Source organism: Hyphococcus luteus (assembly GCF_002943565.1).
Lineage (GTDB): Bacteria > Pseudomonadota > Alphaproteobacteria > Caulobacterales > Parvularculaceae > Hyphococcus > Hyphococcus luteus.
Genome location: NZ_PJCH01000001.1, coordinates 344,082 through 401,752 on the forward strand (window position 1 = coordinate 344,082; position 57,671 = coordinate 401,752).

The window sequence follows — 57,671 nt, forward strand, 5'->3', positions numbered from 1 at the left end:
CAGGTGCGCGACGTGAAATTCCTGCGCGCCAATACCGACAAGGCGATCAAAATCACCGTGCCCGGTCCGTTCACCATGTCGCAGCAGGCGCAGAACGACTTTTATGAGTCGGAAGCTGAAATGGCGCTCGACTACGCCGCCGCCGTCAATGAAGAGATCAAGGATATGTTCGACGCCGGCGCCGATTATGTGCAAATCGACGAGCCTTACATGCAGGCGCGCCCTGAAAAAGCCCGCGAATACGGCGTCGATGCGCTGAACGCCGCGCTAGACGGCGCGAAAGGCAAGACCGCCGTTCATATCTGCTTCGGCTACGCCGCGATCATTCACGAAAGGCCGGAAGGGTATTCCTTTCTGCCGGAGCTTTCCGATTGCTGCGTTCAACAAGTCTCCGTCGAGACGGCGCAGTCCAATCTCGACACCTCCGTGCTCGAAAACTTGCGCGGCAAAACAGTCATTCTCGGCGTCATCGATCTTTCAACCAATGACGTCGAAACGCCGGAAACGGTCGCGGAGAGAATTCGCCGCGCCCTCCCCCATGTGGACGCCGACAAGATCATCGTCGCGCCCGATTGCGGCATGAAATACCTGCCGCGCGACGTGGCGTTCGGAAAAATGAAAGCGATGGCCGAAGGCGCCGCGCTTGTGAGAGCCGAACTGTAAGCGAGAGTCCCGAAACATCCGTGTTGGGATCAAGCCCATGGGACGCTCTCGGATTTTTGTAGTGCTGGTCCCACAGCTTCGCCGGTAAGCTGCTGCAAAAACAAAGGAAACGCTCATGCAGCCAGTCACGGAAAACGCTCAGACGTTGCTGGAAAGCATCTATGCTTTCTGCCGGCAACACTCCATGGCCGAGTCGACGTTCGGCCGGCGCGCCGTCAATGACGGAAAATTCGTGTCGCGCTTGAAAGACGGCTCGCGCTTGCGGCCGGAAACCTGGGACCGCGTCGTCAAGTTCATCTCAAGTCATGGCGGCGCGGCGCCGTCCGCGCCCGATCCCGGCCTTCTTCACATCCTGCCAAGCGAGAGCCTCGCCGCCGCCGCAAGCGACACATCCTCTGAGAAAAATTTCAGGTTCTTCGACAATCGTCAGAAATATCTGATGTTCGTGAACACCTGCAGCGAAAAGGACATTGTCGCCGAGCGGGCCGGCATGGAGCTCTCCCACATTCATCCCGCGCCGCCGGCGATCCGGCTCTTCGACGGCGGCATCGGCGACGGCACCGTGCTCGCAAAACTCCTGCGTGAAATGCACGGGCGTTTCCCGACCATGCCTTTTTATGTGTCCGGCAAAGAGATCAGCCTCGAAGACATTCGTTTAACGCTCGGCAAAATGGCCGACCGTTTGTTCGAACATCCGGCGACCGTGCTCGTTTTCACGAACATGTTCTATTCCGAGGCGCCCTGGCTGACGCCGAAGAAGCAGGAAGCCAAAGACGCCCTGGTCTGGAAGGAAGTCGCCCTGAAAGGCGGCACGGCCCATGATTTCGACCGCCAGATTTCCGAACTCGACAGTTTCCTCACCGAAAACTGGCAGGCGCGCCACAGCCCCAAGACCGGCAACCCGATTTACGACCATCCGGCCGTCCTTGTCATCTATCGCGAGGATTACAAGTTCCTTTTAAACGACGTCATCCCGAAACAGGGCGAAGCGAAAGCCGACTACGATCTCGTTCTCGCCTCGCAGCCCTATCGGTTGCGCGTGCCCGCCGCCTTCAAGGCGAAAAACGTCATCGCGCCCCTCGCCCGGGCCCTGCGCCCGAGCGGAAGGCTGCTCGGCATTCATTCCTACGGCCGCGATCCCGGCATGGAGATCATCAACAGGATCTGGCCGGACGACAATCCGTTCGAAACGAGCCGTCACGACATTCTGCGCGCGCTGAAAGACGCGCTCGGCGACGAGGCGGAGGAGTTCGATTTCAATGCGTTCTCCGACGACCGCTCGATCTTTCAATACAAGATGCACACCCTGCCGACGGAAGTCGATTCGAGCATCGGCACCTCAACCCTGTTCGCGGCGTGGAACGACGCCGTCTATGTCGCGCAGATCGAAGACGACCGGCTTGAAGACGGACCGGAAGGCGCGGACTATCTTCAGGCGACGCGAGAAGTTTTGAAAAAACATGGCGGCCTGTGGTTCAATGACGAATCCTATGTCGTCTCGAGAACGCGCGGCGCGTAAGCGCGAAGAGTTTTATAAGGCGAGGAGAATATCATGGCTTCAGCGGGACGATTTCTGACAACTCATGTGGGCAGCCTGCCGCGCCCGGAAAAGCTGATCGAAATCATGTTCGCGCGCGAAGACGGCCTGCCCCTCGATCCGGACGCGGTCGAAAAGGAAATCGAAGCCGCCGTCCGCGATATTGTCGCCAAACAGGCCGAAGCCGGCATCGACGTCGTCAATGACGGCGAAATGTCGAAGCCGAGCTATGCGACCTATATCAAGGACCGCCTCGCGGGCTTCGGCGGCGCCGGCAATTCCTATGTCTTTCAGGACATCGAGGATTTTCCTTCGCTGAAAAAACGCATTTTCGACGATCCAGGCCGCAAGCACCGCAAGACCCCGGCCTGCAACGGGCCGATCAGCGTCAAGGACATGGAAGCGCCGGCGAAAGACGCGGCGCGCCTCAACGCCGCCGTCGCCGAGCATGAGGGCGTAAAGCCGTTCATGAGCGCCGCCTCCCCCGGCGTGACGACCCTCTTCTTCGGCAATGAATATTACGACAGCCACGAGGATTATCTCTTCGCCGTCGCCGAGGGGCTGCGCCACGAATACGAGACCATCGCGGCGGAGGGCATTACGCTGCAGATCGACTGCCCCGACCTCGCCATGGGCCGGCACACGCAATACGCCCATCTCGATCTCAACGGCTTTCGCGACCGCATGGCGCTGCATATCGAAGCGCTCAACAAGGCCGTCGCCAACATCCCCGCCGAGCAACTGCGCATGCATATGTGCTGGGGCAATTATCCGGGCCCGCATCATTGCGACGTTCCCTTCAAGGACATCATCGACCTCGTCTGGCAGGCAAAGCCGCACGCCATTCTCTTCGAAGCCGCGAACCCGCGCCACGCCCATGAATATGAGCTTTTCGAAAATGTGAAACTGCCCGAAGGCAAGGTGCTGATCCCCGGCGTCATCGAATGCCAGTCGAACTATATCGAGCACCCCGATCTCGTCGCGCAGCGCATTGCGCGTTACGCCAATCTCGTCGGGCGCGAGAATGTCATGGCCGGCGTCGATTGCGGTTTTTCCATTCACGCCGGCTCCGGCGGCGTCGACCCCAGCGTCGCCTTCGCCAAGCTCGCCGCGCTCGCCGAAGGCGCGAAAATCGCCTCGAAACAGTTCTGGCCGTAAGAAGCCCCAGGCCGCCTTACATCAGTCTTGTTCGGCGGCGCCCGCCTCCTCCCGCTCCTTCATCACATTATAGCTGCCCACAATGTCGAGGAGCTGCTGCGTGATGGCGCTCTGGCGTTCGTGACGGATATCGGCCGTGAGCGTGGCGAGATAATCGTCGATATGGCGTTCGGCGCGCTGCATCGCCGCCAGGCGGGACGCATGTTCGCTGGCGAGCGACTCGATCAGGCCCCGCGCCAGAGAAAGAAACATATGTTCGCGAATGAGACGGGAGAAAAGGTCGTCCGCGTCAACGGTGAAGGCCGGCAGGCTGTGTGACGGCCAGGGCTTTTGCTTCAACTTTTCGAGATAGTCTTGCGTCACCGGCAGGATGACGTCTTCCTGCGTCGCCGCCAGCTTTTCTTCCGTGCGCTGGTTATAGAAAACCGTAACGCTCCCGAGCCCAGCTTTTTCCCGATTGTCGTCGAGCCACAACAAGATGCTTTCCACGCTCTCGCCCACCGCTTCGACGGCGCCGGGCAGCGGCATCGTATAGCCGGACGGCGTCCCATAAGAGTCAAGCCGCGCCTCGGCTCGGGCGCCGATAGTGAGGACAAGCGTTTCCTCTTCGCGCTCCTCGGCTTCCGCCAGCTTCGCCGCCGCCGCCTCGACGACGGTTTCATTAAAGCGCCCGCAAAGACCGCGGTCCGATCCGATGACGATATAGGCGGCGCGTCCGCGAACCGGCTCGGCGCGCGGCGTCAGTTTGGCTTGCCGCAACACCGCCTGAAGGCCGGCGTCCACAACGCCGCGATAATGAAGCAGCGCGGCCGCGCCCTCGTCATAATGCTTGATCGCCACGGCCGAGAGCGATTTCATGACGCCGACAATCGACTGCAGGTCGCGCCCGGTCTTTTCCCGGCGCACCAGTTGCTCCATTGCGGTCACGAATCGTCTTCCCTGTTGTCCACGCCCTTTCGCTCCAACGCGCTTCGCGCTGCGGCGAGCACTTTTTTCTTATCCTCTTCCCCGAACTCGGAATCGCTGAGGATTTTTTTCGAAAGATCCGGCAAATCCTCGTTTGCCGCACGGCGGATGGCCGCTTCCGCAGCGTCGATGTCTTCGATCGCCACATCGTCGAAAACCCCTTCCGTCGCCGACAAGAGGACGGCGATCTGCTCCGGCGCGGAGAAACGATCATATTCGCCTTGCTTGAGCACTTCGCGGATGCGCCGCCCGCGCTCCAGCCGCTGGCGCGTGTCCTTGTCGAGCCGCGCCCCGAAACGGGAAAAGGATTCAAGCTCCTCGAACTGCGCATAATAAAGCCGCAAATCGGGCGCCACCGCGCGATAGGCGCGGCGTTGGGCGTCTCCGCCGACCCTTGAGACCGACAGGCCGATATCCACCGCCGGCAGGACGCCCTTGCTGAAAAGATCAGGAGACAGATAGATCTGGCCGTCGGTGATCGAAATCAGGTTGGTCGGGATATAGGCGGAGATATTCTGCGCCTGGGTTTCGATGACCGGCAGCGCGGTCAGCGAGCCGCCGCCGCGCTCTTTCGACAAATGCGCCGCGCGCTCGAGAAGGCGCGAATGAATGTAAAAAATGTCGCCGGGATAAGCTTCGCGGCCCGGCGGCCGGCGCAGAAGCAAGGACAATTCGCGATAAGCGCGCGCATGACGCGTGAGATCGTCATAGACAATCAAAACATCCCGCCCCTTCTCCATAAAATATTCCGCCATGCTGGTCGCCGCGTAAGGCGCGACGAATTGCAGGCCCGGCGCCTCCTCGCCGCTTGCCGCGACGACAATCGTGCGCTGGCGCATGCCGCCTTTTTCAAGCTGATCGATGACGCGCGCGACCGCCGAGGCGCGCTGGCCGATAGCGCAGTAAATGCAAACGACATCCTCGTTTTTCTGGTTGAGAATGGCGCTGACGGCGACGGCCGTCTTGCCTGTCTGGCGGTCGCCGAGAATGAGCTCGCGCTGGCCGCGGCCTATGGGAATGGCGGCGTCGACGGATTTCAACCCGGTCTGCAAGGGTTCTGCGACAGGCGCGCGATCCATGATCGCCGGCGCCGGGCGTTCGATCGGCCAGCGTTCAGCGGCTTTGACCGGACCGCCCCCGTCGAGCGGCCGGCCAAGCCCGTCCACCACGCGGCCCAGCAAGCCTTCTCCCACCGGCGCATCGACGACCCGTTTGGTGCGCCGCACCTCCGCGCCTGTGTGCAGCTTATCGCCCCCGCCAAGCAGCACAACGCCGACGCCGGTGGTCCGGATGGTGGAGGCGATGCCCATTAACCCGCCGGGAAAGCTCAAAAGCTCATCGGCCAGGAGTTCGGAAAAGCCAGTGACGAAGGCGACGCCTTCGCCGACCTGTGCGACGGCGCCTTCCTCCATCAGACTAAGCCGGGGCGGCGTTTCGCGGCGCGCCTTTGAAAGCTCATCGAAAACATTGTCGCAAGACGCACGCAGGGATAGCGTTTCAGAGCCCGTCATTCCGCCGCCTTTTTCGCTTCGGCGACGCCGGCGTCCGAAAGCGCCGTTCCCAAACGCTCTTCCAGTTCGTCAAGATAGCTGTCGAGGCCCCATTCGACGACCTGGCTGTCGAGGCGCAACCGGATCCCGGCGATCAGGTCTTCTCTTTGGACATAATCGGCGCTCACATCGGCTTGCAGAATGTCCTTGAGCGCCAGTTCGATCGCCTCCCGGTCTTCTGCTTCAAGCGGGAACGCGGATTCGATCTGCGCCGAACTTGTCTCCCGGCGCACTGCGCTTTTCAGTTTTTCCAGCGTTTCTTCTGGCAGCGCGCGAAGCTTTTCCGCAAACGCCGCAATCATGCGCGCTTCAAGCCGGTCATCGGCGAGATCCCGAAACGCCGCGCGCGCGATCGCAAAAAACTCCTCCCCCGCCCGGCGGCGAATATCGCTGAGAACTTCCTGCCGGTCGCCGGAGAGGCGGGCGAACCACGCCGCCCGTTCGGCGTCGACGCTCTCGCGCGTTTGTTTCTCAAGCTCATGTCGCAGCTTGTCGGCTGCAGCGCGCGCCTCGGACAGCATCTCTTCGCGTTTCCGGTCAAGCGCGTCGCGTTCCGCTTTCAATGCGTCGCGTTCCTGTTCGGCTTTCCCGCGCATCGATTCGGCTTCCTGAAGACGGTCCCGGACGCGCTTTTGCCGCCGCTCCATAGCCCGGGTCACCGGACCGTAAAGAAACCTCTTCAGGAGCCAGACAAGGACGAGAAAATTGACGATCTGGGCCGCGACTGTAACCCAATTGATCTCCATGGCATCAGCCTCCGGCCTGCTCTCGGATGGCGCCCCAGAACGGATTTGCAAAGATCAGGATCATCGCCACGACGAAGCAGTAAATCGCCGTCGATTCGATCATCGCCAGGCTGACAAAAAGCGTGCGCGTGATCGTGTTCGATTCATCGGGCTGCTGCGCAATGGCGGCGAGCGCCTGCGCCGCCGCACGCGCTTCCCCCAAGGCGGGACCGATTGAACCGATGGCGATGGTCAATCCGGCTGTAAAAATAGAGACGGCGCCGATAAGGCTTGAAGGGTCCATCTAACTCTCCTTTGAAGACTGGTCTGCGCGCGCCGTTTTAACCTCATGGGCGTGCGTGGCGGACGCAATATAAACCATTGCAAGAACGGCGAAGATATAGGCCTGAATAAATCCCGTAATGAGGCCGAGCAGCTGCATGACGACGGGGAAGAAAAACGGGGTGATGCTGATCAGAATGCCGGCGATCATGGCGCCGCTCATGACATTGCCGTAAAGCCGGACCGCAAGCGCGATGGTGCGCGACAATTCGCTGATCACCGTGAAAGGCAGCATGAAAGGCGTCGGGCGCAGATATTGCTTGAGGTAACCGATAACGCCCCGCGACGCGACGCCGTAAAGCGGAACGGCGACGAAGACGCAGAGCGCGAGCGCCGTCGTCGTTGACAGGGAGCCCGTCGGCGCGGCGTATCCCGGGACGACCGACAGCAGGTTCGAAACGGCGATAAAAACAAAGAGCGTGCCGACAAAAGGGAGATAGCGGCCGGGCTCCTGCCGGCTGACATCCTGAATCTGGTCGGCGAGACCGGTGACGAGCACTTCGAGAAAGTTCTGAAAGGGTGAGATTTCCTCTGTATCCGACAAATTGCGGGTCACGATCCAGGATGCGCCGGCAATCAGCAACATGACCAGCCAGGTAAAAGAGATGGTCGCGTTCAGCTCGAACGCGCCATAGGAGAAAAACACCCATTCGTCCGGACTAATGCGCATGGGAGCGCTCCTTTTCCGCCGCCGCGCCTTGCGCCCGGCGGGCGCGGGCCAAAGAGAGATGACGGGCCGCCAGAAAACCGAGCATCGCGACGCCGATTTCCAGCGCGCCGGCGCCGAGCGCAAGCGCTGCGCCGAGAACCGCCAGCACGGCGGCGAGACGGACAAAAATCATCATGCCGAAGGCGAGGCCGTCCGACCGCCCCGCCGCATGGGCTTTCGTCGCCCGCCACAGCATGTGAAAATAAGCGAGCCCTCCAGCAAAGCCAACGCCGGCGGCGGCGATAAGCACAACAGGGTTCATGTCAAAGCCTTCCTTTCCAGCGGCGGCGAGGTTTGCAAAAGCCAGCGCACCGCGATGGGACTTAAAATGCATGTCGCCAGACTGACGAGCACCACTGTGTTGTAAAGCGCCGGCGGCGTCGCCCAATCCCCCAGGCTAAGGCCGTAGCCCATCACCAATAGCGCGATTTCGGCGCGCGGGATCATGCTGACGCCGATCAGAAGCGCGCCGCGGGGGCGGATGAATCTGAGGGAGGGAAGGCCGACGCCCACAATCTTTCCAAGCGAAGCGGCGGCGAAAAGAATAATCCCGAAACCAAGCGCGCTGAAGATGTACTGAATCTCAACCCCCATGCCGATATGGACAAAAAAGAAGGGCGCGAAAAAATCATAGATCGGCGAAAACGACTGATCGATTTTTCGCTCCACAGGATCGCGGCTGAACGCCAGCCCCGCGAACATGGCGCCGATCGCCAGAGACAATCCCAGAAGATCCGCGGCCGCTGCGATCGCAAACGCCGCGCCCGCGGCGAAGAAAGCGGGCCCGTATTTCGGATCGAGCTGCGCGAAACGCTTTGTGACGCGTTTTTCAATGAACCGGGAAAATACGATGCAGCCTGTGGCGAACAAAGCGAGATTGATCAGAACCAGCGCCGTCTGATGCGCCAGAAGCGGCGCCAGAGACCCGCCGGCGCCGCCCCCGATCAGCGGACCGAGCGCGAACAGGATGCTGATGATGATGACGGCGGATATATCGTCGAGTTCGGCGACATCGATCAGCAACGCGCCCGAAGGCCGTTTAAGCGCTTTCGCGTCGCGCCATACGGCCGTGCTGACTCCGACGCTGGTGGCGCTGAACGCCGCCCCGGAAAGAATCGCCGGGATCAGGCCAAAATCAAATACATACCGCACCACGGCAAAGGCCGTAAGCGCCGAAACCGTTATATCCGACACCCAGACCATGAGCGCCGGGCGAAGTTGCTGCACAAGCGCGGCGAGGTTGCTTTCAAGCCCTACGCGAAAAAGAAGCGCGACAAGGCCGATATTGGCGAACACGCCGATCGTGCGACGCGCATCGACCGATATGAAGTCCGCTGACGGGTCGAGCGTTGAAATCAGAAGACCGAGCATCGTGTAGCCGACAATCGGCGGCATATGAATGCGCTCGAAACTGCGCCGGATAATGACGCTGGAGACGATGATCGCGCCTAACAGCAGGAGAACGATGGAAGCTTCGCCATGCAGTTCAGTCATCGGAGCGCTCCTGACTGACCCAGCGCCAGGCGTTCCAGCAGCCAAGACACACGCCGGCGACAATCAGCGCCAACGTCCAGGAAAAACTTGTCGGCGCAACGCGGTCGAGCCACAGGCCGAGCGCAACGCCGATCAATGTCGGGACCGCAACAGCCCACCCGATGAGCCCGAACATGCCGAAACCGAACCAGATGCTGTGTCGCCCTTCCCGGCGCGCCTTGATCTTGCGGGCGGCCTTGCGTTCGATTTGCGCAGCGCCATTGCCTTGAGGCGATTTATCGTCAGCGGACATTATAATTGCCGCTCCAGCTCGACAAAGCGGCGGATGAGGCCGGTTTCGAGCCGGGCAAGCGCTGAGCGCGCGGCGACTTCCCGCGCGCTGCGCGCCTCGAACTCTGCATGAACGCGGGTCTGCAGGCGCTCAAGCGTGTCTTCGCGCAAAGCATTGCGCGTCGACACGCGAACGGAGCCGCCCATTTTCACAAGAAACCCTTCATCAACGCCAAGGAAGCGTTCCTCGCCCTCCATGGTCTGATAAGCCAGAACGCCCGCCGTCAAAGGCGCGACAAAATCCACATGACGCGGCAGGAGCGCAAAGGACCCGTTCGTCGCCTCGGCGATGATTTTTCCGGCGCGTTCATCCGCCACGATGTCGGTGGGCGTCGTCACCAAGAGCTGCATGTCGACGGGCCGCGTCATGAGGCTTTCTCCGCGGTCTTTTCAAGATCGCCCAGCCCGCCTGTCATATAAAACGCGCTTTCCGGCCTGTCGTTCAGTTCCCCGCTTAGAATGCGCCTGCACCCGTCGAGCGTCTCTTCGAGCGTCACGAAAGCCCCCGGATACCCGCTGAATTTTTCCGTGGAAAAGAACGGCTGCGTCAGGAACCGTTCGAGCCGGCGCGCCTTCGCCACCGTCGCGCGATCCTGTTCGGAAAGCTCTTCCGTGCCCAGCATGGCGATGATGTCTTTGAGCTCTTCATATTCCGCCAGCACCTGCCGGACATCGCGCGCAATGCGGTAATGATCTTTGCTGACGCTGCCGGGCGCGAGAAGCTTCGACGCCGATTTCAGGGGATCGATGGCGGGATAAAGCCCCTGGCTGGCGCGCTTGCGCGAGAGCACGATCGAGGCCGACAGATGGCCGAAGGTGTGCGTCGCCGCGGGGTCGGTGAAATCGTCCGCCGGCACATAGACCGCCTGGATCGAGGTGATGGAGCCCGCCGCCGTATTGCTGATGCGTTCTTCCAGTTCGGCAAGCTCGGTTCCAAGGGTCGGCTGATAGCCGACCCGCGACGGCGTGCGCCCCAACAGACCGGAGACTTCGCCGCCGGCCTGCACGAAGCGGTAAATATTGTCGATGAGAAGGAGAACGTTTTGATGCCGGTCGTCGCGGAAATATTCCGCAATCGTGAGGGCGGCGTGGCCGACGCGAAAGCGCACGGCCGGCGCTTCGTTCATCTGCCCGAACACCAGCACCGTGCGGTCAAGCACCTCCGCCTTCTTCATCTGGCGATAAAGCTCCTCCGCCTCGCGGCAGCGTTCGCCAATGCCGCAAAACAGGCTGACGCCTTCGTGCTCGGCGGCGGTATTGTGAATCATTTCGGTGATCAGCACCGTCTTGCCGACGCCGGCGCCGCCAAAGAGCCCCGCCTTGCCGCCGCGCTCCAGCGGCGCAAGAAGGTCGATGGCCTTGATGCCGGTGACGAAGATGTCCGTCTCCACCGTGCGTTCCGACAAGGGCGCGGGGGCGGCGTGAATGGACCGCCAGTCCACATCGCCGAGCGGCCCGCCATGATCGATGGGTTCGCCCAAGAGATTAATCGCGCGCCCCAGCACCGCCTCGCCCACCGGGGCGCTCAGCGATTCGCCGACAGCGACGACCGGCGCCCCCAGCGCCAGCGCTTTCGAAGGGGTGAAGACAAGCGCGCGAACCGTATGCGGCCCCGTCAGGCTAGCGACTTCAGCAACGATTTCGCCCTTCTCGCCGATCCGCAGCATCGTGTTGAGGGCCGGGGTTTGGCCGGGAAAGCGGACGTCGACAACGCTGGCTTCTATGCCTGTGACTGTGCCGGTTCCGTCATTGTCGCGCATAGGGCTTCATCATTCCATGATCAGGCCGCCTGTCCCCTTGCACGCCTTATCATATGATATTCGCGCACGCGCCGGGCAAGCGCCCCTATTTTGAAGGATGCGCCGGTAAACGCCAAGCCTTACCTTGCTGAATGCGCTCGCGATTCTCCCCGGCCCATGATCGCGCGCCTGGCGGCGCCCGCCTGCGCCCCGCCAGCGTCTCCGCTTGGCTAAAACGTCGTTAAAGCCGGCTCTTTCGCCTGGTCTGGCGCGTCACCATGCCGCGCGGCGTCAGTTGAACGCGTCCGGGAGAGCGCAAAGACTCATGCGGCTTATTTTTTGGGCGGCTCGAAGCCGGCGCTGGCCAGTTCCCGCTTGAGCTGCTCGAAACCGTAAGCAGGCGCGAACTCATCCGTGCGATCGCTGATTTTGTTCCATGCGGCGATCACCTGTTCGCCCGCCTCGGCGCCGCCGCCGACATAAGCGCCTTTCGTAAGAGTGACATTGGCCCGGGCGAAATGCCCCGCGCCGGCGCATAAAATCGCCCGTGTCGGCGCCGCTTCGTTGACGAGCGCCAAAAGGCCGGGGCTGACAAGTTCCGGCGAAAGCTTCTCGAGCGCTTCCGGCGACAACACTCCGTCCGTCATCTGCGTCGCCGCCGTCGGGGCGAGGCAATTCACGCGGATGTCGTATTTTTCGCCCTCGATCGCCAAAGTCTGCATCAAACCGACCAGCGCCATCTTGGCGGCGGCGTAATTCGCCTGGCCGAAATTGCCGTATAGCCCGGAGGAAGAGGTCGTCATGACAAGCCGGCCATAGGCCTGCTGGCGCATGATTTCCCAGACGGCTTTGGTGCAAATCACGGCGCCCATGAGATGCACATCGACCACGAGCCGGAAATCGGCGAGATCCATTTTGGCGAAACTCTTGTCGCGCAAAATGCCGGCGTTGTTGACGAGGATGTCGATCCGACCATAGGCCGTCATGACCCGATCGATCATCGCCGCGACTTGCTCTTCCTCGGTGACCGAAGCAGCGACGCCGATCGCCTCGCCGCCTTTGGCCCTAACCTCTTCCGCAACACGCTGCGCGTCATCTTTATTCAGATCATTGACGATAATTTTGGCGCCATGCCCCGCGAGCATCAGCGCGTGCTGACGGCCCAACCCGCCGCCGGCCCCGGTGACAATCGCAACTCGGTCTTGAAGCTTCATAACCACACCCTTCCAATCAACCCACTTTGACTAACTCACTAGAGAGTTAATATAAGCCCCGCAGCTTCCCCCGCATGATAGGCCGTCACATCAGGATTTTCGTTTGGCTTTTTGCTGCTTGCAGACCGCAACAAAGCCCGCCGCCATGAACGACGCCATGCGCTCTTTCACGGCGAGAAAATCGTCCGACTCGCAAAGGCCGTTTGAGAGTTTGTCGATCCGGCCCGTGCGCGCCAGCGTCAGCATCAAGGCGCCGGTGACGAAATGATAGCCCCAGAAGATGTCTTCTTCGGAACAATCGGGCAACGCTTTTTTCAAAAGATCGATCAGCCGCAACACCACAGGATCGAAATGCTGATCCATCATTTCCGCGCCCCACTCAGGCGTGTTGGCGACCTGAGACGCGAGCGCAGCATAATTTCTCCAGCCCTCGCCGCCTTCAATGTAAAGATCGAGGTCGGTGTCAAGAAACGCCCGCAAGGCGCCTTCGACTGTCGGTTTGCCCTTGGTTTTTTTGTCGTATTCGTCGAGCACCCTCATGCGCCGCTCGCTCGTCACCACGGCGCGGCGTTCGAAGACGGCGTCAAAAAGCTTTTTCTTGTCTTCAAAATAATAGTTGAGGAGCGTGTGATGCACGCCGACACGCTTCGCCACGTCCTTCAGCGTCACGCCATATAACCCATGCTTCGAGAACAGATACTCGGCGGTATCGAGGATTTGCTCGATCGTCTCGGCGCGCTGTTCGGCTTTCGTCAAGCGCTTGCGCTTGGGTTTCGCGGCTGAAGACAAAGCTGGGCCTTTCCGTTTTCTCGTCGCATGTCCCGCCGCCGAAAGGTCAGCATTGCTCATGCGTCATTATACTCCGATCGCAGGCGCATCTTGTCGATTTTGCCTGTAGACGCCAGCGGCATGTTTTGAACGCGTATGACTGCGTCCGGAACCCACCACGGCGCGACCCGTCCGCGCAGCGGCTCCAGGAGCTCCTCGTCGCTGATCGACTGGTGCTCCCGCAACTCCACAAGAAGGATCGGCCGTTCGCCCCATTTAGGGTCGGACCGGCCAATCACCGCGACAAGCGAGACTTGCGGAAGAGCGCCGACAACGGCCTCGATCTCGGCCGGATTTATCCACTCCCCGCCCGACTTGATCAAGTCCTTGGCGCGGCCCGTGATGACAAGATTGCCCTCTGAGTCGATTTTGGCGAGATCGCCCGTGTCAAACCAGCCCTCCGCATCGGTCGCAGGCGCGTCGTGACCGAAATAGCGTTCGATCACAGCCGAGCCGCGCACGCGCAGATGGCCTTCGGCATTGCGTTGTTCCGAGAGCCGTTTTCCTTCGGCGTCGAAAACCATCAGATCGACCCCCACCGCCGGCCGGCCCGACATATAAGCCTTGCGTTCCGGCTCGCCGGGCGGGGCGCTTGTCCCTAATGGCGATAGCTCGGTCATGCCCCAGCTTGTCTGCACCGTGACGCCGAGGCTGCGCTCAAGCCTGTCCATCAGCGCCGGCGCCAGCGGCGCGCCGCCGACCATGATCCGCTTCAGCGACGGAACGTCGCCGCCCTTCGCTTCAAGATGTTCAACAAGACCGAGCCAGACCGTCGGAACGCCCACCGCTATGGTGACGTTCTCGGATTGAATGAGCGTCGCCAAACTCGCGCCATCCGTCAGGCGCCCCGGCAAAACAAGTTTTGCGCCGGCGGCCGGGGCCGCAAAAGGCAGCCCCCATGCATTCGCATGAAACATCGGCACGACAGGCATCACAACATCGAAAGACGTAATGCCGACCACATCGGCCTGAAGCAGCCGCAATGTGTGAAGATAGCTCGAACGATGCGTATAGGTGACGCCTTTCGGCGCGCCCGTCGTGCCGGAGGTAAAACACAAGCCGGACGGCGTGCGCTCATCGAACTCGCCCCAGACAATATCGTGCGCATTGGCTTCGCCGAGCGCAGGCTCCAGCGCGTTGACGCAAACATCCAGTTCATCCGCGCCCCAATTGGGCGGCGCGCCGTCGATCACCAGAATCTGTGCGATAGACGGAGCGCGCGCGACAACCTGCTTTGCGAGCGGCGCCAGGTCGGCGCTGACGATCAAAATCCGCGCTTCCGATTGTTTCACCATGTCGGCGAGCTGCGCCGCCGTCAGGCGCGGATTGAGCGTGTGGCATACGCCGCCCAGCCCCATAATCGCATACCATGCCTCGACATGCGCCTGCGTGTTCCAGGCGAGGGTCGCCACGCGATCGCCGAAACGGACGCCGAGCTCGGCCAGCACCGCCGAAACGCGCAGCGCCCGCTCTCTCAACGCGGCGTATCCCACACGCTCAACAGCGCCATCCTCCCGGGCCGTCACGACCTCGACATCGGGGCGCCATTTGGCGGCGTGGTCGATGAACTTGTTGAGAGTTAGCGCATATGGCTGCATCGCGCCGTCAATCATCGGCACCCCGGCGCCTGCGGCGGCAGAGGCGGAGAGGCGACGCCGACATTCCAGGTCCAGGGAATGTCTCCTGCGGCGCGGCGCCGGCACATCACTTCCTCATGCAGTTCGAACATGCCGGGAAGAAGATGCGTCGCCCGGCCTTCCGGCGCGTCCGCGAAATACATATAGGCTTCATCAGAGGAATAAGGACGCCACGAAGGATAGCCCTGCGCGCTTGGCTCGCCGTCCCGCGCGAATGACGTCCAATAGCCGACCATCGCGTCGGACATTTCTTGTTCGCGATCCGTATCGGGAATATCCGGCCAGTTCGGCGTCGCCTTGTCTATCGTGCCGAGCGCATAAGGAATTTCACTGGCGTGAAAGGCGTGGAGCCCCATCTCATTCGCCGCCGGATAACCATGATCGAAGATGTAGAGATAGCCTTCGGCGCCAATCTCGGTCTGCTTGCGCACGAGACGCTCGGCAGTCCAGCCATACATCGCGTCGCGCGTCGTCGCGAGCATGCTTTCCTCGATGTTTTTCGGCGGATATTGCTTCAGGAACGCCTCGGCGAGCTCGCCATAGCGGGCGCGGATTTCGGCTTCATAGGCGTCGGCGTTTTTCGGCGGCTTCGGCAGGAGCGCCCGAAGCGACCGGATCTCGCCGCTGTTAAACCCCGCCAGAATCGGGACCGGCGCCTGTTCGCCGCGATCAAACATATTGACGAGTTCATCGGAGAGCACGACGCCATCCACCGTGCCCCATGCGGCATAACCGGTCTTCAGCGATTTCTTTGTAAGCGAAAACGCATCCATCTCGCGCAAAGCCGCAATATCTTCGGCTTCAAGCTTGTCAGCGACATAGAGCCCGACAGCCTCGGCCGCCGGCATGCCGTAACGCTGCTCTTTCAGCGACGGAGTCGAAATCATATAGGCGCTTTGGGCGACCGCTTTGTCAAAGAGCCCACGCGCCGGCGGCGACGCCATGAGATACATTACGCTGAGCGCGCCCGCGGATTCGCCCGCGATCGTTACATTGTCCGGATCGCCGCCGAACGCGCCAATATTACGCTGGACCCATTCGAGCGCGGCGATCTGGTCAAGAAGACCGTAATTGCCGGAAACGCCGTCCGGCGATTCCGCACTCAATTCCGGATGCGCCAGATATCCCAGAATGCCGAGACGATAATTTATCGAGACGAAAATGACGCCGCGCTTGGCGAAGGCGGCGCCGTCATACATGGAAACGCCGCTCGCGCCGCTCCTTAACGCGCCGCCATGGATCCATACAAACACCGGCGCGTTCTGCGCATCCTTCGGCTTCCAGATATTCAGCGACAGACAGTCTTCGCTGTACGCGCTCACATTCTCATCGTAGATGCTGTCTTTGTTGGCGCGGTATTGCATGCAGGCCGGGCCGAACGCGCCCGCATCGAACGCGCCTTCCCATTGCTCCGCCGGCGCCGGCGGCTTCCAGCGCCGGTTGCCGACGGGCGCCGCTGCATAGGGAATGCCCTTGAAAGCCTGGACGCCCTCTTCGGCAACGCCCCTGACTTTGCCTGCCGGAGCCTTCACAAGAACGCCGCCCTGACCGCCGTCGCCTGCATGGGCGCAGGCGATATTCGCCGCCAACAAAGCCGCCGCCGCCAGGCGAGAGAAAAAAGACATCAGACGGCTCCTTCAGCTTCAGCGGCCTCGCGGCGCAGCGCCCGCGCCAGCCCCAGAAACAGCGCCACCGCCAGGAAATAAAATGGAATGAGCGTATAGAAGGCGAGCTGCAGCGAATTGTCCGGATGGCTCACGCGGAAGAAATCGCTGGCCATGCCGAGATAAGTCGGGCCGAAGCCAAGACCGATCAGATTCATGACGAGGAGGAGGAGCGCGCCCGAAAGCACGCGCTGATTCGGCTTCACCTCTTCTTGCACCAACGCGACCGCGGGCGAAAGATAGAAATAGTTGAGGCCCGTAGGGATTGCGAGGAAAGCCAGCGCCAGCGGCCAGCTCGGCGCCCAGACAAAGCCCGCGAAAAACGGAACGGCGAGCGTCAGGCCGACCGCCGGAACATAGGCATATGCGGTTTTCGACCGCTTCCCGAGCCAATCGACGAGCCGCCCCGACGCATACATGCCGGCGCTGACGCAGATGCCAATGAGAAGCGCGTAATAGACGGCGACCTCGCTCAAGGTCATTCCCTTTTCCCGCATCAAAAAGAGCGTGGTGAAATTCAAGACTGCATAAGTCACGAATTGCGTCGCGCCGCTGCCGAGAGAGATCAGGAGCAGCACGGGCCGGTTGAAAAACATACGGCAAGTCGACCAGAAACCTTCCGCGGGAACCGTCGATGCCGGCGCCGGCGCTTCGTCTTTTTTGATGTCGAGCCCGCCGCGCTTGGGCTCGCGGACGAAGAAAAAGACAACAAGAGCAACAAGCACGCCGATGACGCCTACAGACACAAAAGCGTCGCGCCAGCTATAGGCGTCGGCGATCGAGGCGCCGAAGGCGACGCCCATCGCCATCCCGATGGGCGGGCCCATATTGTAAATGCCGAGCGCCCGGCCACGAGTGCCCGACGGAAAATAATCGGAGATGATGGCGTAGGACGGCGGCACGCCGCCCGCTTCGCCAACGCCCACCGTCATGCGCGCGGCGACGAGTTGCGGAAAGGTCCTCGACAGACCGCAAGCGATCGTTGCGGCGCTCCAGATGAAACAGGCGAAAGAAAGCACTTTCACGCGGTTGGTCTTGTCGGCGAACCAGCCGACCGGGAGCGCGATCAGCGTATAAAACAGCGCGAAATAAAGACCGGTGATCAGCCCGAGCTGACCGTCGCTGATATGCAGATCGTCCTGGATCGGCTTCGCCAGAATGGACAGAAGCTGCCGGTCCAGAAAATTCAACACATAAACGAAACACAAGACGCCGAGCACCCACCAGGCCCGCGCGCCCGGCCCCGCTGCGGAAGCAGCGGGGCCGGTTGCGGGAGCAGGCGCGACGTCAGTCGGCGGTACGGTTTGCGTGGTGTTCATCGCTTAATATTGATAACCGAGTCGCACGCCGATCGTACGCGGCCGCAAGGTGCTGGCGCGCGCATCCGCGAACGCCTCGGGATGACGGTATATGATCGAATGGTCGTCGGTCAGGTTCTCAACATAAAGCGTAGCCTTCAAGTTCTGATTGAACTCCGCGCCGAGCGACAGATTCACGTTCTGATACGGCTCGGTAAAGCCATAAGTCGGGGCCTGAACGCCCGGCTGTCCCGGCACATTCGGAAACTGATTGGGGAAGTCGCCGACATGGCGCACATTTGCGGAGAAAAAGCCCCTGATATCCGGCGTGATGTCGGTGGCGTATCTCAGATAAGCCCCGCCCTGGAAAGTCGGAAACGCAAGCGATACGCCTTCAACCGCGCCGGAAATCGCCGCCTCCTCCGCCGTGAGGTCCGTGACTTCCGTATCGTTCACCGATCCGTTGAGACCGATCGACAGCCCTTCCATAGGCAACACGTTAATCTCGAATTCAAAGCCTTTGCTTCGCGCTTCGCCGATATTGGTGGCGAACTGCACCGAGTCCGAGACGCGGTTCGCCTGCACCTGAATGTTGCTCCAGTTGATCAGATAGGCGGCGAGATTGGCGTTCAGCTTGCCGTCGAACCAGTTTCCTTTCAGGCCGATCTCATAGTTTTTCAACTTGTCCGACGAAGCGCCGTCAGGGATAACAATGTCCGTCGGATCGACTGTGCTCGGGAGCCCGGCGCGCGCATTCACCGCCGGCGCCCGGAAGCCGGTCGAGTAGGTCGCGTAAGCCGTTATGTTGTCCATCGGCTTATACGATGCGCTGAACTTGTAGGACGGACCGGTTTCTTTGCCCTTCTCACCCACCGCAGGCATGATTGGGCTAACTGTCAGCGGACCGGGCACGCCGAAAAGGGCGTTGACGAGATAGTTGCTGTCATAACCGCCCGTGGTGAAGCCTTGCACGTCCAGCTTGCCGTACCGAAGACCGCCGGTCAGCCAGAAATTATCGCTAAAGCGATAGGTCAGCTCGCCAAAGCCTGCGAGCTCGTGCGAGATCGAGTGATTGAAACGACGCTGATAATATTCATCGGGAAGCCCCGTCATGCCATAAGCATCAAGGAAGGCGGGGTCCGAACGGTAGAAGAGATCGACGTCCCGTCTCTTGTAATAGTAAAAGGCGCCGAGCACCCATTCGAACTTGCTGTCCGTCGTGGAGACCAGCCGCGCCTCTTCGACGAAGGAGTCATCGTAAGCGAACGCATCGAGCGCAAAGGGAATTGCGCCGCCGAAGGTGGCGTCGAGATCGATGATGAAAGACTGATCGTAAATCGAATAGGTCGTTGAGCTCGTAAAGTCTGCAAAGCCGAGATCGAGGTCCAGCGTCGCGTTGTAGGACTCAAGAGTGCCGCCATATTTGTCGGGACGGCGCGTCCTGCGCGTTTCGCGGTCAGGATCGAGCGCGGGATTGATGAGCTGGGCGTCTTCCGGATCGCTTTCCTCGCGCAGCGCCATCAGGCGCAGGGACGCCCATTCCTTCGGCTCCCACAGCACGATGAAGCGGCCGCCCCAGTTTTTGAGCGTGTTGGCGTTGTCGACGCCGGTTCCGATATTGGTCACCCAGCCTTCTTCGTCCCGATAAAAGCCGACAACGCGCACCGCCAGTTCGTCTTCGATGAGCGGGATGTTGACCATGCCATTGTAGCGCTGGCGGAAGGAGTCATCGTCCGTCAGGCCGAAATCGACAAGCGTCTCGGCCTCAAATTCATTGAGATCAGGACTTTTTGTCAGGAGACGAATGGCGCCGGCGAGCGAGCCGGACCCGAACAGGGTGCCCTGCGGACCGCGCAGAAATTCGACGCGCTCCACATCGAAGAGAGTCGAATCGAGCTGCGTGGAGTTGCCATTCGCCGAGATCGGCAATTCATCGATATAGACCGCAACCGAGTTTTGCAGGTTCGCCTGATAACCGTTCGTCGCAATGCCCCGCACGGAGAATGTGTTGAAGTTCGACGTCGGCTTGTTGAGGACGGCGCCCGGCGTTTCGAGCGCCAGCCCTTCATAGCCGACAATGCCCTTCTCAGTGAGCTCATCCTGCGAAAAGGCGGTCACGCTGAGCGGCACATCCTGCAGACTCTGCTCCCGGCGCGTCGCGGTGACGACGATTCGGTCATCGCCGGCGCCATCGGCCTGATTTTCTGCAGATTGCGGGTCCGTCGCCTGCGCCAGGGCCGAACCAGACAGAATAAAGAACGCGGCCGCTGATGCGGACGCAAAAAGCTCGCTTTTCATAAAACTAACCCTCCCGGATCGCCGATCTTTTTTCGCCGGCATGCCAGCATTATTGGATAAGAAAATTACTCGAGTCAACACTCACTATCGTGTGTGTGAATAAAGTTCGAAACGTTGGAGAGTCTCCATGCCCGCGATGATGAGCGCGCCAAAATGCTGCAACTGCGAAAGCGCTCGCCGGCATTGTCGGGATGCGGATCACTCCTTTCCGCAAAGATGAAGCCCCGCCACCAAAGGACCGGCGACTGCCTTCAATCAACAGCTTAATCGGAACAAAATTGACGGCGCCAGTCATTTACGGCAACACTCACACGCAAGTGAATGTCTTCAAAGTCACGCTTTGGGAGCCGGCAATCTTTGAATTCAAGCAAGTCGTTTGCCGCGCTGCGATTTTTGCTATCGCGACGGCGGGCGGGCTTCGATTTCCCGGCTGTGCTCCACAACAGCATTCACATGAGATCGGCGAATGCGGCTTTCGCACGGGAGAGTAACGCCATGAATGACGACTTTGACAACAATCAACCGGGCAATTTTATTCGTATGCAAATAAAGCTCTGCGCACGGTGTTTTCTTATCGCCGCCGCGCTTCTTATCGCCGCCTGCGCGCAAGAAACTTCACTGTCCGAAGAAACGTCGGAGGCAGCGAAACAGACTTCCGAAGCGGGCGCCGGCGAAACATCGGCGCCACCCCCGTCGCGTCCAAACCCTTTGCGCAATGTCTATTTCGGCGATCTCCACCTGCACACGCGCAATTCTTACGACGCCTATCTTTTCAATGTCCGTGCGACGCCGGAAGACGCCTATGCTTATGCAAAGGGCGGGACCATCAAACACCCCATGGGCTTTGATTTGCAGATGAATTCCGGCCCGCTGGATTTTCTCGCCGTCACCGACCATGCTGAATATCTCGGCGTTTTGGAGGCGATCGACACGCCGGGAACGGAATATTCAAAAGCCCCCTATGCAAAAGACCTTTTCTCCAGTGACCGCGGCGACGTGATCGCTGCTTTCGGGCATTTCGTCGTGAGCCTCAGAACCGGCGAAATTCTTCCGGAACTGTCGGACATGTCCGCGACAAAATCGGCGTGGCGGCAAACAATCGACAGCGCCGAACGCAATTACGAACCAGGCGTCTTCACCACCTTCATCGGTTACGAGTTCACATCCCTGCCGGAAATGCGCAATCTCCACCGCAACGTCATTTTTGCAAGCGATAAAGCGCCGCCCGCGCCTTTCTCAGCCTTTGATGCGCAAAACCCGGAAGACCTTTGGCGCTGGCTCGACGCCAAGCGCGCGGAAGGCATGGAAGCGCTGGCGATCCCGCATAACGCCAACGCGTCGGACGGAACCATGTTCGAACGCGTAAAATGGAACGGCCAGCCTATCGACCGCGCCTATGCCGAGCTCAGAATGCGCAATGAACCGCTGGTTGAAATCATTCAGACCAAAGGCCAGTCGGAGACCCTGCCGCTGCTCTCGCCCAATGACGAGTTCGCCGGTTTCGAGGTCATGGATCTTTATGTCGGCTCGATCAAACCGGTCACGACGTTCGCAGGCGGTTATGTGCGCGACGCCTTGAAGCGCGGGCTTGAAACTGAAGCCCGCATCGGCGCCAACCCTTATAAAATGGGCGTCGTCGCCGGCAGCGACGGCCATAACGCCGCCGCACCTTATGAAGAGGACAATTACTTCGCCAATCACGGCGTCCTGGACGGAAAGCCCGAACTGCGCGGATCCGTTCCGCCGCCGGACTACGAAAGCTGGGACGCCTATTACGCCGACGGCGGGCGGGCGCCGCGGGCCATGGGCTCTGGCGGGCTTACCGGCGTCTGGGCGGAGGAGAACACGCGCGCTTCTCTTTTCGCCGCCATGCGCCGGAAGGAGACATTCGGCACCTCGGGTCCGCGCATCCGCGTGCGGTTGTTCGCCGGTTACGGCCTTGAAGGCGTCAATCTGGCGACCGACGAAGGCGTGCGCGCGGCTTACGAGAATGGCGTTCCCATGGGCGGCGATCTCGTTGCGAAGCAGGACGAAACACCGCAGTTCGCCGTCATCGCCATGCGCGACATTCATTCGGCGCCGCTGCAACGCATTCAGATCGTGAAAGGCTGGACCGACGAAACCGGCAAGTCTTTCGAAAAAGTCTTCGACGTCGCCTGCGCCGATAACGGCGCGGTCGACCCGGCGACCCATCGCTGTCCCGATAATGGCGCGACGGCAGACCTTGAGACTTGCGAATTCTCCGAAGACAAGGGCGACGCCGAACTTCAAAGCTTATGGACCGATCCTGAATTCGACCCCGCGCAAAACGCCTTTTATTACGCGCGCGTGCTTGAAAACCCAACCTGCCGCTGGTCCACATGGGACGCCATTCGCGCCGGCGTCGCCCCCAATCCGAAACTCGCAAAGACAATCCAGGAGCGCGCCTACACCTCGCCGATCTGGTTCACGCCGGCAAATGATGACCAGTGAAACGCCGCAGACGGCCGGGAGCCGGGGCGCATTTTCGCGCGCCGCGCGCGAGCCGCTTGTTCAGTTTCTCGTCGCAGGGCTTGTCCTGTTTACGGCGAACGGCCTCCTCAATGGCGAAGAACAGCAGCGGGCGCAGGACGAAATCGCGGTTACAGAAGGCCGCGTCGAACAGATCGCCGAGAGCTATCGCCTGCTCTCCGGACGCCCGCCCAGCCGCGCCGAATTAGAGGCGCTGGTGGATGATTTCATTCTTGAAGAAATCTATTATCGCGAAGCCGTCGCGATGGGCCTCGACGCCGACGACACGATCGTGCGCCGCCGGATGCGCCAGAAGCTCGAATTTCTCGCCGAAGACGCCGAGGCCAGCAAAGAACCAAGCGAGGAAGAGCTTGCGGCCTGGCTCGCTTCCCACAAGCAAGACTATCGCCTGCCGGCGCGCATTTCCTTCCGTCAAATTCTCGCCAGCCGCGATAGGCGCGGCGCGAAGGCGACATCGGACGCGGCGGAATTTCTAAAAGCCCTGAAAACGGGCGCCGACCCTGAAAATCTCGGCGATGCGTCCATGCTGCCTTCCGCCCTGCCGCTGACGACGCAAGAAGGCGTCGCCGCCCTGTTCGGCGAGGCTTTCGCATCAACGCTTTTCGAACATAAAGGCGAAGGCTGGTTCGGGCCGGTCGCCTCCCCTTTCGGCGCCCATAACATTTTCATCCTCTCGCAAGAGCCCGCACGCGATCCGGCGCTCGATGACGTGCGCGGCAAGCTGCGCGCCGACTGGATAGAAGCGCGGCGAAGGAAAACGCGCGAAGACTTCCGGGCGCGTCTGCGCCAGCGTTATGAGGTCAGCATCGACTGGCCCGGCGTTTATCAGGACCAGCCGGCGCCGGCCGGCGCCATGAGCGCGGACTAGCCCATGCGCGCGCGGCTTCTCTTCCTGTTCGCCGTCATGATTGGCGTTATTGCGCCCGCAGCAGCGCACGAAGTCCGCCCCGCTTATCTCCAGATCCGCGAGATCGAACCGTCGACTTACGACATTCTCTGGAAGACGCCGGCGCAGGGCGACATGCGTCTTGCGCTCAATGTCGTCCTGCCGCCCGACTGCCGAAATCTCAGCGAGCCGCGCCTGACGCCTGTCAACGGAGCGGCGATTGAACGCTGGCGCACGGTCTGTAAAGGCGGGCTTCCCGGCAAAAAGATTATTATCGAGAATCTCGAAACCAGCCTCACCGACGCCATCATGCATTTCGAACCGTTATCCGGTTCGCCGAAGACGTTGCGCATGAACGCCGCCGCGCCGCGCGCCGAAATTCCGGCAAAGCAATCCCTCTGGGACGTCGCCGGCGCCTATTTTCATCTCGGCGTCGAACACATTCTGTTCGGCTTCGACCATCTTTTATTTGTGCTCTGCCTTTTGATCCTGGTCGGCGATGTGAAACGCCTTCTCGGCGCCGTCACCGCGTTCACGCTCGCGCATTCGATCACGCTCGCCGGCACGACATTCGGCTGGATGAGCCTGGCGATCGCCCCGGTGGAGGCGTGCATCGCGCTTTCCATCGCTTTTCTCGCAGCGGAGATCGTAAGAACGCGCCACGGCGAGACCGGCGCAATGCAGCGCTGGCCCTGGATCGCCGCGTTCGGTTTCGGCCTGTTGCACGGTTTTGGCTTCGCCTCGGCGCTACGCGAGATCGGCCTGCCTGACGGCGCCGTTCCCCTCGCATTGTTATTCTTCAATCTCGGCGTCGAGGCGGGACAGATTCTCTTTATCGCTTCCGTGCTTGCGGTGATGTTGCTGTGGAGAAGAGCGGCGCCCCCGCCGCCCCAATGGGCGCAGCGCGCCCCGCCTTACGCCGCCGGAATCATCGCCGGTTTCTGGTTCGTCGAACGCACGGTCAGCATTTTGCTTTGAAAGCGGCGGCGGCCGTTTTCCTCATATGACCGCCGCCGGCGGAAAATGTTGAGCGCTAACATAAAATGCTGTAGCATTCAGATCCGTCACAGCAGCGGTTTTGCGCTATGAAAAAGCTTGCCTTTCGGCGACGGCGAATATTGCAGATCGGCGCCGGCGGCGTTGCTGCGGGCGCTATCTCCGGCTTTGGAGCCGCACCTCCATCCGCCGCGTCCGGCAAGGGTTCAAGGCCAAAAGCGGCCGGCCAGCCGTTTCCCCGGGGGGTGAGCCTGCCCTCAGCGCCGCCGCCCCAGCCAATGTCGCCGGACGAAAGCGTCGGCGTCGCCATCATCGGGCTCGGCCGCTACGCCCTCGCCCAGATCATGCCCGCCTTCGCGGCGGCTCGGGGCTGTCACATCGCGGCGCTTGTTTCCGGCAACGCCGGAAAAGCGAAACGCGTCGCCGCCGCCTACGGGCTCGATGAAGATCGCATTTATAATTACGAGAATTTCGGCGACATCGCCTCCGACGACCGCGTCGACGCGGTTTACATCATCCTGCCCACAGGCCTGCACGCCGACTGGGCGGAAAAAGCTTTCGCGGCCGAAAAGCACGTTCTCTGCGAAAAACCGATGGCGCTTTCCGCTACGGAATGCGAGCGCATGATCGCCGCTTCAGAGCGCGCCGGCCGCAAGCTCATGATCGGTTATCGTTGTCATTTCGAGCCTTATAATCTGCGCGCCATGGAGCTGATGCGCGAAAAAGCGCTCGGGGATTTGCGGCTCATCAGAACCGCGCATCAATACAGAACCGGCATGGCGACGCCCGCCGAGAACTGGCGCCTCAATCGCGCGCTCGCCGGCGGCGGCCCCCTGGAGGACTACGGTCTGTACGGCCTGCAGGCGTCCCTCTATCTGACCGGCGAAACGCCCGAAAGCCTGTCCGCCTATACGCTTCAACCGAAGAACGATCCGCGCTTTCAGGAGATTTTCGCGCACGCATCGACACAATTGCGGTTTCCCTCAGGCGCGGTCGCGCAACTGGCGACTTCCTATGATTCCTTCGGCATGAATGCGGTCTCGGCCCGCGGGGCGAAGGGCGCGCTCGTAATGGAGCCGGCGACAAGCTACAGCGGCAACGCCATGGTTCTACAAACCTACGGCGCGCGCGAAACGCTGACGCCCGGCACATCAAGCGTTCAGTTTGCGCAACAGCTCAGTCATTTCGCTAAAGCCGTGCGGGAAAACGCGGTCATCCGCACGCCCGGAGAGATGGGTCTACGCGATATCCGTCTTATCGAAGCCATCTACAAAGCCGCGGCGTCGGGACGAACCCTCGCCTTGAACGCCGATGCAACCCTAAAAGACTGACGTCAGCCTTTAACAAAACAAAACCCCGAAACAGGGGCCTGGAAACGCCCGCCGCGGCTTGCGGCCTGAACTGGAGAGCCACAGCATGCAACCGAACAGGATCGCCGGCGTTCTCGGCGCCATTCTGTTGTCGTTTTCAATTTCCGCGCGCGCCCAGGCGCCGGATCTTGACGCCCTGATGGCCAAGATGTCGGTTGAAGAAAAAATCGGCCAGTTGAATCAGGTCGCCGGCGGACGAAGCAAGAACCTTAATTCCCGTATCGACGATGCAGAACTCGACCGTGTTCGCCAGGGACATGTCGGCTCTTATCTTCATGTGGCCGGCGCGGCGTTTCTGAAGGAGCTTCAACGGGTCGCCGTTGAAGAATCGCCTCACGGCGTTCCGCTTCTTTTTGCGATGGACGTCGTCCATGGCTATCGCACGATTTTTCCTGTCCCTATCGCCATGGCCTCGACCTGGGACCCGGCGGCCGCCGAAGACATGGCGCGCGTGTCGGCGGCGGAAGCCTCAGCGGCGGGCCTGCACTGGACCTTCGCGCCCATGGTCGACATCGCCCGCGACCCGAGATGGGGGCGCATTGTCGAGGGGAGCGGCGCCGACCCCTATCTCGGCTCGGTGATGGCGGCGGCCCAGGTGCGCGGTTATCAGGGCGGCGACCTGTCCGAGAAGAATACGATCATGGCGACCGCAAAACATCTCGGCGCCTATGGCGCAGCGGAAGGCGGCCGCGATTACGACAGTGCAGACATCTCCGTCAGGACGCTGAACGAAGTCTATCTGCCGCCCTTCTTCGCCGCCGCCCGCGCGGGAACAGCGTCCTTCATGACGGCCTTCAATGACATTGCAGGCGTTCCGACTACCGCGAATGGAGCCCTTATCAACGGCGTCGTGCGCGACAAATGGGGCTGGAACGGCGTCATCTTAAGCGATTGGAACGCGATCGCCGAACTCATGAATCACGGAGTCGCCGCCGACCGCGCCGCCGCGGCAAGGCTCGCTCTGTCCGCCGGCGTCGATATGGACATGACAAGCGGCGTTTACAGCGACGACTTGAAAGATGCTGTTTCGCACGATCCCGCCCTGGCGGGAAAACTCGACGCCGCCGTGCGGCGTATTCTCAAGGCGAAAGCCGATCTCGGTCTTTTCGACGACCCTTACAAATATCACGATCCCAAACGCGAGAAGACCGTCATCTTGAGCGACGCGCATCGCGAGGCCGCCCGCCGCGCAGCCGAAAAAGCCGTCATCCTTTTAAAAAACGAAGACGACTTGTTGCCGCTTACCGAAACGCCGAAGACCATCGCCGTGATCGGCGCCCTCGCCGATGACGCGCTCTCCCAACTCGGCTCCTGGCGGGCGCAGGGAAAAGCGGCGGACGTCGTCACCCTGCTCGAAGGCCTGCGGCGACGCTATCCGGATGCGCAAATCACCTTCGAGCCCGGCGCCGAAAACGGCGCAGCGACAAAAAAGACTTTGCGCCGCGCGGCGCGCGTCGCGCGCTCGGCCGATGTCGTCATTCTCGCGATTGGCGAAAATTACGATTTAAGCGGCGAAGCGCGCAGCCGGTCGGACATCGCCTTGCCACCGGCGGACGCCGCGCTTTTCAACGCCATTGCGGAAACGGGAAAACCTTTCATTACGATCATCATGAGCGGGCGCCCGCTTGCCCTTGGCTATGTCGCGGAACGCGCGCCGGCGCTTCTGCAAAGCTGGTATCTTGGCGTCGAAGCGGGCAATGCGCTTGCCGCGGTCCTTTCAGGGAATGTCTCCCCCGCCGGGCGGCTTCCCGTCGACATGCCGCGGGTCACCGGCCAGGCGCCCTATGTTTACAGCCATCGCAATACGGGAAGGCCGGCGGACCCTGACATCACGAAAGATACTGCCCGTTATCATGATTTGCCCATAACGCCGCAATTCCCGTTCGGCTACGGTCTCAGCTACGCGACATTCGACTACGGGGAGGCGCAGATAAGCGCCGCTGACGTTCAGCCGGGAGAAACCGTCACAATCTCGATTTCAGTCACAAACACCGGCCCGGTCGCGGGCGACGAAGTCGTGCAGCTTTACCTGCGCGATCCCGCCGCTTCAATCGCGCGGCCGGTTAAAGAGTTGCGCGGTTTCAAGCGCCTCCGCCTTGAAGCGGAAGAAAGCGCTGAGGTTGAATTCGATCTCGCGGCGGCAAGTCTCGCTTTTTTTGACGCTGATGAAAAATGGCGCGTTGAAAAAGGAAGGATCGACGTGATGATCGGCGCATCATCGGCCGATATACGCGCGACGACGCGGTTCCGCATTATGAATGACGGCGTTGCGGCTTCGCCTGGCGCCGCCGTCGAAACGCCCGCCAAAGTCATAAAGATTGAAAATTAGGGATAGGGGTTGAGAGATGAAACAGGAAGCGTTGAGCGTCATGCTCGCAATAATTTCAGCTTATTCGGCGGGGGAGCCGAACGCGGCGGCGCAAGAAACGACTGCGGCGGACGTGCAATACAGGGCTGTCGTTATAGACCGGCGAGACCCCCGTCTCGACGCCATCATCGCCCAGGACGCCAAAGCGGAAATTATCGCCGAAGGCCTCAAATGGTCCGAAGGCCCTGTCTGGATCGGCGGCGCGGAAGACGGCTATCTCCTGTTCTCGGACGTTCCCGGCAACCGCATGTACAAATGGAGCCGAGACGGCGGCGCCGGTGTTTTCCTCGATCCTTCAGGCGCGCCGCATGATGCGGAAGGTTTTCGCGAGCCGGGCTCCAACGGCCTTATCCGCGACATATCGGATGACAGCATTCTCGTCGCCAATCACGGGCTGCGCGCGGTTGCGCGTCTCGATCTCAAAACCAGGCAATATGAAATTCTGGCCGATGAATATGGCGGCGAACCGTTCAACAGTCCGAACGACCTTGTTCTCGCAAGCGACGGCGCGATCTATTTCACCGACCCGCCTTACGGGCTCGACGGTATTAGCGACTCGCCGATGAAGCGCCAGCCGGCGAACGGCGTTTATCGGCGCGATCCGTCGGGCGCCGTCGCCTTGCTGATTGACGATCTCACATTCCCGAACGGGATCGGCCTCTCGCCTGACGAAAAGACGCTCTATGTCGCCGTCTCGGACCCGAACAATCCGGTCATTCTTCGCTATGACCTGACGGCGGACGACATTCCGGCGAGCCGAACCGTGATCCATGACGGCGCGAGCAAAAAGGCGCAAGGCGAACCCGGCCTGCCGGACGGCCTCTCCGTCGACGCCAGGGGCAACCTCTTCGCCACGGCGCCAGGCGGCGTTCACATCTTTTCACCCGGCGGCGATTTGCTTGGCGTCGTCGACACCGGCGTAAGCAATGCGAATTGCGCGATCGGCGAAGGCGGGAAAACGCTTTTCATCGCCGCGAACCATCAGGTTTTGCGCCTGCCCCTCGCATCCGCTCATGCTGAATAGGATTGCGACATCACTGCGGACCGAGACGCGCTTCGACCTCCCGCGCCGCCGCCGCGATGACGTCTTCCTGGTCAAGGTTTGCGTCAATCACGATCGCGTTTTGCGGCCGGAGAAGGGTTCGAAACTGCGAACGCAGCATGCCCGCTTTCATGAAATGGCCCGGCCGCCGTTCAAGACGCCGGGCAATCATCTCTTCGGGCGCGTCGAGGAACAGGAAATCCGTTTTGCAGCTTATGCTTTCGCGCAAACGGCGCCTCACGCCCGGCGTCAGGGCGGAACAGCTGGCGAAAACAAGATTGCCCGATGCTTTGTTGACGGCGTCCGCCAGCGCGTCAATCCAGGGCGCGCGGTCCTTTTCCGTCAGCGGTTCGCCGCGCGTCATCTTCTCGACATTCGCGGCGGGATGAAAATCGTCGCCTTCAAGATAAGCGCCGCCGAAACGCGCGGCGAGGCCGGCGGCGAGCGTCGTTTTTCCGGCGCCGGCGACGCCCATGACGATGAAAACATGCGAAGCGGTTTTCATGGGTCCCTTAAAATATCGTCGTGAACTGATTGATCGGGGAACAGGCTGGCGGATGCAAGAACAAATGAAAAGCGATGCAATTTTCGATCCCGCCGCAGAGTTGCCTGAAGACTGGCGGTCGGGATTATTTGTCGGGCGCATCGACAGGGGCGAAGGCCCCTCGCCCGTCTTGTTGCGCGCAGGCCGCCTCTTCGACATCGCCAGCAGCGCGCCGACTGTTTCCGACCTTCTTGAAGACGCCGCCGCCGCCCGACTTGAGGGCGAAGATCTCGGCGATCTCGCCTCGCTTGAGCTTTCCGCCGACGCCTGCGCGCCGCTGCGCCTTTTGAGCCCCCTCGACCTTCAATGCGTGAAAGCGGCGGGCGTCACCTTCGCCGTCTCGACTCTCGAGCGAGTTATTGAAGAACGGGCCGGCGGCGATGCGGACAAGGCGGAAGACATCCGCGCCCGGCTCGAACATGAAATTGGCTCAGGGCTTCAATCGGTCATCCCCGGAAGCGACGAGGCGGCGGCGCTCAAAACCGCGCTGATGGAGGCGGGGCTCTGGTCGCAATATCTCGAAGTGGCGATCGGTCCCTATGCGGAAATTTTCACCAAAGCCCCCGTGCTTTCGGCCATCGGCTGGGGCGCGGATATCGGCGTCAGATCCGATTCCGGCTGGAACAATCCGGAACCCGAGATCGTCATCATCGCTGACAGCAAAGGCGGCGCCGTCGGCGCGACGCTCGGCAATGACGTCAATCTGCGCGACCTTGAAGGACGCTCAGCCCTGTTGCTCGGCAAAGCCAAGGACAACAACGCCTCCTGCGCCGTCGGACCGTTTATCCGGCTTTTCGACGACCGCTTCTCCATGGACGACGTGCGCCGCGACGACGTTTCCCTGCGCATTACCGGGGAAGACGGCTTCTCGCTCGAAGACATCAGCTCCATGAGCAAAATCAGCCGCGACCCCGGGGATTTGCTGCGCCAGTGCTTTAATCAGCATCAATATCCGGACGGCGCCGCGCTGTTCCTCGGCACGATGTTCGCGCCGACCAAGGACCGGGACGGCGAAGGCGGCGGCTTCACCCATAAAGAAGGCGACCGCGTCGAAATCAGCTCCGAAAAACTCGGCCGCCTCGTCAACCGCGTCACGACATGCGATGCGGCGCCGCCCTGGGAATTCGGCCTGCGCGCGCTGATGCAAAATCTCGCCAAAAGAAATCTGATCCGAACGCCGGATCGAAAAACAGGAAACGCCGATGACTGAAAAGAAAAAAGACCTGCGGTCCAGGGCCTGGTTCGGCGGCGCTGACAAACCGGGTTTCATGCACAGAAGCTGGATGAAGAACCAGGGCTTTCCGGCGCATCAATTCAAGGGAAAGCCGGTCATCGGCATCTGCAACACCTGGTCGGAGCTGACGCCCTGCAATGCGCATCTAAGACAAGTCGCGGACCGGGTGAAGCAGGGGGTCTATGAAGCCGGCGGGTTTCCGCTCGAATTTCCGGTCTTTTCAAATGGCGAAGCGCTCTTGCGCCCGACGGCGATGCTGACCCGCAATCTCGCCTCCATGGACGTGGAGGAATCGATCCGCGGCAACCCCATCGACGGCGTCGTCCTGCTGGTCGGGTGCGACAAGACCACGCCCGCGCTCGTTATGGGCGCGGCGAGCTGCGACGCGCCGGCCATCGTCGTCAGCGGCGGACCGATGCTGAACGGCAGGCACAAAGGAGAGATCGTGGGCAGCGGTACGACAGTGTGGCGCCTCAGCGAACAGATGAATGCGGGCGCCATCACAGCCGAAGAGTTCATGAGCGCGGAAGAGTCCATGTCGCGCTCGGCCGGCTCGTGCAACACCATGGGCACCGCCTCGACCATGGCGTCCATGGTCGAGGCGCTTGGCCTCAGCCTTCCTCATAATGCGGCTATTCCCGCCGTCGACTCGCGCCGTTACGTGCTCGCCCATATGTCGGGCATGCGCATTGTCGACATGGTAAAGGAAGGATTGAAAATTTCAGACGTCGCAACCCGCGCCTCTTTCTTAAACGCCATTCGCGCCAACGCCGCCATCGGCGGGTCGACCAACGCCGTCATTCATCTGATCGCCATGGCCCGGCGCATGGGCGTCGAACTTTCGCTCGACGATTGGCAGACCCATGGCCGCGACGTGCCGACCATCGTCAATCTCGTTCCCTCCGGAAAATATCTGATGGAGGATTTCTATTACGCCGGCGGCCTGCCGGTCGTGTTGCGCCGTCTCGGCGAAGCCGGCCTTCTCGACAAGGAAAGCCGGACCGTCAACGGACATACGATCTGGGAGAATGTGAAAGACGCCTCCTGTTATAATGAAGACGTTATCAAACCAATGGACGCGCCGCTCGCCGCGCATGGCGGCGTCGCCATCCTGCGGGGCAATATCTCGCCGCGCGGCGCAGTGCTGAAGCCGTCCGCAGCGACGCCGGCGCTGATGAAACATCGCGGCCGCGCCGTCGTGTTCGAAAACTATGAAGATTATCACGCCCGCATCGCCGACCCGGATCTCGATATCGATGAGAGCTGCGTCATGGTGCTGAAGAATTGCGGCCCGAAAGGCTATCCCGGCATGCCCGAAGTCGGGAATATGGGCCTGCCGCCGAAACTTCTGAAAAAAGGCGTCACGGACATGGTGCGCATTTCCGATGCGCGCATGAGCGGCACGGCTTACGGAACGGTCGTTCTTCACGTCTCGCCCGAGGCCGCCGACGGCGGCCCCCTCGCCGCCATCGAAGACGGCGACATCATCGACCTCGACGTCGAAAAAGGCACGCTTTCGGTCGCGCTTTCCAATGCGGAAATCGAAGCCCGGCTGAAAGCCCGCAAAACGAGCGCCGCATTTCAGGACGACGGCTATGCGGGGCTTTACCAGAAACATGTTCTGCAGGCGGATGAAGGCTGCGATTTCGATTTCCTGGTCGGCTGCCGCGGCGCGGGCGTTCCGGCGGACTCTCACTAACCGGCGCGAAGGCGCGCACTGAACGGGGCGAACAAGACCCCGTGTGAAACAGAAAGGAACGGAAATCATGAAGAGACGCTCGCAAACCGAAACACGGAACGCCGGCTGATGGCGGAGTGGCAGCCGCTGATCGCCACCGGCGCGGGCGTCGTCGCGCTTCTGGTTCTTATTCTCTGGGCGCGCATGAACGCATTCATCGCGCTCATTCTGGTCGCCATCTTGAGCGCGATCGCCGGCGGCATGGGGCCGGAAGAGGCGCTCGACACGGTCATCGCCGGCATGGGCGGCACGCTCGGCTTCATTGCAGTCGTCATCGGACTGGGCGCCCTGTTCGGCGCCATGCTGGAAGCCTCGGGGGGCGTCACGGTTCTGGCGAACAGCCTGCTTCACAAGCGCGGCGCCGGAACCGGGCGCTGGGCCATGGCGTTGATCGGACTTCTTGCTTCAATTCCCGTTTTCTTCGACGTCGCGCTGATCATTCTGGCGCCGCTTGTCTTCGCATCGGCGCGGCGCGTCGGAAAGCCGGCGATGACCTTCGGCCTTCCGCTTCTGGCGGGGCTTGTCGTCGCGCATTCCTTCATACCGCCGACGCCGGGACCGATTGCGGTCGCGAAGATTATCGGGGCCGATCTCGCCTGGATGATCGTCTTCGGCCTGGTCTCAGGCGCCCTGGCCGCCGCCGTCGCCGGCCCCGTCTTCGCATCGATCCTCGATCGTTTGAAAGCGACGCCTTCGGGGCGCGACCACTTTTCCGGCGCCGAAGCGAATGATGAAGCGCCGGTGATGGGCGCCGGCGCCACCGCGGCCGTTATTATCGCGCCGCTCATTCTTATACTCGCCGGCACGCTCGCGAGAACGATGATCCCGGCGGAGGCTGCCGGCGCGCCGGGGCTCATCCGCAATATTCTCGTCCTTGCAGGCCATCCTTTCGTCGCGCTCATTCTCGCCTGCGGCGGCGCCTATATGTTTTTCCGCGGCGGCCCTGTGACGGCGAAAGCCCGGCTTTCTCTCGCCCTGTCGAAAGCCCTCGAGCCCACCGGCGCGGTCATTCTCGTCACCGGCGCGGGCGGCGCCTTCAAACAGGTTCTTGTTGAAACCGGCGCCGGCGGACAGCTTGCCGAAGCCGCTTTAAGTTTCGGCATGACGCCGATCCTCGCCGGGTATGTGCTGACGCTCCTGATCCGCATCGCGCAAGGCAGCGCGACGGTGGCGATGATCACCGGGGCCGGTCTCGTGGCGCCCTTCGCCGAGAGCGCCGGGCTGTCCGGGCCGGAGCTTGCGCTTGTGGCGCTTGCCTGCGCGGCGGGCTCGGCGGCCCTGTCGCATGTGAACGATTCCGGTTTCTGGCTGGTCGGCCGGATTTTCGGCCTGACGCCGAATGAAACGCTGAGAACCTGGACGGTCACCGCCACACTGGCCAGCGTCGTCGGCTTCGCCGCCATAAGCGTGATGGCGCTTTTTATCTGATGGCGCCGCATGACCGGCATGCCGGACAATAAACCCGCCGCTTTTTAACGTTGAATCCTGTGCGGTGTTTTATTCCGCAGCCTCTTGCGACGGCTTGGCCCAGGCGCGTTTTTCGCCTTTCCGCGGCGCCTGACCGTTGATCCACGGAGACGCTATGGTTCGGGTTTTCGCACCAGAGCGCGTCGGTCGCGCGCTTCAGTCCCTCGCGCCCGCCGCATTTTCCCTGCATCCAGTGTTCAAGCCAGCCATCTTCGGTAAAGAGGCGGCGTAGCCGTCGAAAACGGCGGTTTCATCGTTGACAGGATGGGCGAGCGCCGCCCCCGGTTGCGGCTCACCGCGCCGGCGATCAGCGCTGATCCGGCGCGACGCCGCGGCGTTGATAATATTCAAGAGCGGCGGCGTGAACATGTTCTTTCACCAGCCCCGGCCAGCGTGCCATCTCGCGCGGCGCAGCCGGCAGCACGCTGGAAGCGGCGCCCTTCGCCTCCAGACAGGCGAGGATCGCATTGACGGTTTCATCCGGCGTTGACTCCCAGGCGGCGAGCGCCTGCCGGAAGGAAAGCAGGTTTATCTGCTCGCCGCCGGCGCCGCTAATCGACGAATTTTCGATTTTAAAATCATTCGCTTTATTGATCTCATTGACCGTTTCCGTCTCAACCGGAATCCAGTGCGCGCCCTTCACCTGAAGAAGCTGCGGCGCCATGGCGTCCGGCCCCTCCGCCGTCACGCTCATGATATTCCAGGTTGTCGCGTCAATACGCCCCTCTTTGATCGCCGCGGGCAGGTCGGGCGGAACGATATCGACAATTTCAACGTCGTCGAGAACGCCCCATCCATCCCGCAACAGCGCTTCGGTGAAAACCCGCACCGCGCTGGGACGCGGCGGCGCGCCGACGCTGTTTGCGCCGGAAACGGCGTTCTTCCAAAATGCCATAAGCGACAGCCGGGACGGCGTTATGCCCGATCCGTTCAGCTTCGTGATGGCACCTGTCGTCGGGCCTGAAACCTTCAGCGCGTTTACGCCTAAGTTCGGTCTGGAATTTCAGGTGAATGACAACGTTTTGTTATATGCTCGGCCCAAAGGGGCTTCAAAAGCGGCGGATGCAATATCGGCAGCAGCCAACTCACGCCGTTCACTCCTGAAAAAAATCTGGGCTTTCGAGCGCGAAGGGGGGGGATCCGCCCTGTTCAGCAACCGGCTGCGTCTTAATACGGCCTATTTCCACTACGTCTATAAAGACGTGCAAGCCCAGGACAGCGTTCAAAATCAGAGCCTCATCCGCAATGTCGGCAAGGCGGTCGTCGACGGCGCGATGGGTTGCAGGTCCGTTTCCAATATTGATTGATGCTGGGCGCGCCTATCGAAAGCTTTAAACAGCCGCGCCCGAAACTATGTTTTTGAGCGCGCTCACCGCTTTGGCCGCAGTTGGCCGCAAAGCGCTTTGCAAAACTGGCGATGCAGGAACCCGAACATTCGGAAGCCCTAACCGGCGAATGGCTGCATTTGGGTTTCGCTCGAAAATGCGCGCCGAAATCTCGGCGCCGACCCCGCCGGAAAGATTTGCTTCATGCAGGATGAGACCGCGTCCGCCGCAACGCGACAAGGTCTCGTCAATGGCGTCGTCATCGAGCGGAGACAGCCACCGCAAATCGAGAACTTCAATCTTGATCCCCTCCTCGGCGAGAAGGTCAGCCGCTTCTTCTGCGGCGCGCACGCTCGCGCCCCAAGTGATAAGCGCGGCGTCTTCTCCAGGCCGCCTTACGGCGGCCCCGCCGACAGGCTGCAACGCCCCTTCCAGATTGACGTTCTCCGCATCAAAGTAAAAAGCCCGCGATTCGATGAGAACGACAGGATCGGGATCGTCCACCGCAGCGCGAAGCATGTCGTAGGCGTCTTGCGCGGTCGCCGGCAGGCCGAGCTTGAGGCCTGGAATGTGAAAGAGCAACGCCTCAAGCGACTGGGAATGCTGCGCGCATGAACCGGGCGTCACGCCTTGCTGTGTGCGCACAACCAACGGCGCAGAGGAACGCCCTTCTGTCAGGTAGCGCACATTCGCGGCCTGATTGACGAGTTGATCGAGGGCGACCAGCATGAAATCGGCCCACATGATTTCAACGATCGGCCGCGCGCCTTTGATCGCGCTCCCAACCGCCGACCCGAGTATGGCCGCTTCTGCAATCGGCGTGTCGAATACACGGTCCTCGCCGAATTCGCGCTGCAAATTTTTTGCTGCGCCGAAGATTCCTCCCGCACGCCCGACATCTTCTCCATAGAAAAGAACCTCCGGCCGTGACGCGAGTTCGCGTCTCAACGCTTCGTTCACGGCTTGCACATAAGTCATTTTAACCGGGGAAGCGGCATGGCTGGGCTGACTTGACTGGGTTTTCGTTATCTTCGTTGATGACGGCGAGACCACATGCTCAGCCGCTCGCTCAACATCCGGAAGCGGGCTATTCGCGACGGTATCAACAACTTCATCCAGGTTGCGATCGACCTTAGTCCGAATATCTTGCAGAGTCGCGGCGTCGCCCAAGCCGGATTCCAGTATGGACCGTTCCAGCAGATCGATTGGATCGTTCGCCGCCGCCGCCGCCTTATCGTCCTTGGAGCGATAATGTTCGATGTCTTTATTATAATGGCCCCAAAGGCGCGGCACAGCGCACTCGATCAGTGACGGCCCCATCCCCTCACGCGCCTGGTCAGCGGCAATTGCGATGGTTTCACGAACGGCGAAGGGATCTGAACCGTCTATGGTGACGCCGCGCATGCCGTAAGCAGTCGACCGTTTCGCCAGTCTGTCGATTTTGTTGATCGACTGGTTCGGCGTCATTTCAGCCCAGCCGTTATTCTCACACAAAAACACCACAGGCAGGTTTCTGGCGGCGGCGAAGACAAAAGCCTCATGCAAAGAGCCCTGGTTCATCGCGCCGTCGCCAAAAGTAACGATCGTCACGCCATTGTCTTTGCGAAGGCCGGCGGCCATCGCCGCCCCACAGGCAATCGCCCCGCCCGCGCCGACAATAGAATTTTCTCCAATGAAGCCGCGCCATGGCGCCATCATCATCGCAGAGCCGGCGCGCCCGCCATTAACGCCGGTTGCACGGTGACATATTTCCGCCAGCGCCTCATCGGCGGCGATGCCTGCGGCCAGCGCCCAGCCATGACCGCGATAGGTGCATACAATGTCATCCTTGTCTTGAAGCGCCGCCAGGGCGCCGACCGGCACAGCCTCCTGCCCCGCACACAGATGGACCGACCCCGCAATGAGCGATTCTGCGCTCTGGCTAATATCCAGACAGCGTTGTTCGAACGCTCTTATCAGATACATGGATTCAAAAAAATCGAGGGCGGACCCGAACTCTTCTTTCCCCAAGGCCCTGCATTTCTTCTTATCGGATCCGGCCGCGCTGTCTGACATGGAAATTCGCTCTCAGTACTGATTAATCGCCGGCGGCGCTTGACCGCCAGCCCCTCTTTTCAGCGGCGCACCCTATTGGGGGAGAGAATTAATGTCAATATGTGATACATATATCATATATTGACATTTTTAGACGCGGCTTTTAGGGTCCCCTCATGATGGAGACCTTGCGAGCGTCGCCCTGCAGGGCTCGCCTCACCATCAGTCAAGGCCAGTTAAATGAATGAGGGACACCCCATGCAAAAAATCCACAATCCGAACGGCGCGCCGGCCGCCTACAGCGACGGCATTGAAACGCCCGCAGACGCACGAACGCTTTACCTTTCAGGGCAAGTCGGAATCAAAAGCGACAAATCGATCCCTTCGGGCATTACAGAGCAAACGGAAGTCTTGTTCGCTAATATGAAATCTATTCTCGAGTCAGCTGACATGACCTTTGAGGATATCGTGAAGACAACTGTCTATATGACCAATCCGGACGACTATAAATTGTTCGCCGCAACCCGCTCAAAACTTCTGGGCGATGTAAAACCGGCGTCCACGCTGGTCTATGTAAGCGGGCTCGTTTTTCCTGAATTGCTGGTTGAAGTGGAAGGCGTCGCCGTCAAATAAGGTTGCTTTAGCCGCAACCTCCATGGACAAACCACACTTAATTTAGCTTGCCGCAGAGGTAAGTTTTCTCACATGAAAAGAATGGGCGTCGGCATGTCCAGCACCAAAAACACACACGCCGGGCACGAATACCCTCGCCCTCCTTCAAGATATTCATGGTATGTCGTCGGCGTCGTTACGCTGGCTTACATAGTTTCCTTTGTCGACAGGCAAATCATTACGCTTCTTGTTGAACCGATAAAACAAGACCTGAACCTGAACGACACCCAGATTGGTTTGCTTCAAGGGCTTTCATTTGCACTGCTCTATTCCTTTTTGGGCATTCCGATTGGCGTTCTTGCAGACCGAATAAGCCGGACGCGTATTATCACCGTTGGCATCGTTCTGTGGAGCCTCTTCACCGCTGCTTGCGGCTTGACGAGAAGCTTCGCCACCCTCTTCGCAGCAAGAGTGGGCGTCGGCGTTGGAGAGGCCGCCTTGACGCCATCGGTGCATTCCATGCTCGCGGACATATTCCCGGCGAACGAGTTGGGAAAAGCCATCAGCGTCTACACGCTCAGCATGTATCTTGGATCCGGGGTCGCATTGATAGCCGGGGGCGCTGTCGTAGAATTTCTGACGTCCTACGGTCAAATTCACTTGCCTGTTATCGGGCTTTTGCAGCCGTGGCAAAGCACTTTTTTCCTCGTCGGCGCGCCGGGCTTCCTGGTTGCGTTGCTCATGAAAACGGTTCGCGAACCAAGACGGCAGATTTCGCATTCCTCCGAGGCCGCAGGCCCGTCATTCGGGGCGACGATTGCATATTTGCGCAAACACTTCCGCCTGTTCGGCAGCTTGATTTTGGGGTCGTCCTTACAGACCATGGTGGCGTATGGCGTCATCGCCTGGGCGCCGACGGTCTTCATCCGGTTACACGGGATGAACGCCGCAAATGTCGGACTGATTTACGGATGCCTGATCGCCGCCGCCGGCGCTGCGGGCATGTTGACGGGAGGCTGGCTGTCTTCCTGGCTGCAACGGTCGGGCAAGACGGCGGTAACCGTGCGGTTGGCGATCGCCGGCCTTCTCATTTTTTGGCCGGTGGCTTCGATTTTTCCCATCGTCGGCAATCAGACGCTTTGCTTCTTAGTGCTGGCGATAGCGCTTTTCGCCCAGAGCTTCGCCACCGGACATCTGTTTACAATCTTCCCGCTTATATCGCCGCCGGAAATGCGCGCTCAAGTTTCCGCCCTGCACTTGTTCATAGCCAACCTGATCGGGTTTGGCCTTGGACCGTTCCTGGTTGGCTTTTTAACGGACTATTACTTTGAGGACCCAATGGCCCTCGGCCGATCGCTCGCGCTAGTCGGCGTCGTTGTCACGCCGGCGTCTATAGGCTGCCTGATTTGGTCGATCGCGCCCTACCGGGAATATGAGAAACAAGCCGCCGACCGGGCCGGCGCTTAACGCCCGCCAATTTCTAATCAAAAAGGAGGCCCCCATGACGACGAAAGAAGAACGAAACCAGGAAAAGAAAGTCCGTCCCGGCGCGCCCCTGCCGCCGGAAGGCGAAGGCGGGTTCTCACAAAGCTGGTACCCGATCTGCCTTTCCGCCGAACTCGAAAAAGGCGCCGTCAAGGGAGTCGATTTTCTTGACGGACGCGTTGTCGCGTTTCGCGGCCAGAACGGACAGGCAAAAGTTATGAGCGCCTATTGTCCGCATGTCGGCGCAGACCTATCCGTGGGCGAAGTCATTGGCGACAACATTCGCTGCGCTTTTCATTACTGGGAATACGACCAAACCGGGCAGTGCGTAAAAACCGGTCCTGGCGATCCTCCGCCCAAAATGGCCTGTCTGTTCCAGTTTCCGACAGTGGAGAAATTCGGCATCGTCTGGGCCTTCAACGGCAAGGAGCCGCTGTGGGAGTTGCCGGACCTGACCTACCCGGAGGACGAGCTCGAGATTTTCGCTTACAAATACCCGGAACCCTTCAATTGCGATCCTTGGGTGTTCGCCGCAAATACGCCGGACATGCAGCATATCAAAGTCGTTCACGGCGTGACATTCGGACATGACGATCCGCACCAGTTGGTGGAATGGAGCGAATACGGCCTGGAATACAACTTCAGCGGCGTACACGGAACGGGCGCTGAAATAAATTGGGATCTCGGCATTCGCGGAACAACTTTCTTCTGGCGGACAGGAACTTATGACGGGTGGTGGCTCGCCGCCGTCACGGGCTTTTCACTGCCCAAACCCGGCATGCATGAAGTTTTCGGAGCATGCCTCGTTCGCAAAGGCGATGATGCGGACGCCCAGATGGAAACCGCCAAGTCGCTGACAGTCAGAACTGTCGGTGAGGATAAGGACATTCTGAACACCATTCATTATCGTCAGGGCACATTGACGAAAGCCGACAAATCGCTCGCCCGTTACCTGAAAATGGTTCGGAATTACCCTAGAGCGCACCCGTCAGAAGAGTTCATAAAATAAAGCCTGCTCTAGGCGGTCAATAAGTCCGCCCGGCTCTGCATGAGCGCAGGCCGGGCGCGCAAGTCCGGCCCCGCCTGCAAAACCACATGCTGGAGCCCGTCCCCCTTGCCGGCCCCAATCCGAATGCCGCGTTATCTAAACGGCACCGGACAGGCGCTCCGGCTCTCACGCCCCGATCTCAATTTACAGACCGAGAACGCCTGTGTAATATGGGATAAAGCAAGAAAATCATTGATCAAGAACGCGTCATTCTTGAAATACGCCCTTCGCGCTCTTACCCCCGGCGACAGGCCCTTCATTTTACCTGCCGCACTTGGCCGGCGATAAAGTGATGAAAGGACCGTCTGGTCGCCCCGCCGGATTAGGGACCGTTGAATTAAGGTTGGACATCGTCAATGGATAAAGCCTCCGCCCCAAGCCCTGCTTCTGAAAATGAAGCAGGTAAAAGCACTACGCCGCCGGCAAGCGCAAAGCAGGGCGCCCGCGTGCAATCAGTCGGGAGGGCAGTCAAAATTCTGCTTACCGTCGCGCAGAGCGAGCGCGGGTTGAAGAGCATTGATATTGTAAGGCAAACCGGGCTGCCAAAGCAGGCGACCTATCATCTCGTGCATACGCTTGTCGCGACGGGCATGCTCACGCGAGGTGAAAATAACGCCTATGTCCTGGGATTAACGGCCGGCACGATTGGCGAAGCCTTTCGGCGACAGCTCAGCCCGCCGCAACGCCTTTCCGGTCTCGTTCGCCGCATCGCCGAAGAGACCGGGGAAACAGCCCATGCGGTCGGCTGGTGGGACGGCGAAATCGTCAATCTGTCAACGCGAAGGGGACACAACACGATCGCCGCTGCGGAAGTCGAACAGGGCAACTTCCGGGATGCGCACGCACGCGCCTCCGGCAAATTGATACTGGCTTTCGCGCCCGAGGATGTGCGGGAGCAATATCTGTCGACCCACCCCCTCACAAGAAGAACCGAACATACCATCGTCTCCCTTGAAGCGCTGAAACGCGATCTGGAGACGGCGCGTGAGCAGAAATATGCAACCGATCTGGAGGAATTCACGCCTGGCGTATGTTGTCTCGCCGTCCCTGTCGATGGCGGCATCTCACCCTACGCCTTGACGATTTCATCGCCTACGGAACGGTTTCACAAGAACTTCGATGAATATCTGGCGACGATGCAGAACATCGTCGCCAGCACCGGAAACGCCGGCTGATTGCCTACCGCACACGGAGAATGCGGTAAAAAGGCGTCCATGAGGGCTCGTCAGACGCCTTCGGGTCAGCGTTATCCAATATCCTAGAACTTGTAGCGAGCCGTCGCCCCAAATCTTCGAGGCGAGTTTGGCCAGCCAATATCGGTTGTGCCGCCGCAAAACTCAATCGCACACACTTCCTGCAGATATCTTTCGTTAAACAGATTCTCCGACCACACTTCGAACTGGAACGGGTCAAAGTCGAAGATGATTTTCGCGTTGACCAGATTGACCGGGTCCTGCTTGTCTTCGTTGATGACGTTCCAATAGAGGCCGCGATTATGCGTATAGTCGACGCGGCTGATGACCTCAAAGCTTTCGAACGGAACCGTGTATTGGGCCGAAAGGTTTCCCGAATAACGGTATGACAAGGGAGAGGCGTTGCCCACGTAAAGGCTTGTGCCGTCAAAGTCTCTGATTTCCCCGTCAAGCCAGCCAAAGCCGCCAATCAAATCCAGCCCTTCGGCGATGCGCCATGTAAAGCTCGCTTCCGCGCCATAGAATTTTGTCTTGGGGATCGTTGTCGTGCCCTGATACGCGCCGATCAACGCATTGATCGCCTGATGGGTGTAGTCCGTGCGGAAACCCGACAAGTTGACCGAAGCGTCGCCGTCAAGAAGTTCGACCTTCAAGCCGATCTCGTAATTCTCCGTCTCGTCAGCCTGGTAAATCAGCGGAAACACCGGCGACGGCGGATTGATCCCGCCGCTTCTAAAGCCTTCCGCATAGGTTGCATAGAGCAACAAATCGGGCGTGGGCTTATAGGCGAGCGAGACCTTTGGCTGCACGGCGTCGAAAGAGGCGTCGGTGACGGCCCCTCCCGCCAGATCGTTAATCTGTTCGACATCCTGATTGTCGTAACGAAGCGCCAGCGTTAGCTCCAGATTGTCAAGCAGATCGTAGTTGAGCTGACCGTAAAACGCATAAGCTTTGGTCGTGTTGTCATTCAGCGCCACCGGAATCGCGACGGCGGGATCTAAATCCGGATCAAGCAGATAAAGCGTCGTCGCAAGGTCCGGCGAGTTGTGGAGATAATACGCGCCGATCGTATAACGCAGGCGCTGGTCGGACGGCGAAGACAGCCGAAGATCTTCGCTGATCGCCTCCGCTCTGCGGGCCTGCGCCGCCGCCAAAGTCGGATTGGGAATGCCGTGCCCAAGCTCTTCGAAAAGATCCACCGTCGTCTGCGACCAGGACGTTACGGACGTGATTTTGCCGATCGTCGTCTTATAGTCGATCTTCAAAGAAGCGTCCCTCAGATACCGCGTGCTGTCGCCGTTGATGCCGGATTGCACCGGTATCGAGGTGTTGTTCGGCTCGCCATTCGGAAGCGGAACGAAGTTGCCGCCAGCGTAATACCGCCCATAACTGCCGCGAAGATCAATGCTCAGCGATTCAGTAGGATCGAAAATCAGCCGGCCGCGAATATTGTGGCCTTCTTCAAAGTCTGCTTTCTCATTCAATGTCACATTGTCGATAAGGCCATCGAATTCCGTCCAATTGCCGGAAACCCGGAAGCGCAGTTTTCCTTCGACGATCGGACCCGATGCAACGAATTGAGCGGACTTTCTATTGCCGTTGCCGACCCCCGCCTCAACTGTTGTCTCGAACTCATCGCTCGGCGGCTTGGTGTTGATGATGATCGCGCCGCCAATGGCGTTCCGTCCGTAAAGCGCGCCCTGAGGGCCTTTCAAAACTTCAATGCTTTTCAGGTCAAAGAAGGGCTGGCGAATCTGGTCCGGCGAGGATAGCTGAACGCCGTCGACGACAATTGCGACCGAAGGTTCGCCGTTGCGCACCTGTCCAATCCCGCGAATGTTGAGTGCGACAAGCCCTGCATCTTGTGACGAGATATAGGAAAAGTTCGGAACAAGCAGGCTGAGATCATCGACGCCTTCGATGCCGGCGGTCTCGATTGCTTCCGCAGAGAACAGTTGAATCGTTTCAGGAACGTCAAGCAGGCGCTCTTCTCTGAGACGGCCGGTGACGACAATTGTGTCGTAGGATTTGTCACTTTCCTCCGGGCTTGTCTGTTCCTGCGCCGCCGCACTCGCGACGCTCAACGCCGTGACGCTGGCCGCGCACAAAATCCCGAATAGCGGACGCTGTCTGGACTTTTCCCGCCCCACGCTCCGTAAGAATGGAAGCCTGTTCGCTCCAGCGCTGTGTTGAAAACCATTTATATCATGCATCATTTTAGGCCCCTCGCCCTTTCTCATATGCGTCCACCGCCAAACGCCATGCGCATATGCAGGCGGACGCCAGCCATGCTTTGGCGCGCCCCGCCTCCGCCGGTGAACTGTGCCCCCCCCAGCCATCGCCAACCGGCCTACGGCGCAGCGTAAGCAGAACTCTCACATGCGCAGGCATAAGTGTCAATATCTGATATTTATATCATATTATGATGATTTATGCCTGAAGAAATAGCGCGCATTCTGCGCCTCCCCGGCGCCTCGCGCTTTCCTCGCCGAACAGGCGCGCTTGTCGCTCCAGAGCGGCCCCGCAGCGCCACAGCTTCAAAAGCTTTTCGTATACTGATTATAATTTTCCAGCCCGCGGTCTCGCAGGGCAAGGAAACAATTGCCGCAGGCAAAGCGACACATCCAACACAAACATGCAGAAACGCCGACGCGCGACTATTGCGATCTATCCGCTTTCCCGCCCAGAACCGGCGCCGGTTGCGGCTGCGGCGGTTCAGATCGCGAAAACCGGATTGGCGTGCGCACGCCCGGAACCGTCACCCCATCGTCACGCGTCATGGAAAGCCGCATTCCACGATGAACAATCTGCTTATCTGCAAAAGCGTCAGCGACTGAGTTAATGGGCCCCGCCGGGACGCCCGCCTCTTCCAGCCTCATGAGCAGTTCCTCACGCGTCCATTCGCAGGTTGCGGCGCTAATGATGGCGCTCAACTCCTTGCGCCTGTCCACGCGCTGCTCATTCGTAGAAAAGGCCGGCCCGGGCTCGACGCCAATGACGTCACAGAGTCGTTTAAACTGTTGGTCATTGCCAACAGCCAGAATGACCCAGCTATCTTTGGTGCGAAATGCTTCATATGGCGCAATATTGGGATGCGCATTGCCAATCCGGCGCGGCGCGGCGCCGGATGAAAGATAGTTCATCGCCTGATTGGCGAGCGTCCCAACCATCACGTCAAGCAACGACATGTCTATTTGCTGGCCGAGCCCCGTCCTGGCGCGCTCAGCAAGCGCCGCCTGGATGCCAATGACAGCGTAAAGCCCGGTGAGAATATCGGCGTAGGCGACGCCTATCTTTTCAGGCGGACCGTCCGGCTCGCCGGTCAAGTCCATGATGCCGCTCATCCCCTGAATGATGAAATCATACCCCGCGCGACGCGCATAGGGGCCATCCTGGCCAAAGCCGGTGATGGAGCAATAGACAAGGCGCGGGTTGAGCGCGCTCAGGCTTTCGTAATCAAGACCGTAACGCTTGAGCCCGCCGACCTTGAAATTCTCAATAACCACATCCGCGCCAGCGGCAAGGCGGCGCGCTTCTGACTGTCCTTCCGGCGTCGAAAAATCGATAATGACGGAAGCCTTTCCGCGGTTGGCGGCGTGAAAGTAGGCGGCGTCCCTGGTTCCATCGGCGTTCTCAATATAGGGCGGGCCCCATTTTCGCGTGTCATCGCCAGCCGGGCTCTCGACCTTGACCACATCGGCGCCGAGATCGGCGAGCGTTTGACCGGCCCAAGGCCCCGCAAGAATGCGCGCAAACTCAACGACCTTAAGCCCCTCAAGAGGCGCGCCGCTCACTTAAAACGCTCCAAAACCGGCAATCGCCCGGTCCAGAATGAGCGCATGAACGATATGCGTGTCTTCATAGGGGGTGATCATTTCGGGATTCATCATGTGGCCGAATTCCTATTCATACAAAAGGTTGGACTTAAGATCCGCCAGAAAATTATCGGGGATTTGCGTCTGCGGGATAGTGAAAACAAAAAAGCGCCAGAAAGTGAAGAAGACTTTTCCGCCGCAAACTTACGAACCGGGCGGCGTCTTACGCCTGTCCGCCGCACGGTCAACCCGCCGCCAGCGCCTCAATCCATTACCCCGGCTGATCTGGCTCCCGCAATGTGGAAGCTCCCGCCAAATCAGCTTTCCATCGAAACCAATCTCATGATTACATAAATGGTGGCTGCGCCATCGGGGTTTCGTCACCTTTGCCTCTGACCGGTTCCGGCAAGGCCCGTGTAAAACCCGTCTTCAACTGCGCAATCCGCGCCGAAAAATCGTGACCGTCATCGGGAAGCCGCCATATAAAATGCATAGGGTCGGGCAGGACGACCGCCGCTACGCTTGCAAAGGGTCGCGATGCGGCGCCCCTGCGCCATGACGCCCGAAGACAGTCGATTTCGCGGACCAGCACATCGCTACGCCTGTCATCAAGGCACAGCGTCAAAAAGTACGTTCCGCCATCGGCATATATGCGCCGGCAATCCGGCATGAAAAGATTGAGCCATGGATGTTGCAACGGCGCAACCGGCCATAAGAATGGCGGGCAAATGCCCGCCCTACCGCGCGAAGCGCGCTACTCTTGGGGCCATTCCGACCTTTTGAACCCGCCTGCGCAAAGCAAATGCGACCCGTGAATCTAAATTGTACCGTTCAATTTTTGTAGGTTCGCGCAATTCATCAAAGGCCATACATTTACATGCAAGAACATGCATATAAATTTTCTCCCGACGCCTTGGAAGCAGCCATTTTACTACCTTCAGGTGGCTGCCCCATCGGGGTTTCGTCACACGTTCAGACGGTTGATGTAAAGCCGAGCGTTGTCAGAGCCGATCCGCGACAGGCGGGGCCTGAACGCGCTCTCAGCGCTGTCTCCGGTTAAACCATTCCCACCACGACGCGACATGCCCCGATCTCAGCACATCGGCGATCTTCCGTATAGCGCAAATCCCCGCAATCCTAGGCATCTGCATAGCAGGCGCCAATTGGCGCCAAAATGGCGCCTCGACCGAGGCCGATGGCGCCAGTTTGCACTATCAAAAACCGTGTGCAGACAATACTTTAAGTGAAAGGGGGCGCCAATGCGCCGCTTCGCTTTATCTTGCGAGATATTCGATTCGCGGTCGTTCGGGGGACTGGCCAATGTCGATTGGATCATCATTGCCAACCTCAAACAGAATGTAGTCGTAATCAATCGACTGGGAATCGTACCCGTAAGTGACGAGAAAAAGGTCAGCCGTTTTTCGAAAGAGATATTCAAATCGAACCTTGGCGCCGATGTGAATCGGTGATTCGTACCTGTAGGTCTTTCCCTCGGTCCTCAGGAATATCACCTCTGAATCATTTACATAGCAGAGCTGGGCCTCTACTGGGCCGATATCGCGCCCCTCACCGGCAACTATCATCTGCTCATCTTCGACACAGTTGTCGGGCGGAATCTCATCCGGGATAAGCTGTCCGCCCGCGGCGGATTGTGCGCACCCGTAAAAAGAAAATACGCAACAAATTGCCAGCCTCGTAAGTACGGTTCGCATCAGTCGTCCTCATCCTCTCCGCGTCTTGTTCCGTCGCGCAACCTTGTTTGTGGATCCACTCGAGGCCCATTCGGGCCTTCCAGGGTCTCAAAATGTAGATGAGTGTCGCCTTTTGAAGGCGTATTCCCCGTGCGGCCCACTGTGCCTATTTGATCGCCCGCTTTTACCTTTGTGCGGTTCTCGACGGTGCGATCTTTAAGATGATAATAACGAGTAACCGAACCATCAGGATGGTATATTTCAAGGGCCGTTCCGGCATTGTCATCGTCGACGTAAACGGCTGTACCGTCTCCTGCTGCGACAACCCGATCACCTTCTTCGGCCACAAGATCGTTGGCCCCGTGTTCACCGCTGCCTCGACGGTCGTGGAAATCGCCTCCGCCCTCACCGGGCTTATCGGCTTCGTTTATTTCGCCCGAACTATCGGGAACGGGGTCAATGCAATCCCCAACTTCACCATCTGGACCCGTCGTATTGACACATAGACCAAGCGGATCTGTGAAATTCACCGGATCATTTGCGACATAGGCGTAGAGATTCATCTGATCCTCATAACCGATGGGGTCGGTCTGGAGGAAACGTCCGGTCTCGGGATCGTAATACCGGGCCTTGTAATAATAAAGCCCGGTTTCGGGGTCGAGCTTCTGGCCGGTAAAACGGAATGGAAAACCGGCGTTCCCTTCCCCGCCCGAAATGCCGTAAGGCGAGTACGCATAGGTTTCTTCAACGGCGCCCGCCGAATCCGTCACCGCGATTACCGAGCCCAACCGGTTCTGATGCGCCCAGCGCTGACAGGCGGTGTCGGAAGTTTGCGTGCATTCGCCCGACAGCGTGTAATCGATCATCAGGAAGGGTTCGTCCACAGAGCCCGGCAGGCGAAGATAACGGCGGAGAACCGTTCCCGAACCGTCGGTCTCCAGAATTTCCTGATCCGCCGCGAATTCCGTGTCTTCTTCGGTCAGGTAGCCGAGCCCGCCCATATAATAGAACTGCGAAGTCGCGCCTGAATAGGTTTTTTTCGACCTTGCCCCGTCGGCGTAATAGTCATAGTCCGCCGTCGCCCCGCCGCCGCCAAGCCCAGAGGCCCCGCGCAAGACATTCTCCGCATCATAACTGAACGTGCGGCCATGATGGTCCGCCGTAAGATTTCCGTTGTCGTCATAACCAACGGGAACGCCGTCTACAGTCTCATATTGGTTGAGGCCGTTCGCCTCGTAAGCATCGACGCCGCTCAGCGCCGGCGTCCACTTGAACGCCGCATCCGAAACCGTCTCGCTCAAAACCTGCCGCACGCCGTTATAGCTAAAATCGTAAGCCAGTTCCGGCTCATGGGAATTGGGGGATTCATCGCACTGCGCCGGGCGGTCGCCGGCAAAATTCCATTCATGGCAAAGAATATCTCCTCGCGGCGAATGGCCGTATGTCGCCGCGAGCGAGAAACTGTTCGGCATATAACGCAGGAATTTGCGCCTCGATAAATCGTCATAACCGACATGGGCAAACTCACGGATATATCCTGTATCGGCGGGGTCGTTCACCTGGCGCGCACGCACCACACGGTTCAGCGCGTCATAGGCGTAACGCAAGACAAAGCCGTCAGGATATGTCAGATGCGTCAGGTTATTGGCCGCGTCATATTCATATGAAACAGCCATGGCGCCGTCATGCTTCTGCCAGACAATGCGGCCGACCGCATCGTAATTATAGCTGAGCGTAACGCCGTCATGGGTCGCCGTCAGCCGACGGCCCGCCGCATCATACGTGTAGGAATGGCTGACCGTGCGCCCGCTCGCGGAATGGGTGGGCGCGCCGGGAACCAGCCGGTCCGTGAGCCGCCCGAGGGCGTCATAGGTATAATCGATTGTCTGGTCCGCACGCGTGCGCTTTGTATCCATAAAGCTCAGCGCATCGTAAACGACCGCCTCATAATCGCTTGCCGACCATTGTCCGGTCTGGGTTTTCGAAGGAAAATATGTATGCGTGCGGCGGTCGAGGGCGTCATAGTCGTATTTGGTGACGTTGCCGTTCGCATCCGTCACGGTATCGGTCTCGCCGGTCGGCGTATAGGCGGTCAGTCGATAACATTGCTGAAGATAGTTATTTTCGGGATCATAGCTCGCCCGCATGGCGGCGCAATCGAGCGTGGATCCGCTGCCGTCATTCGCTCCCGCCCATGCCTTGATCACCTTTGCAGGCCGGCCCATTTCGTCATAGACCGTGCGCATTTTGCGCCCCGCCCCGTCGACTTCGACAATGGGGCGGTCGGCGGCGTCATAATAAGTGTAAGAGGTAAAATCGTCCGGATCGGTCACCGAAAACAGCCGTAAGGAAGCGTCATACTCGTAATCCGTCACCGCGGCGCCTTGCGTTTCAAGATCCTTGTTGCCCCATATGTCATAGGCGATGACCGTATCGGCGCCGATAGGCGCGTCGATCAGGGTCGGATCACCATCTTCGGGATCGCCATAACCCGAGCGCGTTGTCGTCGTAATATTGCCGAGCGGGTCGGTCATTCGGACCTTGTTTCCGGCGAGATATTCATATGTCGTCGTCGCAAGCGGTGCGACTGTCTGGCGGGTTTCCGTCTTTCGGCCGAAGGCGTCGTAATCGGTTTCGACGCCCGCGACCGCCGCGCTCGTTCCCGACGGAAAGGATTCAAAAGTCACGCGATTGAACGCGTCATATTCTTTGCGCACATAGGAAACAGCGCCAGGCAGAGTCGTGTCTTCACGCTTTTGCAGGGTGAGACGCAAGCGTCCGTCGAACGTGTTGGTTATCTCCAAACGGTCCTGCGTGATCGTTTGAATGAGAACGCCATTCGGATAGGCGTAGGTAATGTTCGTGTCCGCCACGGCGCCGTTGCCCGTAGGCGGCTCAATCTTCGTGAGCCAGCCAGCGCCGTTATACTCATATTCCGTCACATAGCTGCGCTGATTGGTCTCGCTGGTCACCCAGCCATTATCGTCCACGACGCGGGAAAACGTCGTTCCATCCGGGAGCGACACCGACTGTGGAACGCCGCGATGATAATTCGCGAGCGTGGTGACCGCGAGCGTGGTGACATTGCCTACCGCATCCTCATATGTGTGAAGCCGGCCCTTGGCGTCGCCTGACGAATGATACGTAAACGTCGCTGCACGTACGCCGAATTTATCCAGCCAGAGCGGATGGCCGTTTGAGTCATAGGCTAGATGTTCGAACTCCTTGCCGTTGCGCGTTAACGTTTCCCGAAGGCCGAGGATCCAGTTCGCCGTGTCATGATGGTAAGTAAGTTCGCTCACGCGGATTTGGGAGGAAACATTCGCCTCGCGCTCAATGCGATACGGCTTTCCGTAGTCGAAATTGGCGGACGTGCGGTCATTATTGTAAAATAACCGCGTTTCGTAGGAATCGCTCCCCCGCAAAATTTCTACAAGCGACTGGTGATAGGGCTTGAGGGAAGTCAGGGCCATTTCCTCGACAAAGGTCGAGCCCGGCGCGCTCTCCGCGGAATACTCGTAGGTCTTGATCTCGATGGGCGTTGCGTCGGCTGTGTTCTGGAAGGTTTCCTCCACTTCAAGCAGCGCCGCCTCAGCCAAGCCGTTCACGAAGGGCTGGCGGTGATAATAGACTTTCTTTGAGCCGTCGGGACGCGTAATGGCGGTCATATTGCGGTCGTTGGCGGGATCTGGCCCGGTGGCGTAGTCGTAATCCCACGCTTCTGTCGACGCGCCGGGACTAGTCAGCGTCTTCTTCGTCACCGCCATGACGTCGGTCAGGCGGGGCAAGATGTTTCCTTTATTCGTGTTCGGGCAATAGGCCCCGTCGGAGGGGCCTGTCCGTCGTCAAATAAGTATGGACGCTTGAGGGGATTTGCGTAACGGAGGATTTCTGGTTCATCGTAGCCCATCAAGGGAGCGAAGATGAAACAGCAATCCGGGCCGCGAGAGACGGCCGAACAGCATGTAAAGAACATCCGGCGCGCGACGCGGAAGAAGTATTCGATTGAGGACAAGATCAGGATCGTCCTATCGGGCCTTCGCGGTGAGTATTCGATTGCCGAACTCTGCCGCCGCGAGAACATCGCGCAGAGCCTCTATTACACGTGGTCGAAGGAGTTCCTCGAAGCCGGCAAACGCCGTCTGTCTGGCGATACGGAGCGCCAGGCGTCGACAGGTGAAGTGAAAGACCTGCGTGCTGAGATGAGCGATCTGAAAGAGGCGCTCGCCGAAACCCTGCTCGAAAACCGGCTGCTTAAAAAAAGCATGAGCGGGGTTGGGGAGTGATTGGACGGGAACCAATCACGAGGCATGAAATATCCGGCAACTGAAAAGCTTGAGATCATCCGCCTGGTTGAAGAATCGCGTCTGCCGGTGCGCCGCACGCTGGAAAAGCTCGGCGTATCCAAGAGCGCCTTCTATCGCTGGTATGATCTCTACGCCCGCTTCGGCGAGCAAGGCCTTGAGGACCGGCGGTCGGGTCCTAGCCGCGTGTGGAACCGCATCCCGGATGACGTCCGCAAAGACGTTCTCGACATGGCGCTGGATCAGCCGGAGCTGTCGCCCCGGGAACTGGCGGTGACGTTCACGGACGAACGCGCCTACTTCCTCTCGGAAGCCAGCGTTTACCGGCTTTTGAAGGCCCACGATCTCATCACCAGCCCGGCGTTTAACGTCATCAAGGCGGGTAATGAGTTCAAGGACAAGACCACGGCGCCGAACCAGCTCTGGCAGACCGACTTCACTTATTTGAAGGTCATCGGCTGGGGGTGGTTTTATCTGTCGACGATCCATGATGATTACTCGCGCTACATCATCGCCTGGAAGCTCTGCACGACGATGAAGGCGGACGATGTGAAAGATACGCTGCAGCTGGCGCTCGATGCCTCAGAACTTGAGGCGGCCAACATCGAAAACCGGCTGCGTCTGCTCTCTGACAACGGCCCGTCCTATATCGCCGGCGATCTCGCTGAATGGCTGGGGGAGCGAAAGATCGGCCATGTGCGCGGCGCGCTGAACCATCCGCAGACGCAAGGAAAGATCGAGCGATGGCATCAGACGCTGAAGAACCGCATCCTGCTGGAGAACCACTTTCAGCAGGAAAGCCTCGAAGCGGCGATCGATGCCTTTGTCGGCTACTACAATCACCGGCGATATCACGAGAGCCTGAAGAACCTCACGCCCGCGGACGTCTACTTCGGACGTGGGCAGACGATTTTACTGGAGCGAGAAAAAATCAAAAGGAGGACATTTGAAAAACGGCGGTTGCAGCACGCCAGATCCGCTGCTTAAACTGAAACCAGAGATGAGCCAGAGACTCCAATAGCAAATCCCCTCAAGCGTCCATACTTATTTGACGACGGACAGGAAGCGGCCCAGAACACCGCTGGCGTGGACATTTGTTTCAGCGAAGTCTGATGGCTGCGCGAGCCATCTATCCAGACTCGCCCGCAACAATCCTATCACCGTTCGGGTCTAGCTCGACTATCTCTAAATCTAATCGCTCCAATTCAGGGAAGATAGACGTTTTGTCTCCGACAACAACAAAAATCATATCCTTTACATTGAGGTGCTTTTTCGCGAGGCCATTGAGTTCACTACGGTTTATAGATGAAAGTATCGTTTTTTGCTCATCAACAAATTTTTTGGAAAGGTCATAAGTTTGAATTTTGCTCAAGAAACCAAGTTTCTGCTCAGGCGTTTCAAATTTTAAAGCATTAATTCGGCCCATAGCGCTTTGTGCAAACTGAAGCTCATGGTCGGTCGGCCCTCCCTCAACATACTTGACAATTTCCTTGATGATTTCACGAATGGATGCGTCGGTAGCATCCGTGCGAACGCTCGCGGATGCGAGAAAAAAACCGTATTCTTGCTCGCCGTGAAATTGCGAGGAGATTCCATAGGTATATCCTTTGTCCTCACGCAGATTAAGATTTAAACGACTATTAAACGCGCCGCCAAGCGGAAAGTTCAAAATTTGCAGACGATATTGCTCCCCCGTCGCGTCGAAAGGGAGGCTATGCTTTCCGATAATTATTTGAGATTGTTCTGCATTCGGCCTGTCGATAAAATAAAGCGTTCTACCTTCAATTTCTGGAAATGGCATCAGCGGCGGCGCATCCGGCGCCTCGCCACGCCACTCCGCAAAGTGCGTCATATTTTTTAATAACGCTCGTTTGTTAAGGTCGCTAACCACGACAATTTCAGCAGCGTTCGGTTTGTAGTAAGTGCTATGAAATTCAACAACATCATCCAGTGTTATATTCGCCAATGTTTCTTCCGTACCGATATCCATATTAGAAACACTGTTTTTCTCCCCGAGAAGGAGACGGCGGAACGTTCGACTAGCCGTTCGCCCTGCGTGCTTCTTTTCGTCGCGAATTCTTTCCAACTGTTGAGCTTTGACTCTCTCGAAATCCGCATCATCGAATTTGGGAAACAGCAGCTTCTCGGCGGCGATTTCTATGGTCTCGTCAAGGTTTTTCGTCAGGCTCTTCAATGTGAGTGTTGTTTCCATCGCGCCTGACGTAATCGCCATAAATGAACCCAACTTCTGCAGCCGGTTGGAAAGTTCTTCAGCCGTAGATTGTGTTGTCGCTTCGTTGAGCATTGCAGCAGTCAGCATGGCCAGTCCCAACTTGTCGGCCGGTTCAGCCCTCTGCCCAGCCTTAATTCGAAACATCAACACGGTTGTCGGTGTCTCATTATTGACTGCCCCGAGCACCGCGATCTTATTTTTGGTGCGCCCCGTCCATAACTTGGGAACCGGCGCAAAGAACGCCGGCTCAGCGGCAGGTTCAATACTACGGTCAAATTCATCTACAGGCGTTCGATACTTCAGTTTGCTCTTATCTACGGTAGCGTATTTTGGAAGTTTCCGTTTATACCGAGACCAATTGTCAGCGTGCGCGACTTGTTCTGGTTTTCCATTTTCTACGACGCTAGCGATAACGGCTGGCTTATTCTTAATGTATTTTCGGTATACCCGCATCACATCATTTTTTGTGACATTCTCCAAACGTTCAATATCGGTTCCAATTTGGTTCGGATTGCCAGTGAAAGTCTCGTTCGCAGCTAATTGGCTTACTTTCCCATTGACGCTTTCAAGCTCATAGACCATGGGAGCAATCAAACCGGCCTTCGCGCGCGCGAGATCATCGTCCTGGACGCCGCGCGCTTCAAATTCTGAAAATGTATCTCGAATAATCGTCTCAAGGTCGCTTAGCGTTACGCCGTCTTGCACGTTAGGTTTCGCGACAATGACAAACTGACAAGCAAGTTCTTGGCAATATTGAAATGCGTTCGCACGAACAGCCAGTCCGGTTTTTACAAGGTTTTTGTAAAGCAACGATGTTTGGTGCTGGCCGATAATCGAGGCCAGAATGTCAAGCGGCGCTTCGTCGGAATGGCGGGCATAACTGCCTGGAAACACCATGGTGAGTTGTGGCAGCGACACATTGTCTTCGAAAGAAATATAGCGATCCTCGTTGAGAGTAATCGGTTGCTTTTCCGGCGCCTCGACCTCCGGCCCTCGTGGAATAGAACCGAAATATTTTTGCACCCACGCGAGCGTCTGCTCTCGATCAAAATCGCCTCCGATTGTCAAAGTCGCATTATTAGGCCCATACCATCGCAAGAAAAACTCTTTCAAATCGTTGACGTTGACGCGATCAAGATCTTCTACGTAACCGATCGTTTGCCACGAATATGGGTGCCCTTCAGGAAATAAAGCTTCCGCGATACGTTCAGGCGTTAGCCCGTAAGGAACATTGTCAACACGCAATTTACGCTCATTCTTTACTGTGGCTCTTTGTACTTCGAACTGTTCCTGGGTCACCGCGGGCAATAAGAATCCCATACGATCTGATTCTAGCCATAACATTTTTTCCAATTGGTTGGCTGGCACAGTCTGATAGTAATTTGTGCGATCGCTATTAGTTGTGCCGTTCAGAGTTCCACCGGCCTCAGAAACGATTCTAAAATGTTGGTCATCGCCCACATTCTCCGACCCCTGAAACATCATATGCTCAAAAAGATGTGCAAATCCAGACTTGCCAACTTCCTCTCTGGCTGAGCCAACGTGGTAGGTCACGTCTACATGAACAATCGGATCAGACTTGTCCTCATGCAAGATTACTGTCAGCCCATTCGCGAGTTCATATTTCTCATAGGGAATAACGATTTCATCAGATTTTTTGGTAACTTTTTCAATCAAACGAACGGCGTCGCTTGCAGTCGCCGGCTGCGCGACAACAAGCGCACCGATAATTCCGACGACGATTTCTCCCAAGCAACTAATGCGCCTTGACATTAAAGCTTCCTTTCATATTTATTTTCTTTGTACTGAGCATTGCTCTTTATTCCGGCCAACCCAGACCTTGAAGCACGCATACTACGACTCGCGAGCAAGGTTTCATTGCGCACCCCGTTAAGACAGCTAAGGACACGTTGAAGATGCGCCACCCGGACAAGCAGGGGCAGCCAGATTAAGATCACCAGTTTTTGGTAACGCCGATCGAAACAAAGCGCCCCATCGCACTAGCGTTAACCGGGTCAAATTCGATATCACCAGGAATAGACGACCTGACGAAAGGAGGTTCCGAGTCAAAAAGATTGACGACATTGACCGCAAATCGCGTTCCGCCAAGCAAGCCCACGCCGTCGGCGACATAGGCGGCGCTTATATCAACCGTCGTCCAGCTTTCGACTTTTTCATCCGCATATCCAAAAGGCCTGCCATTGCGGTAGGAATCCACATAGTTGAAAAATGCTTTAACGTTGACGCCGGAGCGCCGCCAGGAAAGCTGATTGCGGAGTCGGAAATCTACAGGCCTCATAAATTTGTTGATATCATCGGTAAACGGCACCGCCGCAACGGGACGCACTCCCTGCTCGATGATAAAGTTCCCGGCAAAACGCGCTTCGAATTCATCTCCACGACGAGTTTCAAAACGATAGCCGATATCGAAATCGAGCCCCTTACTCCGGGTCTGAGCTATGTTGGTTATCCGCTCATCGCCGATAACGGTAACCGGCTCTCCCGCCAGGCCAAAAATCGGCCGCAAATCGAAAACAAATACTGGCGCGGCGAGGCCCAAAAAATCGTCCACTTGCGCATCGAACGCTGCAGCGCCAACAGCATCGTTTGGACGGCGGTTTATAAAATCGGCTAATATCTCTTCGTTGGACAGGTCTAATTGGATGCCCGCAATACGGTCTTCAAAATCGATACTGTAGTAGGTCACAGATGCATCAAGACCGGGTATGAATGCAGGGGATAAATCAACTCCCATCGTAAAGTTTGTTGATCGCTCCTGCGTCACTTCTGTCGAGCCGAGCAAGCGCAATATGATTGACTGGCCTGGGGTTAAAGGATTTGCCGCCAATGGATCGGGTTCCAAATCAACAATCACACTTGAGATAGTATCTGACTCTGCCTGCTCGAGAAGGTTGGGCGCTCGATAGGATTTCCCCCAAGAGCCACGCAATTTAAACCCGTCAACGATAGTCCAGTCGACGCCAACTTTCGGAACGACCTCGCCGCCGAAATTTTCGTACGAATCGTAGCGCGCGGCGACGCTAACATTAAAGGCTTCAACGAAGGGCATGTCATTGCGCGAGCTGACCAACGGCATGTAAAATTCGCCAAAGCCCGACCAGATATTTTGTTTATTTTCGATATCCGAAAGCGATATGCCGGAGCTGGTTAGATCAGACGTGAAATCATCGCGACGCCATTCCGCACCTAGTGCAAGCCGCGTTGAACCGCCGGGCAACGAGAATAGCGGCCCCGAGCCCTCACCACGCATAGAGGTCGTTGTCGAATGCGATTGAAATATAGTGGCAGAAGCGAGGGTTTCTGAAAGATTATCACGAGTCGACCAAGAACCCGTCAAACGCGCTGTCCAATTCTCGCTCACATCATAATCAATCCCTCCATAAAGGCTGAACTGTTCCGCCTCAAAGGGATTGATAATATCCGGTGTTCCTTGCGCTGGCGTACCGCCGTCGCGGGTCAGGTAAAGCCCGTTGAAATAGGCGGTAAGATCATCTCCCAGCTCTTGGCGTGCTGTCAGTGTAACATTGTGATCTGTGCCACCCTGCAACCAATGCGTTCCGGGAAATAGGATTCCGCGCTCGCGGGTCGCTTCGCGATCGGCG

The 57,671-nt window shown here is 58.9% G+C and carries 44 protein-coding genes and 1 pseudogene (2 of these 45 cut by a window edge); 20 read left to right on the plus strand and 25 right to left on the minus strand.

Annotated features, from left to right (window positions below):
* From CW354_RS01465 to CW354_RS01475, 3 genes are all read left to right on the plus strand, one after another.
* Nucleotides 1-663, plus strand: the 3' portion of a protein-coding gene (locus tag CW354_RS01465; protein ID WP_104828267.1) for a uroporphyrinogen decarboxylase family protein. 360 nt of this gene lie to the left of the window's left edge; only the last 663 of its 1,023 coding nucleotides appear in the window; its start codon lies off the left edge, out of view; it ends in the stop codon at nt 661-663.
* Nucleotides 664-778: 115 nt separating this feature from the next.
* Nucleotides 779-2,182: a hypothetical protein gene (locus CW354_RS01470; protein ID WP_104828268.1), complete on the plus strand. Its 1,404-nt coding sequence runs from the start codon at nt 779-781 to the stop codon at nt 2,180-2,182.
* Nucleotides 2,183-2,215: 33 nt separating this feature from the next.
* Nucleotides 2,216-3,358 (plus strand): cobalamin-independent methionine synthase II family protein, encoded by a 1,143-nt coding sequence (locus CW354_RS01475; RefSeq protein WP_104828269.1) that lies wholly within the window; start codon nt 2,216-2,218, stop codon nt 3,356-3,358.
* A 21-nt stretch (nt 3,359-3,379) separates the two neighbouring features.
* On the opposite strand, the gene CW354_RS01480 is transcribed toward CW354_RS01475, so the two are convergent.
* The 16 genes from CW354_RS01480 to CW354_RS01555 all read right to left on the minus strand — a co-directional run bounded on the left by CW354_RS01480 (nt 3,380) and on the right by CW354_RS01555 (nt 20,152).
* Nucleotides 3,380-4,276: a F0F1 ATP synthase subunit gamma gene (locus CW354_RS01480; RefSeq protein WP_104828270.1), complete on the minus strand. Its 897-nt coding sequence runs from the start codon at nt 4,274-4,276 to the stop codon at nt 3,380-3,382.
* Nucleotides 4,277-4,281: 5 nt separating this feature from the next.
* Entirely contained in the window at nt 4,282-5,835 is a 1,554-nt protein-coding gene (locus tag CW354_RS01485) for an alternate F1F0 ATPase, F1 subunit alpha (protein ID WP_104828271.1), read from the minus strand.
* Nucleotides 5,832-6,620, minus strand: coding sequence for a F0F1 ATP synthase subunit delta (locus tag CW354_RS01490; protein WP_104828272.1), 789 nt, complete (start codon nt 6,618-6,620; stop codon nt 5,832-5,834). Before CW354_RS01490 ends, CW354_RS01485 begins: the two co-directional genes overlap by 4 nt.
* 4 nt (nt 6,621-6,624) lie before the next feature.
* Nucleotides 6,625-6,903, minus strand: a complete 279-nt coding sequence (locus CW354_RS01495; RefSeq protein ID WP_104828273.1) for a F0F1 ATP synthase subunit C — start codon at nt 6,901-6,903, stop codon at nt 6,625-6,627.
* Nucleotides 6,904-7,611 carry a F0F1 ATP synthase subunit A gene (locus tag CW354_RS01500; protein WP_104828274.1) on the minus strand — a complete coding sequence of 236 codons (708 nt, stop codon included), beginning with the start codon at nt 7,609-7,611 and terminating at the stop codon, nt 6,904-6,906.
* On the minus strand, nt 7,601-7,912 hold the full coding sequence (locus CW354_RS01505) for an N-ATPase subunit AtpR (protein ID WP_165793469.1): 312 nt from the start codon (nt 7,910-7,912) through the stop codon (nt 7,601-7,603). Before CW354_RS01505 ends, CW354_RS01500 begins: the two co-directional genes overlap by 11 nt.
* Nucleotides 7,909-9,144 carry a cation:proton antiporter gene (locus tag CW354_RS01510; protein WP_104828276.1) on the minus strand — a complete coding sequence of 412 codons (1,236 nt, stop codon included), beginning with the start codon at nt 9,142-9,144 and terminating at the stop codon, nt 7,909-7,911. The genes CW354_RS01505 and CW354_RS01510 overlap by 4 nt, the downstream gene beginning before the upstream one ends.
* Nucleotides 9,137-9,436 (minus strand): AtpZ/AtpI family protein, encoded by a 300-nt coding sequence (locus CW354_RS01515; RefSeq protein WP_104828277.1) that lies wholly within the window; start codon nt 9,434-9,436, stop codon nt 9,137-9,139. The genes CW354_RS01510 and CW354_RS01515 overlap by 8 nt, the downstream gene beginning before the upstream one ends.
* On the minus strand, nt 9,436-9,843 hold the full coding sequence (locus CW354_RS01520) for a F0F1 ATP synthase subunit epsilon (protein WP_207764609.1): 408 nt from the start codon (nt 9,841-9,843) through the stop codon (nt 9,436-9,438). Before CW354_RS01520 ends, CW354_RS01515 begins: the two co-directional genes overlap by 1 nt.
* The gene (gene atpD, locus CW354_RS01525; protein ID WP_104828278.1) at nt 9,840-11,234 is read right to left on the minus strand and encodes a F0F1 ATP synthase subunit beta; all 1,395 of its coding nucleotides are present in this window, start codon (nt 11,232-11,234) and stop codon (nt 9,840-9,842) included. The genes CW354_RS01520 and atpD overlap by 4 nt, the downstream gene beginning before the upstream one ends.
* Nucleotides 11,235-11,545: 311 nt before the next feature.
* Entirely contained in the window at nt 11,546-12,427 is an 882-nt protein-coding gene (locus CW354_RS01530) for an SDR family NAD(P)-dependent oxidoreductase (RefSeq protein WP_104828279.1), read from the minus strand.
* Between the two features lie 90 nt (nt 12,428-12,517).
* The gene (locus tag CW354_RS01535) at nt 12,518-13,216 is read right to left on the minus strand and encodes a TetR/AcrR family transcriptional regulator (RefSeq protein WP_423793518.1); all 699 of its coding nucleotides are present in this window, start codon (nt 13,214-13,216) and stop codon (nt 12,518-12,520) included.
* A gap of 56 nt (nt 13,217-13,272) precedes the next feature.
* Complete coding sequence (locus CW354_RS01540) at nt 13,273-14,868, minus strand: AMP-binding protein (RefSeq protein ID WP_104828281.1); 1,596 nt, start codon at nt 14,866-14,868, stop codon at nt 13,273-13,275.
* Nucleotides 14,865-16,517 carry a carboxylesterase/lipase family protein gene (locus CW354_RS01545; protein WP_104828282.1) on the minus strand — a complete coding sequence of 551 codons (1,653 nt, stop codon included), beginning with the start codon at nt 16,515-16,517 and terminating at the stop codon, nt 14,865-14,867. Before CW354_RS01545 ends, CW354_RS01540 begins: the two co-directional genes overlap by 4 nt.
* Nucleotides 16,517-17,875, minus strand: a complete 1,359-nt coding sequence (locus tag CW354_RS01550; RefSeq protein WP_104828283.1) for a spinster family MFS transporter — start codon at nt 17,873-17,875, stop codon at nt 16,517-16,519. The genes CW354_RS01545 and CW354_RS01550 overlap by 1 nt, the downstream gene beginning before the upstream one ends.
* A 3-nt stretch (nt 17,876-17,878) precedes the next feature.
* Nucleotides 17,879-20,152, minus strand: coding sequence for a TonB-dependent receptor (locus CW354_RS01555; protein ID WP_104828284.1), 2,274 nt, complete (start codon nt 20,150-20,152; stop codon nt 17,879-17,881).
* Between the two features lie 191 nt (nt 20,153-20,343).
* On the opposite strand from CW354_RS01555, the gene CW354_RS22855 reads away from it, so the two are divergent.
* From CW354_RS22855 to CW354_RS01585, 7 genes are all read left to right on the plus strand, one after another.
* Nucleotides 20,344-20,643 (plus strand): hypothetical protein, encoded by a 300-nt coding sequence (locus CW354_RS22855; RefSeq protein ID WP_133162114.1) that lies wholly within the window; start codon nt 20,344-20,346, stop codon nt 20,641-20,643.
* Between the two features lie 4 nt (nt 20,644-20,647).
* Entirely contained in the window at nt 20,648-22,624 is a 1,977-nt protein-coding gene (locus CW354_RS01560) for a DUF3604 domain-containing protein (RefSeq protein ID WP_207764612.1), read from the plus strand.
* On the plus strand, nt 22,611-23,531 hold the full coding sequence (locus CW354_RS01565; protein WP_104828285.1) for a peptidyl-prolyl cis-trans isomerase: 921 nt from the start codon (nt 22,611-22,613) through the stop codon (nt 23,529-23,531). The genes CW354_RS01560 and CW354_RS01565 overlap by 14 nt, the downstream gene beginning before the upstream one ends.
* Nucleotides 23,532-23,534: 3 nt before the next feature.
* Nucleotides 23,535-24,527 carry a HupE/UreJ family protein gene (locus tag CW354_RS01570; RefSeq protein WP_104828286.1) on the plus strand — a complete coding sequence of 331 codons (993 nt, stop codon included), beginning with the start codon at nt 23,535-23,537 and terminating at the stop codon, nt 24,525-24,527.
* 296 nt (nt 24,528-24,823) lie between these two features.
* Nucleotides 24,824-25,876, plus strand: coding sequence for a Gfo/Idh/MocA family protein (locus tag CW354_RS01575; protein ID WP_207764613.1), 1,053 nt, complete (start codon nt 24,824-24,826; stop codon nt 25,874-25,876).
* Between the two features lie 85 nt (nt 25,877-25,961).
* On the plus strand, nt 25,962-28,244 hold the full coding sequence (bglX, locus tag CW354_RS01580; RefSeq protein ID WP_104828288.1) for a beta-glucosidase BglX: 2,283 nt from the start codon (nt 25,962-25,964) through the stop codon (nt 28,242-28,244).
* 16 nt (nt 28,245-28,260) lie between these two features.
* Nucleotides 28,261-29,307, plus strand: coding sequence for an SMP-30/gluconolactonase/LRE family protein (locus tag CW354_RS01585; protein WP_207764614.1), 1,047 nt, complete (start codon nt 28,261-28,263; stop codon nt 29,305-29,307).
* Nucleotides 29,308-29,317: 10 nt separating this feature from the next.
* Here the strand turns inward: CW354_RS01585 and CW354_RS01590 are convergent, their stop codons facing one another.
* On the minus strand, nt 29,318-29,830 hold the full coding sequence (locus CW354_RS01590; protein WP_165793470.1) for a gluconokinase: 513 nt from the start codon (nt 29,828-29,830) through the stop codon (nt 29,318-29,320).
* A 64-nt stretch (nt 29,831-29,894) separates the two neighbouring features.
* Between CW354_RS01590 and CW354_RS01595 the strand changes: the two genes are divergently transcribed.
* From CW354_RS01595 to CW354_RS01605, 3 genes are all read left to right on the plus strand, one after another.
* Nucleotides 29,895-31,079 (plus strand): fumarylacetoacetate hydrolase family protein, encoded by a 1,185-nt coding sequence (locus tag CW354_RS01595; protein WP_104828482.1) that lies wholly within the window; start codon nt 29,895-29,897, stop codon nt 31,077-31,079.
* Nucleotides 31,072-32,802 (plus strand): IlvD/Edd family dehydratase, encoded by a 1,731-nt coding sequence (locus tag CW354_RS01600; protein WP_104828289.1) that lies wholly within the window; start codon nt 31,072-31,074, stop codon nt 32,800-32,802. Before CW354_RS01595 ends, CW354_RS01600 begins: the two co-directional genes overlap by 8 nt.
* 108 nt (nt 32,803-32,910) lie before the next feature.
* Nucleotides 32,911-34,269 carry a GntP family permease gene (locus tag CW354_RS01605; protein WP_104828290.1) on the plus strand — a complete coding sequence of 453 codons (1,359 nt, stop codon included), beginning with the start codon at nt 32,911-32,913 and terminating at the stop codon, nt 34,267-34,269.
* 346 nt (nt 34,270-34,615) lie between these two features.
* Here the strand turns inward: CW354_RS01605 and CW354_RS22790 are convergent, their stop codons facing one another.
* Entirely contained in the window at nt 34,616-35,137 is a 522-nt protein-coding gene (locus tag CW354_RS22790) for a TAXI family TRAP transporter solute-binding subunit (protein ID WP_165793471.1), read from the minus strand.
* Here CW354_RS22790 and CW354_RS22795 point away from each other — a divergent pair.
* Entirely contained in the window at nt 35,124-35,615 is a 492-nt protein-coding gene (locus CW354_RS22795; RefSeq protein ID WP_165793472.1) for a TonB-dependent receptor domain-containing protein, read from the plus strand. The two genes, CW354_RS22790 and CW354_RS22795, sit on opposite strands and share 14 nt — an antisense overlap.
* Before the next feature lie 24 nt (nt 35,616-35,639).
* On the opposite strand, the gene CW354_RS01620 is transcribed toward CW354_RS22795, so the two are convergent.
* On the minus strand, nt 35,640-37,688 hold the full coding sequence (locus CW354_RS01620; RefSeq protein ID WP_104828293.1) for an alpha-ketoacid dehydrogenase subunit alpha/beta: 2,049 nt from the start codon (nt 37,686-37,688) through the stop codon (nt 35,640-35,642).
* A 237-nt stretch (nt 37,689-37,925) separates the two neighbouring features.
* Here CW354_RS01620 and CW354_RS01625 point away from each other — a divergent pair, with 237 nt between their 5' ends.
* The 4 genes from CW354_RS01625 to CW354_RS01640 all read left to right on the plus strand — a co-directional run bounded on the left by CW354_RS01625 (nt 37,926) and on the right by CW354_RS01640 (nt 41,987).
* Nucleotides 37,926-38,300, plus strand: coding sequence for a RidA family protein (locus tag CW354_RS01625; protein ID WP_165793473.1), 375 nt, complete (start codon nt 37,926-37,928; stop codon nt 38,298-38,300).
* Between the two features lie 93 nt (nt 38,301-38,393).
* A complete protein-coding gene (locus CW354_RS01630; protein WP_165793474.1) occupies nt 38,394-39,746 on the plus strand; it encodes a spinster family MFS transporter in 1,353 nt (450 codons plus the stop codon).
* A gap of 34 nt (nt 39,747-39,780) precedes the next feature.
* Nucleotides 39,781-40,773, plus strand: a complete 993-nt coding sequence (locus CW354_RS01635; protein ID WP_104828296.1) for a Rieske 2Fe-2S domain-containing protein — start codon at nt 39,781-39,783, stop codon at nt 40,771-40,773.
* Nucleotides 40,774-41,168: 395 nt separating this feature from the next.
* Nucleotides 41,169-41,987 carry an IclR family transcriptional regulator gene (locus CW354_RS01640; protein ID WP_104828297.1) on the plus strand — a complete coding sequence of 273 codons (819 nt, stop codon included), beginning with the start codon at nt 41,169-41,171 and terminating at the stop codon, nt 41,985-41,987.
* Nucleotides 41,988-42,070: 83 nt separating this feature from the next.
* Here the strand turns inward: CW354_RS01640 and CW354_RS01645 are convergent, their stop codons facing one another.
* Both CW354_RS01645 and CW354_RS01650 read right to left on the minus strand, forming a co-directional pair.
* Nucleotides 42,071-44,089: a TonB-dependent receptor gene (locus tag CW354_RS01645; RefSeq protein WP_165793475.1), complete on the minus strand. Its 2,019-nt coding sequence runs from the start codon at nt 44,087-44,089 to the stop codon at nt 42,071-42,073.
* Nucleotides 44,090-44,662: 573 nt separating this feature from the next.
* Nucleotides 44,663-45,799 carry a CaiB/BaiF CoA transferase family protein gene (locus CW354_RS01650; protein ID WP_104828299.1) on the minus strand — a complete coding sequence of 379 codons (1,137 nt, stop codon included), beginning with the start codon at nt 45,797-45,799 and terminating at the stop codon, nt 44,663-44,665.
* A 96-nt stretch (nt 45,800-45,895) separates the two neighbouring features.
* Between CW354_RS01650 and CW354_RS22860 the strand changes: the two genes are divergently transcribed.
* Nucleotides 45,896-46,174, plus strand: coding sequence for a hypothetical protein (locus tag CW354_RS22860; protein ID WP_133162116.1), 279 nt, complete (start codon nt 45,896-45,898; stop codon nt 46,172-46,174).
* Nucleotides 46,175-47,094: 920 nt separating this feature from the next.
* Here the strand turns inward: CW354_RS22860 and CW354_RS01655 are convergent.
* Together CW354_RS01655 and CW354_RS01660 are read right to left on the minus strand one after the other, a co-directional pair.
* Complete coding sequence (locus tag CW354_RS01655) at nt 47,095-47,532, minus strand: hypothetical protein (protein ID WP_104828300.1); 438 nt, start codon at nt 47,530-47,532, stop codon at nt 47,095-47,097.
* The gene (locus tag CW354_RS01660) at nt 47,532-51,299 is read right to left on the minus strand and encodes an RHS repeat-associated core domain-containing protein (RefSeq protein WP_133162117.1); all 3,768 of its coding nucleotides are present in this window, start codon (nt 51,297-51,299) and stop codon (nt 47,532-47,534) included. Before CW354_RS01660 ends, CW354_RS01655 begins: the two co-directional genes overlap by 1 nt.
* A 135-nt stretch (nt 51,300-51,434) precedes the next feature.
* Between CW354_RS01660 and CW354_RS01665 the strand changes: the two are divergent.
* Nucleotides 51,435-52,802 (plus strand): annotated as a pseudogene (locus CW354_RS01665) (IS3 family transposase).
* Nucleotides 52,803-52,944: 142 nt separating this feature from the next.
* On the opposite strand, the gene CW354_RS01670 reads toward CW354_RS01665, so the two are convergent.
* Together CW354_RS01670 and CW354_RS01675 are read right to left on the minus strand one after the other, a co-directional pair.
* Nucleotides 52,945-55,800, minus strand: coding sequence for a M16 family metallopeptidase (locus CW354_RS01670; RefSeq protein ID WP_207764615.1), 2,856 nt, complete (start codon nt 55,798-55,800; stop codon nt 52,945-52,947).
* Between the two features lie 202 nt (nt 55,801-56,002).
* Nucleotides 56,003-57,671 carry the 3' portion of a TonB-dependent receptor gene (locus tag CW354_RS01675; RefSeq protein WP_133162118.1) on the minus strand. 1,022 nt of this gene lie beyond the right edge of the window, so 1,669 of the gene's 2,691 nt are visible here — the last part of the coding sequence; its start codon lies beyond the right edge, outside the window — the gene reads right to left on this strand; its stop codon occupies nt 56,003-56,005.

What these genes read in the sequence shown, in the direction of transcription:
- CW354_RS01510 (WP_104828276.1), bottom strand. Translation starts at nt 9,144, where the DNA reads ATGACTGAACTGCATGGCGAAGCTTCCATCGTTCTCCTGCTGTTAGGC.
- CW354_RS01550 (WP_104828283.1), bottom strand. Translation starts at nt 17,875, where the DNA reads ATGAACACCACGCAAACCGTACCGCCGACTGACGTCGCGCCTGCTCCC.
- CW354_RS01470 (WP_104828268.1), top strand. Translation starts at nt 779, where the DNA reads ATGCAGCCAGTCACGGAAAACGCTCAGACGTTGCTGGAAAGCATCTAT.
- CW354_RS01530 (WP_104828279.1), bottom strand. Translation starts at nt 12,427, where the DNA reads ATGAAGCTTCAAGACCGAGTTGCGATTGTCACCGGGGCCGGCGGCGGG.
- CW354_RS01555 (WP_104828284.1), bottom strand. Translation starts at nt 20,152, where the DNA reads ATGAAAAGCGAGCTTTTTGCGTCCGCATCAGCGGCCGCGTTCTTTATT.
- CW354_RS01575 (WP_207764613.1), top strand. Translation starts at nt 24,824, where the DNA reads ATGTCGCCGGACGAAAGCGTCGGCGTCGCCATCATCGGGCTCGGCCGC.
- CW354_RS01565 (WP_104828285.1), top strand. Translation starts at nt 22,611, where the DNA reads ATGATGACCAGTGAAACGCCGCAGACGGCCGGGAGCCGGGGCGCATTT.
- CW354_RS01545 (WP_104828282.1), bottom strand. Translation starts at nt 16,517, where the DNA reads ATGTCTTTTTTCTCTCGCCTGGCGGCGGCGGCTTTGTTGGCGGCGAAT.
- CW354_RS01595 (WP_104828482.1), top strand. Translation starts at nt 29,895, where the DNA reads ATGAAAAGCGATGCAATTTTCGATCCCGCCGCAGAGTTGCCTGAAGAC.
- CW354_RS01635 (WP_104828296.1), top strand. Translation starts at nt 39,781, where the DNA reads ATGACGACGAAAGAAGAACGAAACCAGGAAAAGAAAGTCCGTCCCGGC.
- atpD (WP_104828278.1), bottom strand. Translation starts at nt 11,234, where the DNA reads ATGCGCGACAATGACGGAACCGGCACAGTCACAGGCATAGAAGCCAGC.
- CW354_RS01505 (WP_165793469.1), bottom strand. Translation starts at nt 7,912, where the DNA reads ATGAACCCTGTTGTGCTTATCGCCGCCGCCGGCGTTGGCTTTGCTGGA.
- CW354_RS01475 (WP_104828269.1), top strand. Translation starts at nt 2,216, where the DNA reads ATGGCTTCAGCGGGACGATTTCTGACAACTCATGTGGGCAGCCTGCCG.
- CW354_RS01495 (WP_104828273.1), bottom strand. Translation starts at nt 6,903, where the DNA reads ATGGACCCTTCAAGCCTTATCGGCGCCGTCTCTATTTTTACAGCCGGA.
- CW354_RS01640 (WP_104828297.1), top strand. Translation starts at nt 41,169, where the DNA reads ATGGATAAAGCCTCCGCCCCAAGCCCTGCTTCTGAAAATGAAGCAGGT.
- CW354_RS01500 (WP_104828274.1), bottom strand. Translation starts at nt 7,611, where the DNA reads ATGCGCATTAGTCCGGACGAATGGGTGTTTTTCTCCTATGGCGCGTTC.
- CW354_RS01485 (WP_104828271.1), bottom strand. Translation starts at nt 5,835, where the DNA reads ATGACGGGCTCTGAAACGCTATCCCTGCGTGCGTCTTGCGACAATGTT.
- CW354_RS01490 (WP_104828272.1), bottom strand. Translation starts at nt 6,620, where the DNA reads ATGGAGATCAATTGGGTTACAGTCGCGGCCCAGATCGTCAATTTTCTC.
- CW354_RS01540 (WP_104828281.1), bottom strand. Translation starts at nt 14,868, where the DNA reads ATGATTGACGGCGCGATGCAGCCATATGCGCTAACTCTCAACAAGTTC.
- CW354_RS01625 (WP_165793473.1), top strand. Translation starts at nt 37,926, where the DNA reads ATGCAAAAAATCCACAATCCGAACGGCGCGCCGGCCGCCTACAGCGAC.
- CW354_RS01620 (WP_104828293.1), bottom strand. Translation starts at nt 37,688, where the DNA reads ATGTCAGACAGCGCGGCCGGATCCGATAAGAAGAAATGCAGGGCCTTG.
- CW354_RS01570 (WP_104828286.1), top strand. Translation starts at nt 23,535, where the DNA reads ATGCGCGCGCGGCTTCTCTTCCTGTTCGCCGTCATGATTGGCGTTATT.
- CW354_RS01480 (WP_104828270.1), bottom strand. Translation starts at nt 4,276, where the DNA reads ATGGAGCAACTGGTGCGCCGGGAAAAGACCGGGCGCGACCTGCAGTCG.
- CW354_RS01560 (WP_207764612.1), top strand. Translation starts at nt 20,648, where the DNA reads ATGAATGACGACTTTGACAACAATCAACCGGGCAATTTTATTCGTATG.
- CW354_RS01600 (WP_104828289.1), top strand. Translation starts at nt 31,072, where the DNA reads ATGACTGAAAAGAAAAAAGACCTGCGGTCCAGGGCCTGGTTCGGCGGC.
- CW354_RS01520 (WP_207764609.1), bottom strand. Translation starts at nt 9,843, where the DNA reads ATGACGCGGCCCGTCGACATGCAGCTCTTGGTGACGACGCCCACCGAC.
- CW354_RS01655 (WP_104828300.1), bottom strand. Translation starts at nt 47,532, where the DNA reads ATGCGAACCGTACTTACGAGGCTGGCAATTTGTTGCGTATTTTCTTTT.
- CW354_RS22855 (WP_133162114.1), top strand. Translation starts at nt 20,344, where the DNA reads ATGCGGATCACTCCTTTCCGCAAAGATGAAGCCCCGCCACCAAAGGAC.
- CW354_RS01590 (WP_165793470.1), bottom strand. Translation starts at nt 29,830, where the DNA reads ATGAAAACCGCTTCGCATGTTTTCATCGTCATGGGCGTCGCCGGCGCC.
- CW354_RS01515 (WP_104828277.1), bottom strand. Translation starts at nt 9,436, where the DNA reads ATGTCCGCTGACGATAAATCGCCTCAAGGCAATGGCGCTGCGCAAATC.
- CW354_RS01585 (WP_207764614.1), top strand. Translation starts at nt 28,261, where the DNA reads ATGAAACAGGAAGCGTTGAGCGTCATGCTCGCAATAATTTCAGCTTAT.
- CW354_RS01605 (WP_104828290.1), top strand. Translation starts at nt 32,911, where the DNA reads ATGGCGGAGTGGCAGCCGCTGATCGCCACCGGCGCGGGCGTCGTCGCG.
- CW354_RS01630 (WP_165793474.1), top strand. Translation starts at nt 38,394, where the DNA reads ATGTCCAGCACCAAAAACACACACGCCGGGCACGAATACCCTCGCCCT.
- bglX (WP_104828288.1), top strand. Translation starts at nt 25,962, where the DNA reads ATGCAACCGAACAGGATCGCCGGCGTTCTCGGCGCCATTCTGTTGTCG.